64 protein-coding genes (2 of these 64 cut by a window edge) are annotated in these 53,779 nt (G+C 68.3%); 43 read left to right on the forward strand and 21 right to left on the reverse strand.

Translation table 11 applies throughout. The features are described from left to right. The 3 genes from OK349_RS06820 to OK349_RS06830 all read left to right on the forward strand — a co-directional run. Positions 1-441, forward strand: partial view of a sensor domain-containing diguanylate cyclase gene (locus tag OK349_RS06820; RefSeq protein ID WP_265117063.1) — the final stretch only. 1,239 nt of this gene lie to the left of the window's left edge; 441 of the gene's 1,680 nt are visible here — the last part of the coding sequence; the start codon falls outside the window, past its left edge; the stop codon is at positions 439-441. Between the two features lie 64 nt (positions 442-505). Beyond that, a complete protein-coding gene (locus OK349_RS06825) occupies positions 506-718 on the forward strand; it encodes a hypothetical protein (RefSeq protein WP_265117064.1) in 213 nt (70 codons plus the stop codon). A gap of 47 nt (positions 719-765) precedes the next feature. Next, entirely contained in the window at positions 766-2,466 is a 1,701-nt protein-coding gene (locus OK349_RS06830; RefSeq protein ID WP_265117065.1) for a long-chain-fatty-acid--CoA ligase, read from the forward strand. Between the two features lie 117 nt (positions 2,467-2,583). Here the strand turns inward: OK349_RS06830 and OK349_RS06835 are convergent, their stop codons facing one another. Then, a complete protein-coding gene (locus OK349_RS06835) occupies positions 2,584-3,945 on the reverse strand; it encodes an NAD-dependent succinate-semialdehyde dehydrogenase (protein ID WP_265117066.1) in 1,362 nt (453 codons plus the stop codon). A gap of 86 nt (positions 3,946-4,031) precedes the next feature. Between OK349_RS06835 and OK349_RS06840 the strand changes: the two genes are divergently transcribed. The 6 genes from OK349_RS06840 to OK349_RS06865 all read left to right on the forward strand — a co-directional run bounded on the left by OK349_RS06840 (position 4,032) and on the right by OK349_RS06865 (position 8,051). After that, entirely contained in the window at positions 4,032-4,292 is a 261-nt protein-coding gene (locus tag OK349_RS06840; RefSeq protein WP_265118552.1) for an exodeoxyribonuclease VII small subunit, read from the forward strand. Further along, the gene (locus OK349_RS06845) at positions 4,289-5,200 is read left to right on the forward strand and encodes a polyprenyl synthetase family protein (RefSeq protein ID WP_265117067.1); all 912 of its coding nucleotides are present in this window, start codon (positions 4,289-4,291) and stop codon (positions 5,198-5,200) included. The genes OK349_RS06840 and OK349_RS06845 overlap by 4 nt, the downstream gene beginning before the upstream one ends. Before the next feature lie 19 nt (positions 5,201-5,219). Beyond that, positions 5,220-5,726 (forward strand): pantetheine-phosphate adenylyltransferase, encoded by a 507-nt coding sequence (coaD, locus tag OK349_RS06850; RefSeq protein ID WP_265117068.1) that lies wholly within the window; start codon positions 5,220-5,222, stop codon positions 5,724-5,726. A gap of 100 nt (positions 5,727-5,826) precedes the next feature. Further along, positions 5,827-6,477: a peptidylprolyl isomerase gene (locus tag OK349_RS06855; protein ID WP_265117069.1), complete on the forward strand. Its 651-nt coding sequence runs from the start codon at positions 5,827-5,829 to the stop codon at positions 6,475-6,477. A 39-nt stretch (positions 6,478-6,516) separates the two neighbouring features. Continuing rightward, positions 6,517-7,554: a tRNA preQ1(34) S-adenosylmethionine ribosyltransferase-isomerase QueA gene (gene queA / locus OK349_RS06860; protein ID WP_265117070.1), complete on the forward strand. Its 1,038-nt coding sequence runs from the start codon at positions 6,517-6,519 to the stop codon at positions 7,552-7,554. Then, positions 7,551-8,051, forward strand: a complete 501-nt coding sequence (locus tag OK349_RS06865; protein WP_265117071.1) for an EF-hand domain-containing protein — start codon at positions 7,551-7,553, stop codon at positions 8,049-8,051. The genes queA and OK349_RS06865 overlap by 4 nt, the downstream gene beginning before the upstream one ends. Here the strand turns inward: OK349_RS06865 and OK349_RS06870 are convergent. Both OK349_RS06870 and OK349_RS06875 read right to left on the reverse strand, forming a co-directional pair. Continuing rightward, the gene (locus OK349_RS06870) at positions 8,048-8,374 is read right to left on the reverse strand and encodes a TipAS antibiotic-recognition domain-containing protein (protein WP_265117072.1); all 327 of its coding nucleotides are present in this window, start codon (positions 8,372-8,374) and stop codon (positions 8,048-8,050) included. The two genes, OK349_RS06865 and OK349_RS06870, sit on opposite strands and share 4 nt — an antisense overlap. A 12-nt stretch (positions 8,375-8,386) precedes the next feature. Further along, positions 8,387-8,812, reverse strand: coding sequence for a MerR family transcriptional regulator (locus tag OK349_RS06875; RefSeq protein WP_265118553.1), 426 nt, complete (start codon positions 8,810-8,812; stop codon positions 8,387-8,389). A 109-nt stretch (positions 8,813-8,921) separates the two neighbouring features. Between OK349_RS06875 and OK349_RS06880 the strand changes: the two genes are divergently transcribed. After that, positions 8,922-9,881, forward strand: a complete 960-nt coding sequence (locus OK349_RS06880; protein WP_265117073.1) for a cation diffusion facilitator family transporter — start codon at positions 8,922-8,924, stop codon at positions 9,879-9,881. Beyond that, on the forward strand, positions 9,874-10,533 hold the full coding sequence (locus tag OK349_RS06885) for an HAD hydrolase-like protein (RefSeq protein ID WP_265117074.1): 660 nt from the start codon (positions 9,874-9,876) through the stop codon (positions 10,531-10,533). Before OK349_RS06880 ends, OK349_RS06885 begins: the two co-directional genes overlap by 8 nt. Here the strand turns inward: OK349_RS06885 and OK349_RS06890 are convergent. Beyond that, complete coding sequence (locus tag OK349_RS06890) at positions 10,513-11,124, reverse strand: cupin domain-containing protein (protein WP_265117075.1); 612 nt, start codon at positions 11,122-11,124, stop codon at positions 10,513-10,515. The two genes, OK349_RS06885 and OK349_RS06890, sit on opposite strands and share 21 nt — an antisense overlap. A gap of 176 nt (positions 11,125-11,300) precedes the next feature. Between OK349_RS06890 and tgt the strand changes: the two genes are divergently transcribed. Genes tgt through OK349_RS06905 form a run of 3 tightly spaced genes read left to right on the forward strand, consistent with a single transcriptional unit; the run spans position 11,301 to position 15,552 of the window. Beyond that, complete coding sequence (gene tgt, locus OK349_RS06895; RefSeq protein WP_265117076.1) at positions 11,301-12,431, forward strand: tRNA guanosine(34) transglycosylase Tgt; 1,131 nt, start codon at positions 11,301-11,303, stop codon at positions 12,429-12,431. 50 nt (positions 12,432-12,481) lie between these two features. Beyond that, a complete protein-coding gene (locus tag OK349_RS06900) occupies positions 12,482-12,691 on the forward strand; it encodes a hypothetical protein (RefSeq protein ID WP_265117077.1) in 210 nt (69 codons plus the stop codon). A 26-nt stretch (positions 12,692-12,717) separates the two neighbouring features. Further along, entirely contained in the window at positions 12,718-15,552 is a 2,835-nt protein-coding gene (locus OK349_RS06905) for a M16 family metallopeptidase (protein WP_265117078.1), read from the forward strand. A gap of 22 nt (positions 15,553-15,574) precedes the next feature. Here the strand turns inward: OK349_RS06905 and OK349_RS06910 are convergent, their stop codons facing one another. Next, positions 15,575-16,627, reverse strand: a complete 1,053-nt coding sequence (locus tag OK349_RS06910) for a serine hydrolase domain-containing protein (RefSeq protein WP_265117079.1) — start codon at positions 16,625-16,627, stop codon at positions 15,575-15,577. 364 nt (positions 16,628-16,991) lie between these two features. Between OK349_RS06910 and OK349_RS06915 the strand changes: the two genes are divergently transcribed. Further along, positions 16,992-18,002, forward strand: a complete 1,011-nt coding sequence (locus OK349_RS06915) for a cell wall hydrolase (protein ID WP_265117080.1) — start codon at positions 16,992-16,994, stop codon at positions 18,000-18,002. 61 nt (positions 18,003-18,063) lie between these two features. Here OK349_RS06915 and OK349_RS06920 read toward each other — a convergent pair whose 3' ends face one another. Continuing rightward, positions 18,064-18,390, reverse strand: a complete 327-nt coding sequence (locus OK349_RS06920; RefSeq protein WP_265117081.1) for a hypothetical protein — start codon at positions 18,388-18,390, stop codon at positions 18,064-18,066. Positions 18,391-18,596: 206 nt separating this feature from the next. Between OK349_RS06920 and OK349_RS06925 the strand changes: the two genes are divergently transcribed. Continuing rightward, a complete protein-coding gene (locus OK349_RS06925; protein WP_265117082.1) occupies positions 18,597-18,818 on the forward strand; it encodes a hypothetical protein in 222 nt (73 codons plus the stop codon). A 55-nt stretch (positions 18,819-18,873) separates the two neighbouring features. On the opposite strand, the gene OK349_RS06930 is transcribed toward OK349_RS06925, so the two are convergent. Then, entirely contained in the window at positions 18,874-19,716 is an 843-nt protein-coding gene (locus OK349_RS06930) for a class I mannose-6-phosphate isomerase (RefSeq protein ID WP_265117083.1), read from the reverse strand. Positions 19,717-19,840: 124 nt separating this feature from the next. On the opposite strand from OK349_RS06930, the gene OK349_RS06935 reads away from it, so the two are divergent. The 3 genes from OK349_RS06935 (at position 19,841) to OK349_RS06945 (ending at position 23,650) form a co-directional block, all read left to right on the forward strand. Then, on the forward strand, positions 19,841-20,707 hold the full coding sequence (locus OK349_RS06935) for an outer membrane protein assembly factor BamD (RefSeq protein WP_265117084.1): 867 nt from the start codon (positions 19,841-19,843) through the stop codon (positions 20,705-20,707). A 199-nt stretch (positions 20,708-20,906) separates the two neighbouring features. Further along, positions 20,907-22,568: a DNA repair protein RecN gene (gene recN / locus OK349_RS06940; RefSeq protein WP_265117085.1), complete on the forward strand. Its 1,662-nt coding sequence runs from the start codon at positions 20,907-20,909 to the stop codon at positions 22,566-22,568. After that, complete coding sequence (locus OK349_RS06945; protein WP_265117086.1) at positions 22,565-23,650, forward strand: M23 family metallopeptidase; 1,086 nt, start codon at positions 22,565-22,567, stop codon at positions 23,648-23,650. The genes recN and OK349_RS06945 overlap by 4 nt, the downstream gene beginning before the upstream one ends. A gap of 147 nt (positions 23,651-23,797) precedes the next feature. Here OK349_RS06945 and OK349_RS06950 read toward each other — a convergent pair whose 3' ends face one another. Next, positions 23,798-24,373 (reverse strand): SAM-dependent methyltransferase, encoded by a 576-nt coding sequence (locus OK349_RS06950; RefSeq protein WP_265117087.1) that lies wholly within the window; start codon positions 24,371-24,373, stop codon positions 23,798-23,800. Then, positions 24,370-25,686, reverse strand: a complete 1,317-nt coding sequence (locus OK349_RS06955) for an APC family permease (RefSeq protein ID WP_265117088.1) — start codon at positions 25,684-25,686, stop codon at positions 24,370-24,372. The genes OK349_RS06950 and OK349_RS06955 overlap by 4 nt, the downstream gene beginning before the upstream one ends. 373 nt (positions 25,687-26,059) lie before the next feature. Between OK349_RS06955 and OK349_RS06960 the strand changes: the two genes are divergently transcribed. The 7 genes from OK349_RS06960 to OK349_RS06990 all read left to right on the forward strand — a co-directional run bounded on the left by OK349_RS06960 (position 26,060) and on the right by OK349_RS06990 (position 32,118). Then, entirely contained in the window at positions 26,060-27,841 is a 1,782-nt protein-coding gene (locus OK349_RS06960; RefSeq protein WP_265117089.1) for a DUF885 domain-containing protein, read from the forward strand. 211 nt (positions 27,842-28,052) lie between these two features. Continuing rightward, positions 28,053-28,787, forward strand: coding sequence for a hypothetical protein (locus tag OK349_RS06965; RefSeq protein WP_265117090.1), 735 nt, complete (start codon positions 28,053-28,055; stop codon positions 28,785-28,787). An 89-nt stretch (positions 28,788-28,876) separates the two neighbouring features. After that, positions 28,877-29,254, forward strand: a complete 378-nt coding sequence (gene crcB / locus OK349_RS06970; RefSeq protein ID WP_265117091.1) for a fluoride efflux transporter CrcB — start codon at positions 28,877-28,879, stop codon at positions 29,252-29,254. Further along, entirely contained in the window at positions 29,251-30,381 is a 1,131-nt protein-coding gene (locus OK349_RS06975) for an RluA family pseudouridine synthase (protein WP_265117092.1), read from the forward strand. The genes crcB and OK349_RS06975 overlap by 4 nt, the downstream gene beginning before the upstream one ends. A gap of 166 nt (positions 30,382-30,547) precedes the next feature. Further along, entirely contained in the window at positions 30,548-31,207 is a 660-nt protein-coding gene (locus OK349_RS06980) for an HAD-IA family hydrolase (protein WP_265117093.1), read from the forward strand. Next, positions 31,204-31,425, forward strand: coding sequence for a hypothetical protein (locus OK349_RS06985; protein WP_265117094.1), 222 nt, complete (start codon positions 31,204-31,206; stop codon positions 31,423-31,425). The genes OK349_RS06980 and OK349_RS06985 overlap by 4 nt, the downstream gene beginning before the upstream one ends. Before the next feature lie 3 nt (positions 31,426-31,428). Next, positions 31,429-32,118, forward strand: a complete 690-nt coding sequence (locus OK349_RS06990) for an ATP12 family chaperone protein (protein WP_265117095.1) — start codon at positions 31,429-31,431, stop codon at positions 32,116-32,118. On the opposite strand, the gene OK349_RS06995 is transcribed toward OK349_RS06990, so the two are convergent. From OK349_RS06995 to OK349_RS07015, 5 genes are all read right to left on the reverse strand, one after another. After that, positions 32,110-32,694 carry a hypothetical protein gene (locus OK349_RS06995; RefSeq protein WP_265117096.1) on the reverse strand — a complete coding sequence of 195 codons (585 nt, stop codon included), beginning with the start codon at positions 32,692-32,694 and terminating at the stop codon, positions 32,110-32,112. The two genes, OK349_RS06990 and OK349_RS06995, sit on opposite strands and share 9 nt — an antisense overlap. A 31-nt stretch (positions 32,695-32,725) precedes the next feature. After that, on the reverse strand, positions 32,726-33,400 hold the full coding sequence (gmk, locus tag OK349_RS07000) for a guanylate kinase (RefSeq protein ID WP_265117097.1): 675 nt from the start codon (positions 33,398-33,400) through the stop codon (positions 32,726-32,728). 181 nt (positions 33,401-33,581) lie between these two features. Continuing rightward, the gene (locus OK349_RS07005) at positions 33,582-33,779 is read right to left on the reverse strand and encodes a hypothetical protein (RefSeq protein WP_265117098.1); all 198 of its coding nucleotides are present in this window, start codon (positions 33,777-33,779) and stop codon (positions 33,582-33,584) included. 29 nt (positions 33,780-33,808) lie between these two features. After that, entirely contained in the window at positions 33,809-35,224 is a 1,416-nt protein-coding gene (gene fumC, locus OK349_RS07010; RefSeq protein WP_265117099.1) for a class II fumarate hydratase, read from the reverse strand. 39 nt (positions 35,225-35,263) lie between these two features. Next, the gene (locus tag OK349_RS07015) at positions 35,264-35,746 is read right to left on the reverse strand and encodes an SspB family protein (protein ID WP_265117100.1); all 483 of its coding nucleotides are present in this window, start codon (positions 35,744-35,746) and stop codon (positions 35,264-35,266) included. Between the two features lie 103 nt (positions 35,747-35,849). Here OK349_RS07015 and hisB point away from each other — a divergent pair, with 103 nt between their 5' ends. From hisB to OK349_RS07055, 8 genes are all read left to right on the forward strand, one after another. After that, positions 35,850-36,437 carry an imidazoleglycerol-phosphate dehydratase HisB gene (hisB, locus tag OK349_RS07020; protein ID WP_265117101.1) on the forward strand — a complete coding sequence of 196 codons (588 nt, stop codon included), beginning with the start codon at positions 35,850-35,852 and terminating at the stop codon, positions 36,435-36,437. Then, positions 36,434-37,036 (forward strand): imidazole glycerol phosphate synthase subunit HisH, encoded by a 603-nt coding sequence (hisH, locus tag OK349_RS07025; protein ID WP_265117102.1) that lies wholly within the window; start codon positions 36,434-36,436, stop codon positions 37,034-37,036. Before hisB ends, hisH begins: the two co-directional genes overlap by 4 nt. Next, positions 37,033-37,749: a 1-(5-phosphoribosyl)-5-[(5-phosphoribosylamino)methylideneamino]imidazole-4-carboxamide isomerase gene (hisA, locus tag OK349_RS07030; RefSeq protein WP_265117103.1), complete on the forward strand. Its 717-nt coding sequence runs from the start codon at positions 37,033-37,035 to the stop codon at positions 37,747-37,749. The genes hisH and hisA overlap by 4 nt, the downstream gene beginning before the upstream one ends. A gap of 150 nt (positions 37,750-37,899) precedes the next feature. Continuing rightward, complete coding sequence (hisF, locus tag OK349_RS07035; RefSeq protein WP_265117104.1) at positions 37,900-38,667, forward strand: imidazole glycerol phosphate synthase subunit HisF; 768 nt, start codon at positions 37,900-37,902, stop codon at positions 38,665-38,667. Between the two features lie 33 nt (positions 38,668-38,700). Further along, entirely contained in the window at positions 38,701-38,883 is a 183-nt protein-coding gene (locus tag OK349_RS07040; protein ID WP_265117105.1) for a hypothetical protein, read from the forward strand. A 31-nt stretch (positions 38,884-38,914) separates the two neighbouring features. After that, positions 38,915-39,238 (forward strand): phosphoribosyl-ATP diphosphatase, encoded by a 324-nt coding sequence (locus tag OK349_RS07045; RefSeq protein WP_265117106.1) that lies wholly within the window; start codon positions 38,915-38,917, stop codon positions 39,236-39,238. Next, on the forward strand, positions 39,228-39,605 hold the full coding sequence (locus OK349_RS07050; protein WP_265117107.1) for a histidine triad nucleotide-binding protein: 378 nt from the start codon (positions 39,228-39,230) through the stop codon (positions 39,603-39,605). The genes OK349_RS07045 and OK349_RS07050 overlap by 11 nt, the downstream gene beginning before the upstream one ends. Positions 39,606-39,711: 106 nt before the next feature. After that, positions 39,712-41,307, forward strand: coding sequence for an amino acid permease (locus OK349_RS07055; RefSeq protein ID WP_265117108.1), 1,596 nt, complete (start codon positions 39,712-39,714; stop codon positions 41,305-41,307). Positions 41,308-41,382: 75 nt separating this feature from the next. Here OK349_RS07055 and OK349_RS07060 read toward each other — a convergent pair whose 3' ends face one another. Continuing rightward, positions 41,383-42,381: an adenosine kinase gene (locus tag OK349_RS07060; protein ID WP_265117109.1), complete on the reverse strand. Its 999-nt coding sequence runs from the start codon at positions 42,379-42,381 to the stop codon at positions 41,383-41,385. 99 nt (positions 42,382-42,480) lie between these two features. Here OK349_RS07060 and OK349_RS07065 point away from each other — a divergent pair, with 99 nt between their 5' ends. Both OK349_RS07065 and OK349_RS07070 read left to right on the forward strand, forming a co-directional pair. After that, positions 42,481-43,164, forward strand: coding sequence for an EI24 domain-containing protein (locus tag OK349_RS07065; RefSeq protein ID WP_265117110.1), 684 nt, complete (start codon positions 42,481-42,483; stop codon positions 43,162-43,164). Next, positions 43,161-43,538: a hypothetical protein gene (locus OK349_RS07070; RefSeq protein ID WP_265117111.1), complete on the forward strand. Its 378-nt coding sequence runs from the start codon at positions 43,161-43,163 to the stop codon at positions 43,536-43,538. Before OK349_RS07065 ends, OK349_RS07070 begins: the two co-directional genes overlap by 4 nt. A gap of 89 nt (positions 43,539-43,627) precedes the next feature. On the opposite strand, the gene queG is transcribed toward OK349_RS07070, so the two are convergent. Beyond that, entirely contained in the window at positions 43,628-44,740 is a 1,113-nt protein-coding gene (gene queG, locus OK349_RS07075) for a tRNA epoxyqueuosine(34) reductase QueG (protein ID WP_265117112.1), read from the reverse strand. A gap of 36 nt (positions 44,741-44,776) precedes the next feature. Here queG and OK349_RS07080 point away from each other — a divergent pair, with 36 nt between their 5' ends. The 5 genes from OK349_RS07080 (at position 44,777) to msrB (ending at position 49,239) form a co-directional block, all read left to right on the forward strand. Beyond that, a complete protein-coding gene (locus OK349_RS07080) occupies positions 44,777-45,718 on the forward strand; it encodes an ABC transporter ATP-binding protein (protein ID WP_265118554.1) in 942 nt (313 codons plus the stop codon). Beyond that, positions 45,715-46,971: an ABC transporter permease gene (locus OK349_RS07085; RefSeq protein ID WP_265117113.1), complete on the forward strand. Its 1,257-nt coding sequence runs from the start codon at positions 45,715-45,717 to the stop codon at positions 46,969-46,971. The genes OK349_RS07080 and OK349_RS07085 overlap by 4 nt, the downstream gene beginning before the upstream one ends. Before the next feature lie 41 nt (positions 46,972-47,012). Next, positions 47,013-48,242: a cytochrome P450 gene (locus OK349_RS07090; RefSeq protein ID WP_265117114.1), complete on the forward strand. Its 1,230-nt coding sequence runs from the start codon at positions 47,013-47,015 to the stop codon at positions 48,240-48,242. A 238-nt stretch (positions 48,243-48,480) separates the two neighbouring features. Next, positions 48,481-48,687: a hypothetical protein gene (locus OK349_RS07095; RefSeq protein WP_265117115.1), complete on the forward strand. Its 207-nt coding sequence runs from the start codon at positions 48,481-48,483 to the stop codon at positions 48,685-48,687. Positions 48,688-48,753: 66 nt separating this feature from the next. Further along, complete coding sequence (msrB, locus tag OK349_RS07100; protein ID WP_265117116.1) at positions 48,754-49,239, forward strand: peptide-methionine (R)-S-oxide reductase MsrB; 486 nt, start codon at positions 48,754-48,756, stop codon at positions 49,237-49,239. Between the two features lie 15 nt (positions 49,240-49,254). Here the strand turns inward: msrB and OK349_RS07105 are convergent, their stop codons facing one another. Together OK349_RS07105 and OK349_RS07110 are read right to left on the reverse strand one after the other, a co-directional pair. Continuing rightward, positions 49,255-49,455, reverse strand: a complete 201-nt coding sequence (locus tag OK349_RS07105; protein ID WP_265117117.1) for a dodecin family protein — start codon at positions 49,453-49,455, stop codon at positions 49,255-49,257. 237 nt (positions 49,456-49,692) lie between these two features. After that, a complete protein-coding gene (locus OK349_RS07110) occupies positions 49,693-50,244 on the reverse strand; it encodes a CHAP domain-containing protein (RefSeq protein ID WP_265117118.1) in 552 nt (183 codons plus the stop codon). Positions 50,245-50,291: 47 nt separating this feature from the next. On the opposite strand from OK349_RS07110, the gene OK349_RS07115 reads away from it, so the two are divergent. Both OK349_RS07115 and OK349_RS07120 read left to right on the forward strand, forming a co-directional pair. Then, entirely contained in the window at positions 50,292-50,759 is a 468-nt protein-coding gene (locus tag OK349_RS07115; protein ID WP_265117119.1) for a hypothetical protein, read from the forward strand. Positions 50,760-50,827: 68 nt separating this feature from the next. Then, positions 50,828-51,379 carry a hypothetical protein gene (locus OK349_RS07120; RefSeq protein WP_265117120.1) on the forward strand — a complete coding sequence of 184 codons (552 nt, stop codon included), beginning with the start codon at positions 50,828-50,830 and terminating at the stop codon, positions 51,377-51,379. A gap of 22 nt (positions 51,380-51,401) precedes the next feature. Here the strand turns inward: OK349_RS07120 and OK349_RS07125 are convergent, their stop codons facing one another. The 3 genes in view from OK349_RS07125 to OK349_RS07135 are tightly spaced (at most 45 nt apart) and all read right to left on the reverse strand, a layout consistent with a single transcriptional unit that may run on beyond the window. After that, positions 51,402-52,136 (reverse strand): extensin-like domain-containing protein, encoded by a 735-nt coding sequence (locus OK349_RS07125; RefSeq protein WP_265117121.1) that lies wholly within the window; start codon positions 52,134-52,136, stop codon positions 51,402-51,404. Then, the gene (locus OK349_RS07130) at positions 52,133-52,882 is read right to left on the reverse strand and encodes an NUDIX hydrolase (protein WP_265117122.1); all 750 of its coding nucleotides are present in this window, start codon (positions 52,880-52,882) and stop codon (positions 52,133-52,135) included. Before OK349_RS07130 ends, OK349_RS07125 begins: the two co-directional genes overlap by 4 nt. 45 nt (positions 52,883-52,927) lie before the next feature. Further along, a protein-coding gene (locus OK349_RS07135) for a DNA methyltransferase (RefSeq protein ID WP_265117123.1) crosses the window boundary here: on the reverse strand, positions 52,928-53,779 show its 3' portion. 744 nt of this gene lie beyond the right edge of the window; 852 of the gene's 1,596 nt are visible here — the last part of the coding sequence; its start codon lies off the right edge, out of view; its stop codon occupies positions 52,928-52,930.

Consider the following 53,779-nt stretch of genomic DNA (forward strand, 5'->3'; position numbering starts at 1 on the left):
GGCCTGCTCAACCGCCGCGCCTTCCTCGCCAGCGCGATCGGCCGTGAGGGCCCGCAGACGCTGCTGATCCTCGACCTCGACCATTTCAAGCAGGTCAACGACACGCTCGGCCATGACGGCGGCGACGAGGTGCTCCGCGTCGTCGCGCGCACGCTCCGTGCCCTCGCGCCGCCCGGCACGCTCGTCGCCCGGATCGGCGGCGAGGAGTTCGCGGTGGTCACGGGCATGAACCAGCCGGTCGATCCCAACACCGTGCTCACCCGGGTCCGCGCGACGCGCATGCCGTTCGACCTGCGCGTCACCGCCAGCATCGGCACCGCCACCGGCACGCTCGCCACCGAAGCCGACTGGAAGGCGCTCTACCGCGCCGCGGACACAGCTTTGTTCGCGGCCAAGTCGGCCGGCCGCGATCGCGCCCGGGCCGCGACGCTCGCCGCCTGAGATCCCAATTCAGTTGCCGTTCAGGCGCCGCGCGCGTAATGATGCGCGCCATAGGGAGGCGGCAATGGATCGGTTGGACAAGCGCAGGATCGCACTCGTCGGCGGCGGCGCGGCCTTGCTCGCCATCACCGCCCTGCCTCACCCGACCGCGAACATCCAGATCCTCACGCACGAGGTGACGGACACCGCGCCGCGCAAGATCCAGGCGGCGGTCGACCTCGGCATTCTCGCCGTCTCGGTGCTCTACACCTGGACCGCGAAGCGCGCGATCGGCTGAGGCGCCCTCGAATTGACTCGCCCCCCGAGTTGCTTACACCTGTGTAAATGAGCGATCCCGAGCATGCTTGGCGCACCGCCTATCGTCACCCCGGCCCTTGGGACCAGCACCTTCCGCCGCTCTCGATGGCCGACGCCTTCGACGAATCCGCGCGGCGTATGGGCAACACTCCGCTGCTCGACTTCCTGGGCCGGCACTACAGCTATGCCGAGACGCTCGACGGCGCCAATCGTGTCGCCTGCGGCCTTAAGGCGCTGGGCTACGGCCCCGGCGACCGCATCGGCCTGTTCCTGCCCAATGTGCCGCATTACGTCGCGGCCTATTACGGCATCCTCAAATTGGGTGCGACCGTCGTCAACTTCTCGCCGCTCTATTCGGTCGAGGAGCTGGAGGCGCAGGTCGAGGATTCAGGCACGCGGCTGCTCTTCACGATCAGCGCCACCGCTCTCCTCCCCACCGCGCTCAAGGTGCTCGACGCGAGCAGCCTCGAACGCCTCGTGGTCGGCTCGGTCGCCGGCGCCCTGCCCGCCGCCAAGTCGCTCCTCTACCGATGGCTGCGCGCCAAGGAAGTCGCCGAAAAGCCCGACGATCCGCGCATCCTCGCCTTCTCGCAGCTCATCGCCAATGACGGCGCGTGCGCGACCGCGGCGATCGATCCCGAAACCCATCTCGCGCTGATCCAGTATACCGGCGGTACCACTGGTCTGCCCAAGGGCGCGATGCTCACCCACGCCAACCTCTCCGCCAATGCCCGCCAGGTCGCCAAGCTCGATCCCGATCTCGGCACGACCAAGGACAAGGTGCTGGGCGTGCTGCCCTTCTTCCACGTCTTCGCCAACACCTGCGTGCTCAACCGCACCGTGCTGACTGGCGGCGAGATCGTGATGCTCCCGCGCTTCGATGCGGCGCAGGCGCTCGCCGCGATCGGCCGCACCCGCCCGATCGCGCTGCCCGGCGTGCCGACCATGTTCCAGGCGCTGCTCGATCATCCCAAGGCCGCGTCGACCGACTGGTCGAGCCTCAAATACTGCATCTCCGGCGGCGCCCCCCTCCCCGCCGAGCTCAAGACGCGGTTCGAGGCCGCGACCGGCGCCAAGCTGCTCGAGGGCTATGGCCTGTCCGAAAGCTCGGGCGTGGTCTCCGCCAACCCGTACAAGGCCGAGGGCAAGTCGGGCACGATCGGCCAGCCGATCATCGGCACCCGCGTGCAGCTGGTCGACAAGGAGGACGCCACCCGCCCCGCGCCCGAGGGCGAGCCGGGCGAGATCGTCGTCGCCGGCCCGCAGATCATGGCCGGCTACTGGAACCGCCCCGACACCGACGGCACCACCTTCTGCTATGACGACGCCGGCCAGAAATGGCTGCGCACCGGCGATGTCGGGCAGATCGACGAAGACGGCTTCATCCGCATCGTCGACCGCATCAAGGACATGATCGCGGTCGGCGGCTTCAAGGTCTTTCCCAAGCATATCGAGGACGTGCTCTACCGCCACCCCGCGGTGAAGGAGGCGCTGGTGGTCGGCATGCCCGACGCCTATCGTGGCGAGACCCCGCGTGCCTATGTCTCGCTCAACGACGATGCCGGGCTGGTCACCGGCGAGGCTTTACGCGACTGGCTCAATCCCCAGGTCGGCAAGCACGAGCGCGTCGACGCGGTGGTGATCCGCGCGAAGCTTCCCAAGACGATGATCGGCAAGTTGAGCCGCAAGGACCTGCTGATCGAGATCGCTTTGGAAGGCAGCGCCTAACCCAAGCCCGTCACCCCGGCTTCGCGCCGGGGTCCACCGGGCGGCAGGCGTTGCGCTACGATCTTTGCCGCCATCGCTCGCGGATGAGTAGGCCCCGGCACAAGGCCGGGGTGACGGCTAGTTCGGCAACATCACCGCCTTCAAATTCATGAACTCGTGCAACCCCCACGGCCCCAGCTCGCGGCCATGGCCCGATCGCTTCACGCCGCCGAACGGCGCCTCGGGCGTCGAGGCGAGCATCTGGTTCACCGCGGTCATCCCGCTCTCGATATCGCGCACGAAGCGGTCGATCTCTTGGCTGTCCTTGGTCCACACGCTCGATCCGAGCCCGAACGGCACATCGTTCGCCAGCGCGATCGCCGCATCGATGTCCTCGGCCCGGAACACCATCGCGACCGGTCCAAAAATCTCTTCCTGCGCGAAATCCGCCTCGGGATGGACGTCGGTGAGCACACCCGCGCGCATCCAGGCCCCGTCGCGCTCGAGCTTCTCGCCGCCGACCAGCTTCGCCCCGTCCGCGGTCGCGCGCTCGATCTGCTCCAGCACGGTATCGCGCTGCTCGACGCTCGACAGCGGCCCCATCTCGATCCCGGCCGCCATCGGATCACCGATCTTCACCGCCAGCATCGCCGCGGTGAACTTCTCCAGGAACGCGTCATACACGTCGGCATGCACGATCATCCGCTTGGCGCAGATGCAGCTCTGCCCGGCATTCTGCACCCGCGCCCTGACCGCCGCCTTCACCGCCGCGTCGAGATCGGCGGAGGGCATCACGACGAACGGGTCCGATCCGCCGAGCTCAAGCACAACCTTCTTGAGCGCCTTGCCCGCTGCTTCGGCCACCTTCGCGCCCGCGCCCTCGCTCCCGGTCAGCGTCACCGCCGCGACGCGCTTGTCGGCGATGATCCGCGAGACCTTGTCCGACTTGATCGCGAGATTCTGGAACACCCCGTCCGGCGCGCCGGCCGCGCTCACCATCTGCTGGATCAGCGCCGCGCAGCCCTGAGTCAGCGAGGCGTGCTTGAGCAGCCCGACATTGCCCGCGAGGATCGTCGGCGCGAGCCAGCGCACCGCCTGCCAATAGGGGAAGTTCCACGGCATCACCGCCAGCACCGGCCCGAGCGGCAGCCAGTGCGCCACCGCGCGCCCGCTCGCGGTCCTGGTCTCGACCGGCGCCAGATGGGCCGCCCCCTGCTCCGCATAGTAGCGGAAGCCCGCGATGCACTTCTCCACCTCGGCCACTGCTGAGACGAGCGTCTTGCCCATCTCCTTCGTCGCGGTCTCGGCGAGATGTTGCTTGTTCGCCTCGAACTGGTCGGCGATCGCGCTCAGCAGCGCGGTGCGCTGTTCCAGTTCGCTCACCCGCCACGACCGGAACGCCGCATCGGCCCGCGCCAGCGCCGCCTCGATCCCGTCATCGTCCAGCGCCGCGATCGTCGCGCCCTCTTCGCCGGTCGCCGGATTGATACTGGTGAACATGGCTGATCTCCTTCGCGGGCAATGTAGGAACCCCGCTCGAATTGCGGGAGGTTGAATTGGTTCCGCCCACGGAGCATAGCGGCGGCATGACCGAGGGGACCGACATCGCCGCGCTTTCGTTCGAGGATGCGCTCAAGGAGCTGGAGCGGATCGTCACGCGTCTCGAAAGCGGCGACGCGCTGCTCGACGAGGCAATCGCGCTCTACGAACGCGGCGATGCGCTGCGCCGCCAATGCGCCGCGCGGCTCGATGCGGCGCAAGCAAGGATAGAGGCGATCCGCGCCGATGCCGACGGCCGCGTCACCGGCACCACGCCCTTCGCCGCAGCCCCCCCTTCGAACGGATGAGCGAGGCGGTGGCGCACGCCAGCCTCGCGCTCGAATCGGCGATGCGCGACGTGGCGGAGGAGATCGACCGCCAGTTCGAGCTGCTGCTCCCCATCCCCGCCGATCCGCGCGCGCGGCTCTATGCCGCGATGCGCCATGCCGCGATCGGCGGCGGCAAGCGGCTACGCCCGCTGCTTACCTTCGCCACCGCGCGGCTGTTCGCGGTCGCCCCCGCCTGCACCGTGCGCGCCGCCACCGCGGTCGAGTGCATCCATGTCTATTCGCTGATCCACGACGATCTGCCCGCGATGGACGATGACGACATGCGCCGCGGCAAGCCCACCGTCCACCGCGCCTATGACGAGGCCACCGCGATCCTCGCCGGCGATTGCCTCCACGCGCTCGCGTTCGAGATCCTCGCCGATCCCGCGACCCATGCCGACCCCTTCGTGCGTGCCGAGCTGGTCGCCGATCTCGCGCGCGCCGCAGGCCCCGCGGGCATGGCCGGCGGGCAGATGATGGACCTGATGGCGGAGCAGAGCGGCTTCGACCTCGCCACCGTCACCCGCTGCCAGGCGCTCAAGACCGGCGCGCTGATCTCCTGCGCGGTCGAGGCCGGGGCGATCCTCGGCCGCATCCCGCCCGACGCGCGCACCGGCCTGCGCGGCTATGCCCGCGACATCGGCCTCGCCTTCCAGATCGCCGACGACATCCTCGACGTCGAGGGCGACGAGGACGCCGCCGGCAAGAGGCTACGAAAGGATGCGGCGGCGGGCAAGGAGACCTTCCTCACCCTGCTCGGCCTCGACCGCGCGCGCGAGCAGGCGCGCCTGCTCGTCGAGCAGGCGATCGCCCATCTCCACGCCTATGGCGAGGAAGCCGACCTGCTGCGCGACATCGCCCGCTACACGCTCGAGCGCGACCGCTGACCTCTAACGGAGCCCGCCCATGACCCTTCGCACCGGCGTCTATCCCGGCACCTTCGATCCGATCACGCTCGGCCATATGGACATCATCCGCCGTGGGGCGAAGCTGGTCGACCGGCTCGTCATCGGGGTCACCACCAACCCCTCCAAGGACCCGATGTTCAGCGTCGAGGAGCGGATGGCGATGGTCCGCCGCGAGGTCGAGGGGATCGAGGGCGAGATCCATGTCGTCAGCTTCGATTCGCTGCTGATGGACTTCGCCGAGCGCGAGGGCGCCAGCGTCATCATCCGCGGCCTGCGCGCGGTCGCCGACTTCGAATACGAATATCAGATGGCTGGCATGAACCAGCAATTGAACAGCCGGATCGAGACGGTCTTCCTGATGGCCGACGTCTCGCTCCAGCCGATCGCCTCGCGCCTGGTCAAGGAGATCGCGTTGTTCGGCGGCGAGATCCGCAAGTTCGTCACCCCCGCGGTGCGCGAGGAGGTCATGGCGCGGGTGGACCAGATCGGCCGGAAAGGCTCATAGGCGCCGGCGCCGCCGCAATTCTGCCGCCCGCCGCATTCACTTTGCCGCAAGCGGCGAATTGTTCTAAGTCGCTGCCATTCCAGATCCGGTGGGGATATCGATGCGTTTTGTAGCCCTGATTCTTGCCTTCGCGGCCTCGCTTTTCGCCATGCCGGCGAGCGCGCAATATGTGCCTGGTCCCGCGGGGCGCGCCGCCCCGCCCGCCACGACCGACAAGGAAAATCTCTGGCTGCTCGACCTGTCGACCGGCGGCCGCGTCACCATCTGGCTGCGCCCCGACGTTGCGCCCAAGATGGTCGAGCGGGTCAAGGACCTCACGCGCAAGAAATTCTACGACGGCCTCGTTTTCCATCGCGTGATCGAGGGCTTCATGGCGCAGGGCGGCGACCCCAAGGGCGACGGCAGCGGCGGTTCGGAGCAGCCCGACCTGCCCAAGGAGTTCAACTATCTCCCGCACGTCCGCGGTGCGGTCTCCGCCGCCCGCGCGCAGAGCGAGGACAGCGCCAACAGCCAGTTCTTCATCATGTTCGTGCCGCGGCTCGGCCTCGACCAGAAATATACGGTGTTCGGCCGCGTGCTCGACGGCATGCAATATGTCGACTCGATCCCGCGCGGCGAGCCGCCCGCGAATCCCGCCAAGATCGTCCACGCCTATATCGCCGCGGACAACCCGCCGGCCTACACCCCGCCGCCCCCGCCCGCGCCGGTCGAGGTGCCTGCAGCACTGCCGCCGGGGCCAGGCAAGAAGTGATCTTAATCCTCCCCGGAACGGGGAGGATTTGAGTTCCGGATGAACGTCGACCTGTTCGATTTCGAGCTGCCGCCCGAGCGCATCGCGCTGCGCCCGGCTTCCCCGCGCGATTCGGCGCGGCTGCTGCTGCTCGACGGAGAGCGCACCGAGGACCGGCTCGTCCGCGACCTCCCCACGCTGCTGCGTCCCGGCGACCTGCTCGTCTTCAACGATACCCGCGTCATCCCCGCCCAGCTCGAAGGCCGGCGGGGCGAGGCGAAGATCGGCGCCACGCTCCACAAGCGCGAAGGTCCGCGCCACTGGATCGCCTTCATCCGCAACGCCAAAAGGCTGCACTCCGGCGACACGATCGATTTCGGCGAGGGCGTCACCGCGATCGCCGAGGCGCGCCATGACGACGGCAGCTTCACGCTGTTCTTCCCCGGCGACGAACCGGTCGAGCTGCTGCTCGAGCGCGCCGGACGCATGCCGCTTCCGCCCTATATCGCCGCCAAGCGCCCGACCGACGCCCGCGACGCCGACGACTATCAGACGATGTTCGCGAACGAACCCGGCGCCGTCGCCGCCCCCACCGCCGCGCTGCACTTCACACCCGATCTCATATCCGCGCTCGAAGCCGCGGGAATCGAGCACACCACGCTCACCCTTCATGTCGGCGCGGGCACCTTCCTGCCGGTCAAGGCCGGCGACACCGACGATCACCGCATGCATGCCGAATGGGGACGCATCGACCAGGCGACGGCGGACAAGCTCAACGCCGTCCGCGCCAAGAGCGGCCGCGTCATCGCCGTCGGCACCACCAGCCTGCGCCTGATCGAGAGCGCGACTGGCGAGGACGGCATCGTCCGCCCGTTCGAGGGCGATACCGCGATCTTCATCACCCCCGGCTATCGCTTCCGCGGCGTGGACGGCCTCGTCACCAATTTCCACCTGCCGCGCTCGACCTTGTTCATGCTGGTTTCGGCGCTGATGGGCCTCGACCGCATGCAGGCCGCCTACGCCCACGCCATCGCTGCCAATTACAGTTTCTACAGCTATGGTGACGCCAGCCTGCTCCTGCCCGGAAAGCCCGTATGATCCTTTTCGCCCTCGCCGCCCTCGCCGCCCAGCAGCAGCCGGCGACCCCGCCGCCCGTGCTGGTGCGTCCGCTTCCCGGCGCCGAGCCGATCCCGCTGATGATCGCCGAGCCGGTGGCGATGGCGATCGCGGCGTTCGATGCGGACGGCGACGGCACCGTCACCCGTGCCGAGTTCGATGCCGGGGTGCGCAAGAGCTTCGAGGCGGTGGCGAAGGGCCAGCCATCGATGGGCTATATCCAGTTCGGCGACTGGTCCGAACGCTGGCTCGGCAACCGCAACGCGCTGCCCAGCCCGTTCGAGGTCGACCAGGACGGCGACAACCGCATCAGCCTCGCCGAGCTGCAGGACCGCTTCGAGCTGTTCTTCACCCGCTTCGACCGCGACAAGAACGGCGCGATCCTGCGCAGCGAGCTGCTCACTACGCGCCCGCAGCCCCAGCCCGGCGCACGCCCGGGCGACGGCGAGAACCGCCGCCCGCAGCGCCGCCGCGGCTAGAGCGATCGCTCGGCATAGATCGTCATCGCCTCGGCGATGAACGCTGCCGTCCCCGGCAGCGCGCCGTCCTCATAGGTGCCGCGAAACTCGGGATTCTCGACATAGATGCGCCCCAGCCCGGCGAACGCCGCCGCATCGGGGGTCCAGCTGTGGCATACCCAGGCATAGTGGCGCGCGGTCACTGCCTGCACCGCTTCGGACCCCGGCGCCGCGCCCTCGCGGAACAGCCGCTGGAAGTCGCCGCGAATCGCCTCCATCTCGGCCTGGATCTGCGCGACCTTCTCCTTCGAGAAGCCCCGCGCCTTTTCCTGCGCGGCGCGCACCGCCTCCTCGCCTCAGAAGCTCGCCGCCTCGCGCTCCCAGCGCTCGCGCGTCTCGGGCGCGATCCCGGCGTAATATTCATTGTCTTCCATCGTCTCATCCTTTTCGAGCGACGCGATCGTGCGGTCGATCGTGCGGATGAGGTCGCGATACTGGCCGATCCGCGCCGCCAGCGCTTCCCGATGCCCCTTCAGCGCCGTCAGCGGATCGAACCCCGGATCGTCGAGGATCGCGCTGATCTCGCCAAGCGGCAGTCCCAGCTCGCGATAGAACAGGATCTGCTGCAACCGCAGCAGCTCCGGGCGGCCATAATAGCGATAGCCATTGCCGCCGACATGCCCCGGCTTGAGCAAGCCAATCGCGTCATAATGATGCAGCGTGCGCACGCTGATTCGCGCCGCCTTCGCCACCTGCCGCACCGTTCGCATGTCGTTCCTCATCTTCACGCGAATCGCCCTTTCGGGGATGACGCAGCGTCAGGGTCAAGCCCGATCCAAAATCGCACTGTGTCCTAGCATCACATGCTGCGCTGCGGCTAAGGTCGCCGCGATGCACGGGTCGCACAACCATAGCCATGCCGGACACGCCCACAGCCATGGGGGCCACAGCCATGCCCCGGCCGATTTCGGCCGCGCCTTTGCGGTCGGCACCGCGCTCAACCTCGCCTTCGTCGCGGTCGAGGGCGCGGCGGGCCTCCTCACCGGCTCCATGGCACTGCTGGCGGACGCCGGGCACAATCTCTCCGACGTTCTCGGCCTGCTGATCGCCTGGGGCGGTGCGTCGCTCGCCAAGCTCCCGGCCTCGCGCCGCTTCACCTATGGCCTGTCGAGCTCGACCATCCTCGCCGCACTCGCCAACGCCGTGCTGCTGCTGGTCGCGGTCGGCGCGATCGCGCTCGAGGCGGTGCAGCGCTTCCGCGATCCGCCGCCGGTCGAGGGCGTAACGGTGATGATCGTCGCCGGCGTCGGCATCCTCATCAACGGCGCCACCGCGCTCATGTTCATGCGCGGCCGTGCGAGCGACATCAACGTCCGCGGCGCCTATCTCCACATGGCCGCCGACGCGGGCGTCTCGGCCGGCGTGGTGGTCGGCGGCGGGCTGATCCTGCTCACCAACGCACTATGGATCGATCCCGCGATCAGCCTCGTCATCGTCGCGGCGATCCTGTGGAGCACCTGGGGCCTGCTGCGCGATTCGGTGACGATGGCGCTCCACGCCGTCCCGCCCGGCATCGATCCGGAGAAGGTCGAGGCGATGCTCGCTTCGCTCCCCGGCGTCACCCGCGTCCACGATCTCCACATCTGGCCGATGAGCACCACCGAGGTCGCGCTGACCGCGCATCTGCTGATCCCGGAAGGCCATCCCGGCGACGCTTTCCTCGAAGACGCGCAGCACCGCCTCCAGCATGACTTCCGCATCGGCCACGCGACGCTGCAGATCGAGGTCGGCGACGGCGATCCCTGCCGCCTGCACAACGGCCATGGCAATCATGGCCACGCGCATGACTGAGCCGGGCGCGCCGCTCCGGCTGGTGATCTTCGATTTCGACGGCACGCTCTCAGACAGCGGCAACTGGTTCCTGTCGATCGTCGATCATCTGTCCGACCGCTACGGCTTCCGCCGCGTCCACCCCGACGAGATCGAGCCGCTGCGGCGCAAGAGCACGCGCGACGTGATCAGCCATCTCGCGATCCCGCGCTGGAAGCTGCCCTTCATCTCGCGCTACGTGCGTCGCCTGTTCGGCCGCAACACGCATCAGGTGAGCCTGTTCGACGGCGTGCCGGACATGCTCGCCGCGATCGAGGCGGCCGGCATCCCCATCGCGGTGGTCACCTCGAACAGCGAGGCGAACGCCCGCGCCGTTCTCGGCCCCGAAAACGCCGCACGCATCCGCTGGTGGGCGTGTGGCGCGTCGCTGTTCGGCAAGGCGCCCAAGTTCCGCAAGGTGCTCAAGGTCAGCGGCATCCCGCCGCACGCGGCGCTGTCGATCGGCGACGAGACCCGCGACATCGACGCCGCGCGCGCGACCGGGGTGCGCGCGGGTGCGGTGCTGTGGGGCTATGCCAATCCCGAGGCGTTCGCGCATCTCGACCCCGACATCGCCTTCGCCACGCCGCAGGCGGTGATCGACCATGTCACCTCAGCCCAGGTGCACCGCTAGCCACACCGTCGGCCCGTCCGGATCGGTGCGCGTCACCCAATGCTTCACCCCGCCCGGGATCAGCAGATGATCGCCGGGCTTCAGCGCCGTCTCTTCATGCCCCTCCAGCCGGATCGCCGCGCTGCCCTGGAGCACCACCACCCATTCGTCGGCCTCCTGCACGAACGGCTTGTCCTCGGGCGTCGCCTGCCCGTCCGACACGATCCGCTCGATCCGCATCCCGCCTTGCGCGATCAATTCGGTGAACACCTCCTTGCGCTTCGCAGCGGGCAGCTTCGCGAAGAGATTGGCAATCTTCAGCCTCTTGAGCTTCGGTTTCGGCGCCGGCTTGGGTTTGGGCGCAGGCCTGCGCTTGGGCAACCCCTTCGCCGCTTCCTTCCAGTCGCTGCGCATCGCCCCGCGCAGATAGTCTTCGATCTCCGTAGCACGCGCGGTCAGCCCGGTCTTGCCGAAGCCGAACAACTCCTTCCCGTTGGCGTCGGTCAGCCCGTATTTCCCGAAGTCGCCGCCCTTCTTGCGCCGTCGCGACTTGACCAGCTTCAGCCCCCGGTTGCGCGCGCTTTCGCGCAGCTCGTCATCCTGTGCGGCCATTCGGCTCCTCCAATCCTCCCCCGCCAGGGGGAGGTGGCGCGCGAAGCGTGACGGAGGGGGAGGACACGAAACACCCGTCACCGTGCCCTCCCCCTCCACCAGCTTCGCTGGTTCCCCTCCCCCTGGCGGGGGAGGATTGTATTGGCTTCCTCCACATAACGCGCCATTGGCGCGAAATGCTTCCGCGTTTCGACTTCCACATCCACGCCACCGACGGCAAGGCCCGCGCAGGCACGATTGCGATGCAGCGCGGCGAGATCCGCACCCCCGCCTTCATGCCGGTCGGCACCGCCGCCACGGTCAAGGCGATGAAGCCACAGGACGTGCGCGCGTCAGGCGCCGACATCCTCCTCGGCAACACCTACCACCTCATGCTGCGCCCCAGCGCCGAGCGAGTCCACCGCCTCGGCGGGCTGCACGGCTTCATGGGCTGGGACCGCCCGATCCTCACCGATTCGGGCGGCTATCAGGTGATGAGCCTGTCCGAACTGACCAAGCGCAGCGAGGAAGGCATCGTCTTCAAGTCGCATCTCGACGGCACCCGCCACATGCTCAGCCCCGAGCGCTCGATGGAGATCCAACGCCTGCTCGGCTCGAACATCGTCATGGCGTTCGACGAGCTCGTCCCCACCACCTCGACCCGCGAAGTCCAGGCCGCCGCGATGGAGCGCTCGATGCGCTGGGCGAAACGCAGCCGCGACGGCTTCGACGCTGGAGGCGAACATGCCGAAAGCAATGCGCTGTTCGGCATTCAGCAGGGCGCGCTCGACGAGGGGCTGCGCAAGGCCAGCGCGGACGCGCTGCTCGACATCGGCTTCGACGGCTATGCCGTGGGCGGCCTCGCGGTCGGCGAGGGGCAAGAGGCGATGTTCGGCGTGCTCGACTATGCCCCCGGCCAGCTCGACGCCGCCAAGCCCCGCTATCTGATGGGCGTCGGCAAGCCCGACGATATCGTCGGCGCGGTCGAGCGCGGCATCGACATGTTCGACTGCGTCCTTCCCACCCGCAGCGGCCGCACCGGCCAGGCCTTCACGCGCCAAGGCCCGATCAACATCCGCAATGCGAAATTCGCAGAAGACCAGGGCCCGCTCGATCCCGCCTGCGCCTGCCCGACCTGCGCCACCTTCACTCGCGCCTATGTCCATCACCTGGTCCGCGCGGGCGAGATCCTCGGCGCGATGCTGATGACCGAGCACAATCTCTGGTTCTACCAGGCGCTGATGGCGGACCTGCGCGCCGCGATCGCGGAGGGTCGCCTCGCCGCCTTCGCGAATGATTTCCGCGCTACCTATTATGGCAAAGCCTGATTGCGCCGCTGGCCTGGGAGTCTTACTCCTGTGGCACAGAGGAGTATCCAGTGACCGACAAGCCTGAAGACACCGACCAGATCGCCAACGAGATTACCGAGGCCGCCCGCGTTGCACGCGAGACCGCCGAGCGCGCGGAAGGCACGCCCCAGCCCGGCGAAGGCAAGAAGTGGCCGCTGACCAAGATCGGCATCGGAATCGGTTCCGCCGCGCTCGCCGCCGCGGTCATCTACGCCGCCCGTTCGCGCAACAAGCGCTGACCCCTCCCTCCCGACCGGAGACCTCAATGCGTCTGACCCGCACCGCGCTCTATCTCGGCGCCGCCCTGCTTCCCTTCACGGCTCAGGCGCAGGACGCCGCCCCAGCGCCGGCAAAGGAGATCGCCGTCGCACCGCTCGCCTATACCGAGCGCACCTTGCCCAACGGGCTCAAGGTCTACGCGATCCGCGACACCTCGACCGCCACGGTCTCGGTGCAGGTCTGGTACGATGTCGGCAGCAAGGACGATCCCGCGGGCAAGTCGGGCTTCGCGCACATGTTCGAGCATCTGATGTTCAAGGGCACGCGCAACCTGGTCGACGAGCAGATGGACCGGCTGACCGAGGATGTCGGCGGCTACAACAACGCCTCCACCAACTCCGACTACACCAATTACTATGAGGTGGTCCCGGCCAACCATCTCGAGCGCCTGCTGTTCGCCGAGGCGGACCGCATGGCCAGCCTCGTGGTCGACGCCAAGGTCTTCGCCTCCGAGCGCGACGTGGTGAAGGAGGAATTGCGCAGCCGCGTGCTCGCCCAGCCCTATGGCAAGCTGTTCTACGTCTATTTCCCCAACATCTCCTACGGCGTGCACCCCTATGCCCGCCCGGGCATCGGCAGCATCGAGGATCTCGACGCCGCGACGATCGACGACATCCGCGCCTTCCACGCGACCTATTACCGCCCCGACAATGCGGTGCTGGTGGTCGCCGGCAATTTCAACCCAGCCCAGTTGGACAAATGGGTAGACAAATATTTCGCCGGGATCGCCAGGCCCAACCGCCCGATCCCGCGCGTCACCACCGCCGAGCCGCCGCGCACCACCGCGACCCGCCAGACGGTCTATGAGGCCAACACCCCGCTCCCCGCGGTGCTACTGAGCTACCAGCTTCCGCCCGACAATGATCCCGACACACCCGCGCTCGCGGTGCTCGACGGCATCCTCTCGGGCGGCGAGAATTCGCGGCTCTACCGCAACCTCGTCTATCGCGACCAGCTCGCCGCGCAGGCCGATACCTTCCTCGACACGCGCCAGCAGACCGGTTCCTATGCGATGTACGCGATCCTCGCCGGCGGCAAGTCGGCCGAGGAAGGCGAGAAGGCGATGCGCCGCGAGATCGCCGACCTGCGCGACAAGCCCGTCAGCGAGGCCGAGCTGGCCGAAGCCAAGAACGAGATCCTCACCGCCTCGCTCAAGAGCCGCGAGACCGCCGAGGGCAAGGCCTCGACCCTAGCCGCCTCGATCATCGTCAGCCGCGATCCCAAGGCGGCCGACGAGCAGCTCGCCGCGATCGGCCGCGTCACCGCCGCCGACGTCCAGCGCGTCGCGCGCAAATATCTCGGCGACAACCAGTCCGCCGCGTTGATCTACCTCCCCGACGCCATGGCCAAGGGCGCGAAAGGCGACACGATCGCCGTCGCCTCGACGGTCAAGGTCGCCCCGCTCGTCGCACCCAGCGACATCGTGATCCACACCCAGGCGGCCGAAGGCAAGCGCGTCGCCGTCCCCGCCCCGGGCCCGGCGGTCTCACCGGTCATACCCCGGGCGACCGAAGCTAAGCTCGCCAATGGCCTGCGCGTGATCGTGGTCGAGAAGCGCGACCTGCCGATCGTCACCGCCACGCTCGTCGCGCCCGCGGGCGGCACACGCGACCCCGTCGGCAAGGCCGGCACCGCCGCGCTCGCCGCCGATCTTCTGACCAAGGGCACGGCCACCCGCTCGGCCGAGCAGATCGCACAGCAGGTGGAGTCGCTCGGCGGCTCGATCGGCGCGGGCGCCGACTGGGACGCGGCCTTCGCCACCGTCACGGTCAAGGCGGACGAGATCGATCCCGCGCTCACGATCCTCGCCGATGTCGCCCGCAACCCCGCCTTCGCGCAGGCCGAGATCGACCGCGCGCGCAAACAGTCGATCGACGGCGTCACGGTACAGCTCAAGGATCCCGGTGCGCTGTCAGGCATCGTCGCCAACCGCGCGGTGTTCGGCGACCGCGCTTACGGCAACCTGCTCACCGGCACGCCCTCCTCGCTGCCGCGCATCACGCGCGATGACATTTCGTCCGCCTATCGCAGAGCGTGGAATCCGTCCCAGTCGGCGCTCGTCGTCGTCGGCGACATCACGAGCAAGGACGCCGCCGCGCTCGCGCAGAAACTGTTCGGCGACTGGAAGACCGACGGTCTCACCGTCTCCAGCAGCGAGCGCATTATCCCGACCAAACCCCGCGTGGTCGTCGTCGACATGCCGGGCGCGGGCCAGGCCGGCGTAGTCATCGCCCGCCCCGGCATCGCCCGCGCCGACAAGGATTTCTACGCGGCGCAGGTCGCCAACGCCACGCTCGGCGTCGGCTTCACCTCGCGCCTCAATCGTGAGATCCGCATCAAACGCGGCCTTGCCTATGGCGCGGGCAGCAGCGTCGATACCCGCAAGCTCACGGGCATCGTCAGCGCCTCGACCCAGACCAAGAACCCCTCGGCGCCCGAGGTGGTCTCGCTGATCGCCGCAGAGATGAAGAAGCTCGGCGAGGCCCCTGTCCCCGCCGCCGAGCTCGATTCGCGCAAGGCGGTGCTGGTCGGCAGCTTCGGCCGCCGCATCGAGCGCACCGACGGCATCGCCGGCGCGCTCGTCGACTATGTCGCCGACGGCGTCCCGCTCGACACGCTCTCGACCTACATCCCCTCGATCCAGGGCGTCGATCCCGCCGAGGTTCAGGCCGCGGCGAAGAAGCTGCTCGACCCGTCGAACGCCAGCATCGTCGTGGTCGGCGACGCCAAGCTGTTCGCCGACGAACTGCGCAAGACGCATCCGAACCTCGAGGTGATCCCGGCCGCCTCGCTCAACCTCGACAGCGCGGCGCTCAAATAGCGCCCGCGATCCCGGGCTGCCGTCAATAGGCCGGCAGTCCGGGATATTCCCATCGATACGGCACGCCCGTCTCGCCCAGCGCGGCGCGGACCAGCGCAGGAAAAGCCCGCTCCGCGCGCACGTCGTTCGACAGGATCAGCACGCACCGCCGCCCGCGCTCCAGGCACACCAGCGTGTTCGCGGTGGTGTCATTGTGCCCCCCCTTGAGCCAGCCCGCGCCCTGCGGCCCGTTGAACGCGATCACGCCAAGGGCAGCGGAAGCGCGCGGGCGCTCCGCGGGAGGCGCATCGGGCAACAGGGTCGGAAACTGCTGCGCCGTCGTGATCGGCAATGTGCCTCTGGCGAACCCCGCCCGCGAACCACGCGACATGCCGTAGCCGCGCACCATCGCCGCCGCCATCGTGGCGAAGTCACGCAACGTCGTATCCATCGAACCCGCCGCGCGCACCCGGCTCCGCTCGTCATGCGGTTCCATTTGCCCCTTTTCATCCCAACCGTCGGCCAGGTTCGATGCGAATGCCGGATTCCACACCAGGCTGGTCCGCGCCATCCCCAGCGGCTTGAAGAATCGTCGCTGCAGCTCGGCCTCGAGGCTGAGGCCCGCGCCGCGTTCGATGCCGAACTGCAGCAGCGTCATTCCCTCGCCCGAATAGCCATATCGTGTGCCTGGATCGAAATGGATACGCAGCCGCCCGTCCGGCTCCAGGAATGCGAAATTGGCGAACCCGGTCGAATGGTTGAGCACCATGCGCGGCGTAATCACCCGCCAGCGCGGATCACCCGCCAGGTCTCCCCAATTGCTATAGCCTTCAACGTTGCCGTAATCAGGCAGCGGGCGCGGTAGCATCGCGGCAATCGGCCGATCCAGATCGAGCCGCTTCTCCGATGCCATCGCAGCTGCGAAATAGCCGACGACCGCCTTGGTCAAGGAGGCGCCGTACATCACCGTGTCCGGCGTCAGCGGATCGCCCTTGGCATTGCGCACGCCGAACGCCTTGAACCACGTGACGCGGCCCCGATCGATCGTGGCGATCGCCAGCCCCTTGGCGCCGGTTTCGCGCATGGCCCGCTGCACCGCAGCCTCCACACGGGCGGGCTGGGCTTGTGCGCTTGCGGCACCGAACGATGAAGCCAGCATTGTTGCGATTACCCATGCCTTGCCCATGTATTGCATCCGTTGCTTCCACACATCCGACGCACGCTCGACCATTCCGTGCCAAGCAGCAAGGAAGATGCTGGACGATCTTGCGGTTCGCGGGCCCGGTACCGAATGCGAGGGCGTCGGCCATCAGCCGGCTCCAAAGCAAATGTCCCTCAAAAATTACATTAACCATCAATCGTTTCACCATGGGACGCCCGCAAATCCGGGGCAGAAAATTCACGCCTTCCACGCTATGCGCGAGTCCTCACGAGGCCATTGCCTCCCACGGGATACGGGCGTGCTGCGGCGATTCACGCAACTACAGCTTCGGGGCATCGCGGCGGCGCTTCTGGTGTCGCTGGTTGGCGCGGGCTTTTCCGCGCATGCCGGCCTGTCCGCGCTAGGCTCGGGCGAAGCGCGCGCCGTCGCCGGCCCCGCACCCACCGGCTACGAGGCCGACGACCATTTCCCCGGCGCCGCTTACTATCACCTCGCCGCCGACGAGACCGCTGCGCCTGCCGCCGGAGTCACCGGCACCGTCGCGCTGCCCGAAGGCCCGGTCCCCGAGAATGCGGTGCTCGACCCCACGCTGCGCCCCGCCGCGCCGTTCCAGCTCCGCGGCACACCGCAGGACAAGGCGCGCGCGCTCGAATGCCTCACCACCGCCATCTATTACGAAGCCGCGAACGAGCCCGATGACGGCCAGCGCGCGGTGGCGCAGGTGATCCTCAATCGCGTTCGCCACCCCACCTTCCCAGCCACCGTGTGCGGGGTGATCTACCAGGGGTCGGAAAAGGCCGGCTGCCAGTTCAGCTATGCCTGCGACGGATCGATGGCGCGCCGTCCCGCGCACGCCGCCTGGCTGCGCGCCGCGCGCGTCGCCGCCTCGGCGCTGGCGGGCGAGGTGTTCGCGCCGGTCGGCATGGCGACGCATTATCACACCTATGCCGTCACCCCGTCGTGGAACAAGTCGCTGGTGATGACCGGCGTGTTCGGCGCCCATTTCTTCCACCGCTGGAAGGGTTATTGGGGCACCGGCGCCGCGTTCAGCCAGGCCTATCACGGCGGCGAGCCCTATCCCGGACCGCATCCGCGCGCCGTGGCGGTTGCAGAGATCGCGTCCGCGGCGAGCGCCGCCACCACGGCGCCGATGCCGCTCGTGCCTGTCCCGGCCGCGAAGCCGCGCACCGAAACCGCCGCCATCCAGCGCGAATATGTCCGGAGCGGCGACGTGCTCCCGCAATATGCGGCGGCGCCCGACTCGCAGGTCCTCGACAAGTGGAAGGACAGCGGCCAGCCGCTTCGCTGAACGCGAAACGGCCCCCGCCCGTCGGGGCGGAGGCCGTCAGTCGTCTTAGTCGCTGGTCAGCTTAGCGGCGATGCTGCCAGTCGCGGCGCTCCCAGCGGATCTTGCGCGCCAGCGCGTCGAAGCGGCGGTCGAGGTCGCGGCGCTCGGCCATATCCAGCCGGCCCCCGCTGCGGCGATAGCGATATTCGAGCTGTGCGATGCCACGGAACTCGGCACGCAGCCGCGCAGCCTCACGGCGGTTGAGCTGGCCCGAGCGCACACCGCGGTCGATCCGCTGGTCGAGTTGCGCTTGGCGCTGGTCGATCCCCCACCAGCCCTGCTGGGCCGAAGCGGCGGGAATGGTGGCCGCGGCGACGACGCCGGCAATCAGAATGGCAATCTTCTTCATGACTTCTCTCCTCACTAAAACCGGACCGCCTCTGCGGTCGAATGCCGTTATCGGTGTGCTGTGTCGCACCAGTTTCACGCAAATCGGGCTTTTGTGTCGCTGAGTGTCGCAGCCGCGAAGGCTTTGTTCAGCTTCGTTGACGCGGCACGTGCATTATATCGATAATACACCTTGCCAGATCGTTCCGGAGGCCCCATCTTCCCGCCATGCTCAACCTGATCTCGATCATCGTCGGCGTCGTCGCCTTTCCGGTGATGCTGCTCGGACTCGTCCCGCTGCTGGGCTGGCTCAACTATCTGGTGATCCCGCTCGCGGTCCTCGGCGCGGCGCTCGGCGCGCTGTCCGATTCGAACACGGGCCGGAACCTAAACCTGGTGGTGCTGCTGGTCGGCTTCGTCCGCCTCTGGCTGGGCGGGTTCATCCTCTGACGTCAGCGCGGCGCGGTCGACCAATGGTCGCGACGCCGCGCACCCCGTTTTCCGCTCACCCCTGAGCGAGCTTTTCCAGGCGCTTGCTGCCGGGATAGGCGAACAGCAGGTCGCTCCCGGCAGCCGCATGGATCCGCGCTTCGCCGGTCACCGTCACGCACTGACCCGCCTGCCATTCCACGCCGTCGACCACGCCCTCGCCGCGAACCGGCACCAGCCAGCCGGTGACGCCCTCGGGCAAGGTCGCCGTCCACGCGCCCCCCGGCCAGCGCTCGAGCACGAATTTCGGCCCCTCGACCAGGATCGTCCGCCCCGGTTCGACCTCGCCCGGCATCGGAGCTGCGACGAACGGCCGCGCGTCGGCGACGGCCACACCGTCCTCCAGATGCAGCTCGCGCGGGCGGCCATAATCATAGAGACGATAGGTCGTCTCGCTATTCTGCTGCACCTCGATCAGCGTGATTCCCGCTCCGATCGCATGGATGGTGCGCGACGGCGCGTAGATGAAGTCGCCCGCTTTGACCGGCTTCCAGTCGAGCAATTGCTCGATCGACCCGTCGCGCGCCGCCTGGCGCAGCGTATCGTCGTCGACCGGTTCGTGCGTGCCGAGCGCGATCGTCGAATCGGGCTCGGCGTCGAGAATCACCCAGCATTCGTCCTTGCCGCGCGGCAATCCCCGCGCGCGCGCCTGGTCGTCGTCGGGATGCACCTGCACCGACAGTTTCTCGCTGGTGAAGAGATATTTGATCAGCAGGTCGGGCGCGCTGTCGCCCGGCGTCTGGAACCAGATCTCGCCCACCGCTTCGCCGTCCGGCGCGGGATCGGCAAAGCCCGGCCACAGCCGGTGCCGGCCCCAGGGTTTCTCCACCCGGTGCGTGGCAAGAAGCGTCGCTGGCATCGGTCCTCCATCCAGGGTTCAGGTTCGCTGCGGCAACGCGCTACAGATGAGCTTCGATCCGAGCCGCGGCAAGCGCCGCCAAAAAACATTTCGCCCGTTCGCATCGCTCGGCTAAGAACCCGCCATGCGTATGCTTTCGATCCGTCCGCTCGCCCTTATTCTCGTCGCAGCCGTAGCGCTTACCGGCTGCAACCGTGGCGGCGGCTCCCGCGCCGACCTGCCCTATGTCGCGCGCGACGTCGGCACGCTCTACACCGCGGCCAAGGACCGGCTCGATCGCGGTGAGTACAAGCTCGCCGCCGCGCTGTTCGACGAGGTGGAGCGCCAGCATCCCTATTCGATCTGGGCGCGCCGGGCGCAGCTGATGGGCGCCTTCGCCTATTATCTCGACCGCAACTACACCCAGTCGATCCAGTCGGCGCAGCGCTTCCTCGCGGTCCACCCCGGCAACCGCGACGCGCCCTATGCCTATTATCTGATCGCGCTCAGCTATTACGAGCAGATCAGCGACGTGACGCGCGACCAGAAGATCACGCAGCAGGCGCTCGACGCGCTGGGCGAGCTCAACCGTCGCTACCCCAACACCCGCTACGCCGCCGACGCGCGGCTCAAGATCGACCTCGTCCGCGACCATCTCGCAGGCAAGGAGATGGAGATCGGCCGCTATTACCAGGTGCGCGGCCAGTGGCTCGCCTCGATCATCCGCTTCCGCGCCGTCGTCGACGACTATCAGACGACCACGCACGCGCCCGAGGCGCTGATGCGCCTGACCGAGAGCTATCTCGCGCTCGGCGTGAAGGACGAGGCGAAGAAGGCCGCGGCCGTGCTCGGCGCCAACTATCCGGGCACGCAATGGTATGAGCGCGCCTATGAGCTGATCGGCAAGCATGGCGAGCCGGTGCCCGTCCCCGCCGCCACCGAGCCCGCGGCCAAGCCCGAGCGCGACGAGACGCCGACTCCGGCGCCCGTGACCGACGACAAGACCAACTGAATTCCCCTCTCCCTTTGGGAGAGGGAGGGGCCCGCTCGGCGGAGCCGAGTGGGAGGGTGAGGGTGATCAAAACGCCTGAAGTTACCTCTCTCCGCCCTCACCCTTCCGCCGCCTTTGGCGGCTCCCTCCCTCTCCCGATGGGAGAGGGATATTCGATACCCCTCTCCCACGGCGGAACAAAAAGGGGTAACAGCGGCCGATGCTGACCGCGCTCAACATCCGCGACGTGGTGCTGATCGAGGCGCTGGACCTCGATTTTCACGCGGGCCTCGGCGTGCTCACCGGCGAAACCGGCGCGGGCAAGTCGATCCTGCTCGATTCGCTCGGATTGGCCTTGGGCATGCGCGCCGACAGCGGGCTGGTGCGCCAGGGCGCGGCGCAGGCGGCGGTCGCCGCCACCTTCGAACCCGCCGACCCTGCGCTGGTCGGTGCGCTGCTCGCCGACAGCGGCCTCGACTATGACCCGAGCGAACCGCTCACCATCCGCCGCATCGTCAAGGCCGATGGCGGCAGCCGCGCCTTCGTCAACGACCAGCCTGCCTCTGCCGGCCTGCTGCGCGAGCTTGGGGCACAGCTCGTCGAGATCCACGGCCAGCACGACGATCGCGGCTTGCTCAACCCCCGCGGCCACCGCGCGCTGCTCGACAGCTTCGGCCGGCTCGACACCGGCGCCGTCGCCGCCGCACACCGCGCCTTCCGCGCCGCCGAGGAGGAGCTCGCCACCGCCCGCGCCGAGCAGGAAACCACCGCACGCGACCGCGAATGGCTTGAGCATGCCGTCGCCGAACTCACCGCGCTCGCCCCCGAGCCGGGCGAGGAGGAGCAACTCGCCGAGCGCCGCGCGTCGATGCAGCGTGGCGAGAAGATCGCCGGCGAGCTCCAGGCAATCGCCGACCTGCTCGACGGCAACGACGGCGCGCTCACCCGCCTGCGCCAGGCCGCGCGCATCCTCGAGCGAATCGCGCAGGACCACCCCGCCCTCACCGAAGCTCTCGCCGCGCTCGACCGCGCGCTGATCGAGGGCGGCGCGACCCAGGACAAGGTCGACGAGGCCGCCGAGGCGCTCGCCTTCGACCCGCAGGCGCTCGAAGCCGACGAAGCGCGCCTGTTCGAGCTGCGCGGCCTCGCGCGCAAGCATCGCGTCCAGCCCGACGACCTCGCCGAGCTGACCGAAACCCTCGCCGCCCGTCTAACCCGGATCGAGGGGGGCGAGGACACGATCCACCGCCTCGAAGCGGCGCTGGCCGAGGCCGAATCCGCCTATACCGCCGCCGCCGAAGCCCTTTCCTCTGCCCGCGCCACCGCCGCCGCCCGCCTCGACGCCGCGGTCGCCGCCGAGCTCGCCCCGCTCAAGCTCGATGCCGCGCGCTTCCGTACCGTGGTCGATCCCCTCCCCCGCGACTCCTGGTCGGCCTCGGGCCGCGACCGCGTCGAGTTCGAGGTCTCGACCAACCCCGGCGCCCCCTTCGCCCCGCTGATCAAGATAGCTTCGGGCGGCGAGCTCTCCCGCTTCATCCTCGCGCTCAAGGTCGCGCTCGCCGAGGAAGGCGGCGCGCGCACGCTGATCTTCGACGAGATCGACCGCGGCGTCGGCGGCGCGGTCGCCAGCGCGATCGGCGAACGCCTCGCCCGCCTCGCGACCGGCGCGCAATTGCTCGTCGTCACCCACAGCCCGCAGGTCGCGGCGCGTGGCGGCCACCACCTGCTCATCGCCAAGAGCCATGACGGCATCGTCACCCGCACCGGCGTGCGCGCGCTCGACGATGGCGCGCGGCGCGAGGAGATCGCGCGCATGCTGTCCGGCGCGACGATCACCGACGAAGCCCGCGCCCAGGCCGAACGGCTGCTCGAGGCGGCGTGATCCGGCCCCTCCTCCCGCTCGCCGCGCTCGCGCTCGTCGCCCCGGCCAGCGCGCAGATGCCCGTCGCGGTCGAGCTCACCCTGGCCAGTCCGCCGGCCCAGGTCATGCGCTCCGATGGCGCCCAGATCGCCTATGAGATCCGCGTCGGCAGCTTCCACCGCCAGCCGCTGCGTCTCACCACGCTCGAGATCCTCGACGGCGACGGCCGCACCCTCGCCCGCTTCGAGGGCCCGAAGCTCGCCGCGCTGATCGGTGGCCAATGGGTCGCCGAGGATGCCGACCGCACCCTCCTCGCGCCCGGCGCGCAGGCGCTGGCCTTCGTCAACCTCCCCGTCGAACGCCCCGTCACCACCGTGCGCCACCGCCTCACCTACACGATCGGCGACCGCCCGCCGGTGACGATCGAGAGCACCCCGCACCCGGTCACCGCCGCGCCGCAGCCATTCGGCCCACCCTTGCGCGGCGGCCCGTGGAGCGCGATCTACGCCCCCCATATGGAGTTTGGCCACCGCCGCTACGTCTATGCCGTCGGCGGCATCCCGCGCATCCCCGGCCGCTTCGCGATCGACTTCTTCCACGCCGACCGCGACCCTAAACAGCCCCTCTACGCCAGCGACCCCGGCTACGGCGCCGAGGTGATCGCTGTCGCCGACGGCACTGTCGTCGCCGCGCGCGACGATTTCGCCGACCCCGTCCAGCGCAACCCCGAGGAACGCGTCGCGCCGGAGAATGCCACCGGCAACTATGTCGCGCTCGACATCGGTGGCGGCCGCATCGTCTTTTACGAACATCTGAAGCAGGGACTGCGGGTCAAGCGCGGCGACCGCGTGCGTCGCGGCCAGCTGCTCGGCCAGGTCGGCGCCACCGGCCAGGTCGGCGGCACGCATCTCCACTTCCACGTCGCCGACACCAATTCGCCGCTCGGCGCGGAGGGGCAGCCCTTCATGCTCGATGCCTGGGAACAGGTCGGCGCCTGGGCCTCGATCGATCAGGCCTTCGCCGGCGCCAAATGGCAGCCCGCCCCGCCGCGCCGCGTCACCGCCGCGATGCCGGCGCCCAACATCGTCGTGCGCTTTCCCTGACTTCCATTCCTCCCCCGGAGGGGAGGGGGACCAGCGAAGCTGGTGGAGGGGTAATTTCCACACGCGAACCGGCTCGTTGGTGGAGAATACCCCTCCGTCAGCGCTTTGCGCTGCCACCTCCCCCTCCGGGGGAGGAGTAATGAAGCGCTACAACCCCTTCGGCTTCTCGCCCTTGGCTGGCACCCGCCAGAAATAGACCATCCGCCCGTTGACGTCGCGCTCCGCCTCGGGCTCCCACTCGCCCATGCGGAAGGCGTGGCTGACGATCCGCGTGCCGGGCTTCAGCTCAGCCAGCAGCTTGGGCCGCAATTTCTCGTTGAGCGTGTCGAGCAGGTACAGCGTGATCACGCTCGCATCGCTGAAATCGCTGGTGAACAGGTCGGCTTGGCGGAAGGTGACCTTGCCCTCCACGCCCTGCGCCTTGGCGTTGGCATTGGCCTCCTTGATTCGCTGCGGGTCGATGTCGATCCCGGTCGCCTTCACCTTGGCGCGCTTGACCGCCGCGATCGGGATGCGCCCGTCGCCCGATCCCAGGTCATAGAGCACGTCGCCGTCCTTGACCTGCGCCATGTCGAGCATCGCATCGACCACCTCGGGCGGGGTGGGCACGAAGATCACGTCGGGCGTTCGGCTTTCCTGGACGGCAACCGGCGTCGAGGCGGGCGGCGCGACCAGCACGCTCCCTCCCAGCACCAGCGCGGCAGTGGTGATGATCAGCTTCATTGCGACATCTCCTCTTCAGGCTTCAGGAACAGCAGCAGGACGGCGCCCGCTCCCAGCACGGCAACCCCGGCGAGCGCGCCCCAGCCGGTATAGGCGAGGCTCGACCACAGCAGATACGCCGTCGTCGCGCAGAACAACGCCGGCAGCACCGGATACAATGGCACCCGGAACGGCCGCTCGACCTGCGGATAACGCCGCCGCAGCACAAATAGTGCCACGCCGACGAGCAACAGGAACAGCCAGAAGACCGGCGCGGTATATTCGACCGCCACGCGGAACCCGTCGCGCGCGAAGCCCCCTGCCACCACCAGCAGCAGCGCGATCGCGCCTTGCGCGACCAGCGCGTTGCCCGGCGTGTCGCGGCTCATGTCCCATCGCCCCAGCCAGCGCAGCGCGCGGAAACGCTGCCCGAGCGCCGCCGCGGTGCGCCCGCCGGTGATCGCGGTCGCGTTGGCGCTGGTCAGCGCCGCCACCGCCACCGCCGCGCTGATCGCCGCCGCGCCGCCTTCGCCCAGCGCACGGCGCATCACTTCCGCCGCGACCGCGTCCGACGCCGCCATCCCCGCCATGCCCAGCGAATTGAGCGTCGCGAGGTTGACCAGCACATAGAGCAGGGTGACCAGCGCCAGTGCCGCGCTCATGATCGCGCCGATCCGCCGCGGTGCGTCCTTCATCTCGGCCGAGACATAGACCGCCTCGCTCCACCCGCCATAGGCGAGCAGTACGAACACCATCATCAGCCCGATCGCGCCGCCCCCGCTCGCCGGCGCCGGCGCCGCGCCCGCTGGCGCCACCATGAAGCCGGCGACGATGATCGCCACCAGCCCCGCCACCTCGACCAGGGTCAGCCAGCGCTGCACCGCCGCGCCCCAGCGGATGCCGAGCCAGTTGACCGCGCTCACCGCCACCACGGAGATCCCCGCCCAGATCGCCGGTCCCGCCGGTCCCAGTGGCGCGATCACCTGGAGATAGTCTCCGACGATGAAGGCGAGCAGCGCCAGCGATCCGGTCTGGATCACCGCCAGCCGCGCCCAGGCGTAGAAAAAGGCCAGCCGCTCGCCATAGGCACGGCCGAGGAAATGATAGTCGCCGCCCATGTGCGGCCACGCCGCGGCGAGCTCGGCATAGCAGAGCGCCCCCACGATCGAGAGCAGCCCGCCCGCGACCCACGCCGCGATCATCGTCGCGCTGTCGGGCGCCACGCCCGCGACCAGCGCCGGGGTGCGGAAGATGCCGGCGCCGACCACGATACCGACGGTCAGCGCGAAGACGTCGAGATTGCCGAGCGTGCGGCGCGGGATGGTGATGTCCATCATCCTCCCCCGCCAGGGGGAGGTGGCAGCCGTAGGCTGACGGAGGGGGCGGATGCCAGAACGATGAGGGTTCGCATCCTCCCCCTCCGTCGCGCTACGCGCGCCACCTCCCCCTGGCGGGGGAGGATTGAATGCGGAACCTCGATACGCCCTTGCACGCGGCTACACTCCCTCGACCTGCGGATGCGGGGACGGCCGTCAGTCAACCGGCCGTGCCCGTTTCGGTTCCGTAACCTGCCCGCATTCGCGGCGGAAGGTTGCAATGTTGGAGTTGGTCTGCTTGCCTCGCCGCCATGCCGAGCCATTCGCTTTTCCGTATGCCCGCCGCGACGCGCGGGCAGCGCGGAGAAGGGGAAATCAGGGGGGACGTAGTGTGAACTTTGACAACTTCCGCGGCCATGGCGCCGCGCGACTCGCTCTGGCGGCCGCCCTGCTGGCAATCGCCGCGCCCGCCGCCGCGAGCCCCTCGGACGATCTGCGCGCGTTGCTCGACGAACATTTCGCCTGGGTGCAGAAGGAGAATCCCGGCTTCGCGCTGTCGATCGGCAATGCCGAGTACGCGACCGAGGTCGGCGACGTCTCCCTCGCCGCCGAGGACCGCCGCGCCGCGACCGAGGCCGCGTTTTTGAGGCGCCTCGACGCCATTCCCGACGCCGGCCTCTCCCCCGCCGAGCGCACCGACAAGGCGATTCTCCACCGTTTGCTCGCCGAGAGCGTCGAATCGAATACGTACGGCCAGCGCACGATGCTGTTCACCAGCTATTCCAACCCATGGCAGGGCGCCGCCGGCCAGGCCGACCGCACCGCCTTCCGCCGCAAGGCCGACTATGCCAACTACCTCACCCGGCTCGAGAAATTCCCGCACACCAATGACGAGTTGATCGCCATCACCGCGCAGGCGGTGAAGGGTGGATACGTCCAGCCCTGCGTCAGCCTCGTCGGGTTCGAGAAGACGATCACCGGTGTGATCCAGGAGGATCCGGCCAAGTCGCGCTTCTACGCGCCCTTCACCCGCCCCAAGCCTGCCGACGCGACCGACGCCGAATGGGCCGCGCTGCAGGACCGCGCCAAGAAGGTCGTCACCGGCTCGATCAACCCGTCCTACGCCAAGGCGGCTTTATTCTACCGCACGGCCTACGAGCCCAAATGCGCCAAGGCAGTCGGCGTCTCGGCCCAGCCCGGCGGCGCCAAATATTACGCCTTCCGCATCCGCCAGTTGACCACCACCGACTATACCGCCGACCAGATCCACAAGATCGGCCTCGCCGAGGTCGCACGCATCCGTGCCGAGATGGAGAAGGTCGCAAAGGACGCCGGCTATGCCACTCGCGAGGCGTTCGTGCAGGAGCTGCGCACCAACCCCAAATACTACGCCAAGACGCCCGAGGAGCTGATGAAGGCCGCCGCCTTCCAGGCCAAGACGATCGACGGCCTGATGCCCGGCTTCTTCTACAAGATGCCGCGTCTGCCTTACGGCCTGAAGCGCATTCCGGCCGAAACCGCCGAGGGCACCACCACCGCCTATTACGGCCCCGGCAACCCGCAACTCGGCCTCGCCGGCAATTATTTCGTCAACACCTCCAAGCTCGACCAGCGCCCGCTCTACGAGCTGCCCGCGCTGACGGCGCACGAGGCGGTGCCCGGCCATCACCACCAGATCGCGCTCCAGCAGGAGATGGAGACGAGCAAGTTCCGCCGCCATCTCGCCAGCTTCACCGCCTTCACCGAGGGCTGGGGCCTCTATTCCGAGCGGATCGGGATCGAGATGGGACTCTACGACACGCCCGAGAAGCAGATGGGCCGCCTGTCTTACGAGATGTGGCGCGCCTGCCGCCTGGTGGTCGATACCGGCATCCATTCGAAGGGCTGGACCAAGGAACAGGCGGTCAAGTTCATGCTCGACAACACCGCGCTGTCCGCCGCCAACATCGATGCCGAGGTAAACCGCTACATCAGCTGGCCGGCCCAGGCGCTCGGCTACAAGCTCGGCGAGATCAAGATCCGCGAGCTGCGCGCCCGCGCGGAGAAGGCGCTGGGCGCAAAATTCGACCTCAAGGGCTTCCACGATGCGGTGCTCGGCCAGGGCGCGGTCCCGCTCGACGTTCTCGACGCGCAGATCAACGACTGGATCGCGGCGGAGAAGGCCAAGAGTTAGGATGGGCAAGCTTGCCCCTTCTTCATCCGTCACCCCGGCCTTGTGCCGGGGTCCACGGTGCCGCACGGCGAAGCCAGAGCCTCTTGTCCGTCGCTCGCCTCCCGGTGGACCCCGGCACGAGGCCGGGGTGACGACCTTTGGTGAGCGGGCATGTCCCCAACGCTTCCTTAACCCTGAACTGGCATCAGCATCTCGAATGGGGAGCTCCACGATGATCCGCCGGGCCAGTGCCACCGTCCTGCTGCCGCTCGCGCTCGCCGCGTGCGGCGGCGGCGCGGGCAACCAGAATGTCGACGCACTCGACAATGAGATCACCGCCAACACCGCCGATCCGGCGCTGATGGGCGCGCTGCAGGACCAGATCATGGTCGACCCGCAGCTCGCCGGCCAGGCCAACAAGGATGCGATCCGCCCCGCCAGCCAGCCCTATTCGGCACCCGTCCCCTCCGAGACCGTCGCCGCCGCCAAGGCCGCGATGCCCAAGGACGGCGAGCTGCTCAAGGCGCCTGCGCCGAGCGGCAAGTGCGAGGCGTGCGACGTGCAGGACCAGGCGATCACGCTCGGCACGCTCGCCGCGAAGCAGAAGGACAAGCGCACCGCCGGCTGCGCGGCGAAACTCAATTATTCGGCGTCCTGGGCCGCGCGCCTGCCAGCCGGCATGCCGCTCCATCCCCAGGCCCGCGTCACCGAAGCGGCGGGTGCGCAGGACGCGCAATGCGCACTTCGGGTAGTAAGCTTCTCGACACCGCAACCGCTGCAGACCATGATCGACTGGTATTACACCCGAGCGGTCAAGGCCGGTTTCTCGGCCGAACATCAGGCGAAGGAGGGGCAGCACGTCCTCGGCGGCACGCGTGGCCGCGATGGCTCTGCCTATGTCGTGATGCTCTCGGCCCGCGCCGACGGCGGCACGGATTTGGATCTCGTCGCCAACGGCGGCAACTGAGTTTCTCCCGGGGACGGCGCGAAAGCGTCGTCCCCACCCGCTTCGGGCCGGGCCTAGTCCCCGCCCCCGATCCGCGCTAACGCGGCGCGATGAATCACCTCCTCCTCGTCATGCTCGGCGGCGCGTTCGGCGCCGGGGCGCGACACCTCACCGGGCGCGCCGCGCTAGCGCTGTGGGGACCGGACTTCCCCTGGGGCACGCTGATCGTGAACCTCGCCGGCGGTCTCGCCATGGGCCTGCTCGCCGGCTGGCTCGCCGCGCGGTCGAGCGGGGACGAGGCGCTGCGCTATCTGCTCGGCGTCGGCGTGCTCGGCGGCTACACTACCTTCTCCGCCTTCTCGCTTGAGACCGCCAACATGCTCCAGCGCGGCGAGTACGGCATCGCGCTCCTCTATATCCTCGCCTCGGTGATCGGCTCGATCGCCGCGCTGTTCGCCGGCCTCCAGCTCGCCCGGGTGGCGGCATGAGCGAGACCAACGTCCGCCAGTTCACCGTCGGTATCGACGATGACGGCATCCGGCTCGATCGCTGGTTCAAGCGGCATCTGCCCGATACCAGCTTCAACGTCGTCTCGCGCTGGGCGCGCACCGGCCAGCTCCGCGTCGACGGCGCGCGCGCCACGCCGGGCGATCGCATCCAGGCGGGGCAGGTGATCCGCGTCCCCCCGGCCGAACCCGTGCAGGCAACGGCCGCAAAGCCCAAAAAGGCCCGCCCCCAGCTCACCCCCGAACAGATCGAGTTCGCCGAATCGATGGTCATCCACCGCGACGCACAGGCGATCGTGCTCAACAAGCCGCCCGGCCTCGCGACGCAGGGCGGCACCAAGACCCACGACCATGTCGACCAGCTGCTCGACGGCCTCTATTTCGACCTCGATACGCGGCCCAAGCTGGTCCACCGCCTCGACAAGGATACGTCGGGCGCGCTCGTCCTCGCCCGCACCGCCCGCGCCGCCGCCTATTTCTCGAAGAGCTTCTCCGGCCGCACCGCGCGGAAGACCTATTGGGCGATCATCGTCGGCGTGCCGAGCATCGAGGACGGCTTCATCGACCTCCCGCTCGGCAAGCAGCCCGGCACCGGCGGCGAGAAGATGCAGGTCGATGAGAGAGAGGGCCAGCCCGCGCGCACCCGCTATCGCGTGATCGACCGCGCCGGCAACCGCGCCGCCTGGGTCGAGCTCCAGCCGCACACCGGTCGCACGCACCAGCTGCGCGTGCATATGGCGGCGATCGGCCACCCGATCGTCGGCGACGGCAAATATGGCCTGGCCGACGCGTTCCTCTCGGGCAGCATCTCCCGGAAAATGCACCTCCATGCCCGCCGCATCCGCATCGATCACCCGGACGGCGGCAAGCTCGACGTCACCGCCGACCTGCCCACCCATTTCGCCGAAACGCTCGCCAGCCTCGGCTTCGACATCGAGCGCGGCGACAACATGCCGCCCGACGAGAAGGCGCCGCTGACCCGCGAGCAGGAGAAGTCGCGCGCCAGGGCCCATGCCAAGACCGTGCGCAAGGAACGCCGCGGCGAGCGGCGCGGGCGGGGGGACAAGGCCGACAAGCCCGCAAAACCCGGGAAGCCAAAGAAGAAATGAGCTGGCCCTTCCTAATTCCTCCCCCTCCGGGGGAGGTGGCATCGCGCAGCGATGACGGAGGGGTCGCCGCGGAACGCGGCGGTGAACCGCCGCACCCCTCCACCACCGCCTACGGCGGCGGCCCCCCTCCCCTGAGCAAGCTCAGGGGAGGAATTGGCTTCGTACCTTGAACCGCCTCGCCGTATTCGACTGCGACGGCACGCTCGTCGATTCGCAGGCCAATATCTGCCGCGCGATGGAGGCGTGCTTCGCCACCCACCGGCTCGACCCGCCCGGCCGCGATTCGATCCGCCGCATCGTCGGCCTCAGCCTCGTCCCGGCGATCGCCGCCCTGCTGCCCGATGCCGAGGCGCGCCAGCACGAGCTGATGGCCGAGGATTACAAGCGCGCCTTCCACGCGATGCGCACCGACCGCGCGCTCGATCCCGAGCCGCTGTTCGACGGCGTGGCGGAGGCGATCGCGGCGCTCGATGATGCCGGCTGGGTGCTCGGCGTCGCGACCGGCAAGTCCGACCGCGGCCTCGCGCTGATCCTCGAGCATCACGGTCTCGCCCATCGCTTCGTCACGCTCCAGACCGCCGACCGCCACCCCTCCAAGCCGCACCCGTCGATGCTCGAAGCCGCGATCGCCGAAGCCGGCGCCGCGCCGGAAACCACTGCGATGATCGGCGACACCAGCTTCGACATCGCGATGGCGATCAATGCCGGCACGCATGCGGTCGGGGTTGCGTGGGGCTATCACGAGGCGCATGAATTGACGGCAGCCGGCGCGCATCGCGTCTCCACCGACGCTCGCGAGCTTCCGGTCCTGCTGGAGGCGTTATGACCGAGGATCCCGCCCGCAACCGCTATTTCACGATGGTGTTCGTCGAGATGCTGGCGGTCGCCGGCGCGGTGTTCGGCCTGGTGATCATGGCCAAGACGGACACGATGTGGCTGCGCATCCTCGGCGCCGCGATCCTGCTCTCGGGCCTCTACTGCATCGCCGTGGTTCCCCGCGCGATGGCGCGCCGTTGGCGCACCCCGCCCACGCCGGACCAGTAATTCATGAAGCGTTTCTGGAAGGACGCCGCCGCCATCCCCGCGGCGAGGGGGCACGACATCCATCTCGACGGCAAGCCCGTCCGAACACCCGGCCGCGTGCCGCTCACTTTGCCCACCCCGGCCCTCGCGGAAGCGGTGGCCGAGGAATGGCGCGCGGTCGGCGAGACGATCGATCCGCGCGCGATGCCGCTCACCGGCCTCGCCAATGCCGCGATCGATCGCATCGCGCCCGATCCCGCCGCCTTCGCCGCCGGCCTCGCCAAGTACGGCGAGAGCGACCTGCTCTGCTATCGCGCCGATCATCCGCTCGAGCTGCTGCTGCGCCAGCAGGCCGCCTGGGACCCGCTGCTCGACTGGGCGCGCGCCCGCTACGGCGTCGACCCGGTGACCACCACCGGCGTGATGCACCGCCCGCAATCGCCAGAGACGATCGGCAGGCTCGCCGACGTGGTCGCCACCCGCTCGCCCTTCGAGCTCGCCGCGCTCTCGCCGCTGATCACCATCACCGGCTCGCTGATCGCCGCGCTGGCACTGCTCGAAGGCTTTGCCGCACCCGACGACATCTGGTCCGCCGCCAATCTCGACGAGGACTGGCAGGCCGAGCATTGGGGCGAGGACGATCTCGCCCACAAGGCACGCGCCGCACGCCGCGCCGATTTCGACGCGGGCGCGCGGTTTCTGTCGTTACTCTGATGGCGCTTCCGGCGGCACCGTCGCCGCGACCACCGGCTTGGGCAACAGCCACGCGATCACCGCGCCTGCCGCCAGCCACCCGGCGATCCCGCTGATCCACAGATAGACGAAATAGCCCCAGGGCGCGTGGTTGAAGATCGGCTGGCCGAGTTGGCTGTAGGTGGTGATCGCGACCGCGAACAGCCCGACGATCGTCAGCCGCCCGCCGAAGCTCATCCCCGCCGTCACCCGCGCCAGCGCGAACGCCAGCAGCAGCGCGCAGACGATACCCAGGATCAGACCGCCGATCAGCGCGCTCGTGTCCAGCACGGCGAACCCGCTATTGTTGAACAGCACCATCGCCACCGGACCGTGCCCATAGAGCTGCGTCCCTGTCGGCGTGTCGGGCCACGGGATCGGATAGGCGCCACTTCCGGTTGCTGCCAGCTGCTGCGCGAGCGTGGCCTGGATCGTCGCGCTCGCCGCGTCGCTGGCCTGACTGAGCGCGAGATATTTGAGCGGCGTGCCCCAGAAGATGAATCCGACGATCCACATGGCGATCCCGCCCAGCAGGCCGCCCAGAACAGCTCTCGGCATTTCAGGTCTCCCCTAGTTCAGGGGAGGGAAGCTAGCGCGTCGCGAGCCCCATGGCGATGGCTTCTTCCTGCCGCTCGCGGATGAAGCCGATCAGCCCCGGCTTGCGCGAACGCTTCTCGCGCTCGGCCTGCAGGATGGTGTGCACCTTCTCGAAGCATGTATGGAGGTCGTCGTTGACCACGACATAGTCATAACCGTCCCAGTGGCTGAGCTCGCGCTCCGCCCGCTTCATGCGGTACTGGATGACCTCTTCGCTGTCGGTATTGCGGTCGCGCAGCCGCTTCTCGAGCTCGGTGAGCGAGGGCGGCACGATGAACACGCGCACCACGTCCCCGCCCTCGAGCTGGAACAGCTGCTGCGCGCCCTGCCAGTCGACGTCGAACAGCACGTCCTGCCCCTCGCCCAGCATCTTCTTCACCGGCGCACGCGGCGTGCCGTAGCGATAGTTGAAGACGTGCGCCCATTCGAGGAATTCGTGGCGCGCGGCCATTTCCTTGAAGGTCTCGGTGCTCACGAAATGATATTCGCGCCCGTCCTGCTCGCCCTCGCGGATCGGGCGGGTAGTCGCGGAGATGGACACGCCCATGCCGGGCTCCGCCTCGAGCAGCTTGCGCGCGATGGTCGACTTGCCCGCGCCGGAGGGCGAGGAGAGCACGAACAGCACCCCCCTGCGGTCGAATTCGAACTTGGATTCGCGATGCGCCATGCCCGCCATTGGCGCGGGCACGCCTTGTCCGTCAAGCGGCGGCGTTGCGGGGTCAGCAAAGCTGACCCGGCTGCGGTGCCGGCCCGCTCCCCCACCCAGCCACCCAACGCCAGTGTATTCTATGGGTGGCCGGGTGGGGGAGCGGGCCGGCACCGCGATTCAGCGCAGCTGAATCCGAACTCTAGCCCCGGCGCGACGCCTTGCGCCGGTCATAGACCTTCTTGGCGACATAGGCGCCGCCCAGCGCCAGCCCGATCGGCCCCAGCCGCCGCAGCGCGCTCGCCGCAACCCAGCCGATCGCCGCGCCCTTCACGCCACCACTGCCGTCGCGCCGATCGATATCGCGCCCGACGAGCGCACCGATAACCTTGCCGATCATCCTGATTCCTTTAGCCTTTGTTCGGCCTATCAACCCCGCGGCGCTGGCGGGGTTCCCACCATCGTCTCGGGCCGCACCACGCGGTCGAACGTCGCCTCGTCGACCAGCCCGAGCTTGAGCCCGGCCTCGCGCAACGTGAGCCCCTCGGCATGGGCGACCTTCGCGATCTTCGCGGCATTGTCGTAGCCGATCTCGGGCGCGAGCGCGGTGACCAGCATCAGCGAGCGTTCGACCAGCTCGGCGATGCGCGCCTCGTTCGCCTCGATTCCCTCGACGCAGCGTTCGGCGAAGCTGTCCATCCCCACCGCGAGCAGATGGATCGAGCGCAGCACCGCCGCGCCGATCAGCGGCTTGAACACGTTGAGCTCGAGATGCCCCTGCATGCCCCCCACGGTGACCGCGGCATGGTTGCCGATCACCTGCCCGGCGACCATCGTCAGCATCTCGCACTGGGTTGGATTGACCTTGCCCGGCATGATCGAGCTGCCCGGCTCGTTGGCCGGCAGCTCCAGCTCGCCGAGGCCCGAGCGCGGCCCCGACCCTAGCAGGCGAATATCATTGGCGATCTTGGTCAGCGCCACCGCCAAGGTGTTGAGCGCGCCCGAATAATGCACCAGCGGGTCGTTCGAGCCGAGCGCTTCGAAGCCGTTCTCGGCCGGCGTGAAGCCCATGCTCGTGATCTCGTTCAGCGCCGCGCAGAAGGCGCCGGCGAACCCTTCGGGCGCATTGAGCCCGGTTCCCACGGCCGTGCTGCCCTGCGCCAGCCGCATCAGGCCCTTGGCCGCCTCCTCGATCCGCCGGTGACAGGCATAAAGCTGATAGGCGTAGCCCGAGAATTCCTGCCCAAGCGTGAGCGGCGTCGCATCCTGCAAATGCGTGCGGCCGATCTTGACGATCCCCATCCACGCATCCGACTTGGCGCCGAGCGCGGCGTGGAGCCGGCGCAGCGCCGGAAACAGCCGCCAGGCGCCGGCGATGACCACGGCGATGTGCAGCGCGGTCGGGAAACTGTCGTTGGACGACTGGCTCATATTGACGTGGTCGTTGGGATGCACCGGCGACTTGCCGCCGCGCGTGCCGGTCAGCATCTCGTTGGCGCGGCCCGCGATCACCTCGTTGACGTTCATGTTGCTCTGGGTGCCGCTGCCGGTCTGCCAGATCACCAGCGGGAACTGGTCGTCATGCTTGCCCTCGGCGACCTCCTCCGCCGCCGCCTCGATCGCGTCGGCGAGTTTCCCGTCGAGCCCGTGCGCGCGGTTCACCCGCGCCGCGGCCTGCTTCACCAGCGCGAGCGCGTAGATGATCTCGATCGGCATGCGCTCGCGCGCGCCGAACGGGAAATTCTCGATGCTGCGTTGCGTCTGCGCGCCCCAATAGGCATCCGCCGGCACCTCGATCGCGCCGATCGAGTCGGTTTCGGTGCGGGTCATGCTTTTCTCCGTCATCCCAGCGGAAGCTGGGATCTCTGGCGGCAAGCGCAACCCTTATTTTTTGCGCTTGAAGTCCACCGCCACGACGTTCGACCCGTCCTCGACCGGCGTCACCGCGGGGCCGTCATTCTCGGCCTCCTCGTGCGGCTCGGGGCCGTCGGGGTCCTCGGCCGCCTGGAAGCGCAGCTCGAAATTCACCGCGGGATCATGGAATCCGGTGATCGCCGCGAACGGGATCACCAGCGTCGAGGGGATCTGGTTGAAGCTCAACCCGACCGAGAAGCGCTCCTCGTCCACCTTCAGGTCCCAGAAACGGTGCTGCAGGACGATCGTCATCTCGTCCGGGAAGCGCTCGATCAGCCGGTCGGGGATGTCCACGCCGGGCGCACGCGTCTTGAAGGTGATGTAGAAATGATGCGCCCCGGGCAGCGCACCGGTGGCCGCGACCTGGTCGAGCACGCGGCCGACCACGGCGCGCAGAGCCTCCTGCACGATCTCGTCATAGGGAATCAGGCTGTCGGGCACGCTACCACTCATGTGCCCATTGCCTACAGGCCTTGGCGCACTGGTCAAGATGAAGTGGGGCCCGGCATAGCTGCGCCATCATTGCATGCCTCTGTGACAGCGCTATGGAGCAGCCATGCGTACCGCGACGATCAGCCGCAAGACCAGCGAGACCTCGGTCGACGTGACGGTCAATCTCGACGGCACCGGCAGCTATGCGATCTCGACCGGGATCGGCTTCTTCGATCACATGCTCGAGCAGCTCTCGCGCCACTCGCTGATCGATCTCGACGTCAAGACCGTCGGCGATCTCCATATCGACCAGCACCATACGGTCGAGGACACCGGCCTCGCGATCGGCGCTGCGATCGCCGAAGCACTGGGCGACAAGTGCGGTATCCGCCGCTACGCCGACGCGCTCTCGCCGATGGACGAGACGCTGACCCGCGTCGCGATCGATATCTCGGGCCGCCCCTTCCTCGTGTGGAAGACCGAATTCAGCCAGAAGCGGCTCGGCGAGATGGACACCGAGATGTTCGAGCATTGGTTCCACAGCTTCGCGCAGACCGCGGGCGTGACGCTGCACATCGAGACGCTCTACGGCCAGAACAACCACCATATCGCCGAGGCCGCATTCAAGGGCCTTGCCCGTGCGCTGCGTCAGGCGGTGGAGATCGACCCGCGCAAGGCCGACGCGATCCCCTCGACCAAGGGGACGCTGTGACCTCGGTCGCGCTGATCGATTACGGCGCGGGCAACCTCCATTCGGTCCACAATGCGCTCAAGGCCGCCGGCGCGGCCAACGTCGCGATCACGGCTGATCCGGACGTGGTGGCGAAGGCGGATCGCATCGTCCTGCCCGGCGTCGGCGCGTTCGGCGCCTGCGCGGCGGGGTTGCGCGCGATTCCCGGCATGGTCGAGGCGCTCGACCAGCGCGTGCTGCGCGATGCGATCCCGTTCCTCGGCGTCTGCGTCGGGATGCAGCTGCTCGCGAAGACGGGCGAGGAACTCGGCACGCATCAGGGTCTGGGCTGGCTCGACGGCACTGTCCGCGAGCTGCCGGCCAACAACGTGCGCGTCCCCCATATGGGCTGGAACGACGTCATTCCCGTCGCGCCGCACCCGCTGATCGAGCCGGGCGAGGCCTATTTCCTCCACAGCTTCGCCTATGATGGCGAGGCGGTGCTCGCGACCACCGAGCATGGCGGTCCGGTCACCGCCGCGATCGGCCGCGACAATTTCGCCGGGGTGCAGTTCCACCCCGAAAAGAGCCAGCTTTACGGCCTTGCGCTCCTCGAACGCTTCCTGAGGTGGCGCCCATGATCGTCTTTCCCGCCATCGACTTGAAAGCCGGTCAGGTCGTCCGTCTCGCCGAGGGCGATATGACCCGCGCCACCGTCTATGGCGAGAACCCCGCCGCCCAGGCGGCCGCCTTCGCGAAGGCGGGCGCGACGCACCTCCACGTCGTCGACCTCGACGGCGCCTTCGCGGGCGAATCGATCAATGGTGTCGCCGTCGCGGCGATTATCGATCGCTTCCCGGGCAAGGTGCAGCTCGGCGGCGGCATTCGAAACCGTGCCTCGGTCGAGCGCTGGCTCGAGATCGGGGTGAGCCGCGTCGTGATCGGCACCGCCGCGCTCGACGACCCGGATTTCGTGCGCGAAGCAGCCGCCGCGCACCCGGGCCGGATCGTCGTCGCGGTCGACGCGCGCGACGGCTTCGTCGCGACCAAGGGCTGGGCCGACGTCTCCACCGTCCCGGTCGCCGAGCTCGGCCACCGCTTCGAGGATGCCGGAGTCGCCGCCCTGCTGTTCACCGATGTCGGCCGCGACGGGCTGCTCAAGGGCTGCAATGTCGAGGCGACCGTCGCCCTCGCCGCCGAGGTCTCGATCCCCGTGATCGCCAGCGGCGGCGTTGCGGACATTTCCGATATCCACGCGCTCGTGGGCAAGCCCGGCATCGAAGGCGTCATCACCGGCCGCGCGCTCTACGACGGGCGGCTGGACTTGGCGGAAGCGCTGAGGGCGGCAGCGTGAGCGGCAATTTCCAAATCCTCCCCGGCACGGGGAGGGGGACCGCGCCCGCAGGGCGTGGTGGAGGGGGCCCGAGGCAAGCGAGTCGGGTGGGGAAGGCCCCCTCCGTCAGCGCTGCGCGCTGCCACCTCCCCGTGCCGGGGAGGATTTAGTTTGACCGTCCGCGCGCGCGTCATCCCCTGCCTCGACGTCGCCAATGGCCGCGTCGTCAAGGGTGTGAACTTCGTCAACCTGCGCGACGCCGGCGATCCGGTCGAGCAGGCGCGCGCCTATGACGCCGCCGGCGCGGACGAGCTCTGCTTCCTCGACATCACCGCCAGCCACGAGGCGCGCGGCACGATCATCGACGTGGTCCGCCGCACCGCCGAAGTTTGCTTCATGCCGGTCACCGTCGGCGGCGGGGTGCGCACCGCCGAAGACGCGCGCGCGCTGCTCCTCGCCGGGGCGGACAAGGTCGCGGTCAACTCCGCCGCCGTCACCCGGCCCGAGGTCGTCAGCGAAATCGCCGAGCGCTTCGGCAGCCAGTGCGTCGTCGCCTCGGTCGACGCCCGCCAGGTCGCGCCGGGCCGCTGGGAAGTCTTCACCCATGGCGGCCGCAAGCCCACCGGGATCGACGCCGTCGAGCACGCGCTCAACCTCGCCAAACTGGGCGCAGGCGAACTCCTCCTCACCTCGATGGACCGCGACGGCACGCGCGACGGCTATGACCTCGAGCTGATCCGCACGATCGCCGATCAGGTGACCGTCCCCGTCGTCGCCTCGGGCGGGGTCGGCAATCTCGATCACCTCGTCGCCGGCATCCGCGACGGCCATGCCAGCGCCGTGCTCGCCGCCTCGATCTTCCATTTCGGCGAAGCGAGCATCGCCGACGCCCATGCCGCCCTCGCCGCCGCTGGAATCCCGGTCCGCAGCCACGGTTAACGCTTTCGCAGCCGGACCGGCATAAACCGGCCCATGATGCTCCGCGCTCTCCTCCCCCTGCTCGCCGCCGCGCCCGCGCTCGCCGCGCACAGTGGCGAGGTGACGCACCGCTCGATGCCCGAACTGTCCGATCTCGCGCTCGCCGCCATGGCCGCGGGCGGCATCTGGCTCGCTCAGCGCGCGATGCGCCGCCGGAAGCGCAAACCCAAGGATTGACACCAAAGCGGTGTGGCGCGACTGCGCGGATATGGCCGCCGACATCCTCGACACGCTCGAAGCCGTGATCCGCGAGCGCCGCGCCGCCGATCCATCCACCTCCTATGTCGCGAAGCTGACCGCCAAGGGCCGCGCCAAGATCGCGCAGAAGCTCGGCGAGGAAGCGGTCGAGGCTGCGATCGCCGCGGTGCAGGACGATCGCGAAGGCCTGACCGGCGAGGCGGCGGACCTGCTTTTCCACCTGCTCGTCCTGCTCGCCGACATGGGGCTCAGCCTCGACGACGTCCGCGCCGAGCTCGCCCGCCGCGAAGGCGTTTCCGGAATCGACGAAAAGGGCAGCAGACATGCCGATTGACGCCACCAAGCCCTATGACGACCAGAACATCTTCGCGAAGATTCTGCGCGACGAAATCCCCTCGAAGCGAGTCTACGAGGACGACTATGCCGTCGCCTTCCACGACATCAATCCGCTGGCGCCGACCCATCTGCTGGTGATCCCGCGCGGCCCCTATGTCTCGTGGGACGATTTCTCCGCCAACGCGTCGGATGCCGAGATCGCGGGCTTCGTCCGCGCTGTCGGAATCGTCGCGCGCGCGGCCGGCGCGGTCGAGAGCGGCTACCGTCTGCTCGCCAATGTCGGCGTCAATTCGGGACAGGAGGTGCCGCATCTCCATGTCCATATCTTCGCCGGCAAGCCGCTGGGTCCAATGCTGGCGCGATAGACCGTGCACTTGGGGGATTGCGCGCCTCTGATTTGCGTTTAGGCTCCCGGGCTTTCGTATCCGCGGTGATGGCAACGGCCACACCGCCTTGGGGGATAAGAGCCACATGATTTTTGGGCGCGTTAAGCCACTCGACGCCATTCTGGCGACCGCAGAGAAGAAATCGCTCCACCGGTCGCTCGGCGCCTTCCAGCTCACCATGCTGGGCGTCGGCGCCATCATCGGTACCGGCATCTTCGTGCTGACCGCGGAAGCGGCGCAAAAGGCCGGTCCGGGGATGCTGCTCAGCTTCGTCATTGCCGGGTTCGTCTGCGCAGTGGCGGCGCTTTGCTATTCCGAAATGGCGTCGATGGTGCCGGTCTCGGGCTCTGCCTACACCTATAGCTATGCGGTGACGGGCGAGCTGATGGCCTGGCTGGTCGGCTGGGCGCTGGTGCTCGAATATGCCGTCGCGGCAGGCGCCGTATCGGTCGGCTGGTCCGGCTATTTCGTCGGACTACTTCGAGAATATCTCGGGATCGCGCTGCCGTCCGAGATCGTCAACGCCAATGCGCTGATCGCGCATATCCAGCTCGCCTTCGGCGCGGCGCCCAGCGCCGAGCTTTCGACCGCGATCGCGGTGGGCGGCTATATCAACCTCCCCGCCTGCCTGATCGCGCTGCTGGTCACCTGGCTGCTGGTGATCGGCACCAAGGAGAGCGCCTTCGTCAATTCGATCCTGGTGGTGATCAAGATCACCGCGCTCACCGTGTTCGTGGTGCTGGCGCTGCCGGTTCTCCAGACCGACAAGTTCATCCCCTTCGCGCCGCTCGGCTTCGCCGGCATCTCCGCCGCCGCGGCTTCGATCTTCTTCGCCTATGTCGGCTTCGACGCGGTCTCGACCGCCGCCGAGGAGACCAAGAACCCGCAGCGCAACATGCCCATCGGCCTGATCGGCAGCCTTGCCATCTGCACCGTCTTCTACATCCTGGTCGCCTCGGGCGTCATCGGGACGGTGGGCGCGCAGCCGCTGATGGACGCAACCGGCAAGGGCATCGAGCCGGGCAACGCGACCGCGATGGCCGCTGCCTGCGCCGATGTCGGCAACCAGGCGGTGGTCTGCTCGAAGGAAGCTTTGGCCTGGACGATGCGCCAGATCGGCTGGGTCCAGATCGGCAATCTGATCGGCCTTGCCGCGGGCCTCGCTCTGCCCTCGGTCATCCTGATGATGATGTTCGGCCAGACCCGCATCTTCTTCGTGATGAGCCGCGACGGCCTGCTGCCCGAGGTGCTGAGCAAGGTCCATCCCAAGTACAACACCCCGCACGTCGTCACGATCATCACCGGCATCTTCGTCGCGCTGTTCGCGGCGCTGTTCCCGGTGGGCGCGCTGGCCGACATCTCGAACTCCGGCACGCTATTCGCGTTTGCGATGGTGGCGATCGCGGTGATGGTGCTGCGCAAGACCGATCCGAACCGCGTGCGTCCGTTCCGCACCCCGGCCGTGATGATCGTCGCACCCGTTGCGATCCTCGGCTGCCTCTACCTGTTCTTCAGCCTGTCGGCCTACACGCTGACGCTGTTCGCAGGCTGGGCGGCGGTCGGCCTGCTCGTCTACTTCCTCTACAGCCGTCACCACAGCCATGTCGGCCGCGGTATCGTCGAGGTGCATGAGCCGGAGGCATATGAGGATCTCGACCCGCCGGTTCCGGGCACCCGCTGACCGCCGCGCCGTCCAAAAATAAAAGGGGCCGGGAGATCGCTCTCCCGGCCCCTTTGTTCTTGTCCGCTTCGGCGATCAGCCCAGCTTTTCCGCCGCCAGCGCCTTCAGGTCCACCTCGGCGCGCGCGCCATAATGGCTGATGATCTCCGCCGCGCACACCGCGCCGAGCTTGAGCGACTTCTCCAGGCTCCAGCCCTGGGCCTGGCCGTGCAGGAAGCCCGCGGCGAACAGGTCGCCCGCGCCGGTGGTGTCGACCACCTTGTCGATCGGCTCGGCCGGCACCGCTGCGCGTTCGCCATTGGCGATCGCGATCGCGCCTTTTTCGCTGCGCGTCACGACGAGCACCGGCACTTGGCGGCTGATCTTGGCGATCGCGTCCTCGCAATCCTCGAGCTCGGCCAGCGCCAGCAATTCGTTCTCGTTGGCGAACAGGATGTCGATCAGGCCATCCGCGAGCAGCGCGCGGAAGTCGCCGCCATGGCGTGAAATGCAGAACACGTCGGACAGCGTGAACGCGACCTTGCGCCCGGCGTCGCGCGCGATCCCGATCGCAGCCCGCATCGCCTGACGCGGTTCCTCGGGGTCCCACAGATAGCCTTCGAGATAGAGGATCGCCCCGCCCGCGATCAGATCGCGGTCGAGCGCCTTCTCGGGCAGGAACTGCGAGGCACCGAGAAAGGTGTTCATCGTGCGCTGCCCGTCGGGCGTCACGAAGATCAAGCAGCGCGCGGTCGAGGGCGGCCCCGCGCGCACCACCGTATCGAAATCGACGCCGCTGGCGCGCAGGTCGTGCGCGAACACTTCGCCCAGCTGATCGTCGGCGACCTGACCGATGAAGGCGCAGCGGCCGCCCAGCGCGGCCATGGCGGCCACGGTGTTCCCGGCCGACCCGCCCGAAACCTCACGCCCCGGCCCCATCTTGGCGTAGAGCGCGTCAGCTTCCTCGGGCGAGAAGATCAGCTGCATCGATCCCTTGGCGACGCCGATCTCGTCGATGAAGCTGTCCTCGGCCGAGGCGAGGACGTCGACGATTGCGTTGCCGATGGCGACGACGTCATGGGCGGGTGCGGTCACATGGATCTCCGGAGTAATGGCTGCCGCGCGCCTAGTAGAGCGAGCGCGCGCGCGCAACCGCGTTGACTTATGTCGGGGCCCCGGCCCATCCATACCGCGATGTTCGATGCGCTGCTCCTCTCGATCCGCCAGCTTGGCGACAAGCGGATCCTCGCCGTCTTCGTCAAATCGATGCTACTGACACTCGCGATCTTCGTGGCGCTCGGCGCCGCGTTGTGGTTCGGGGTCGAGGCGCTCATCGCCCATTATTTCGACGCGAGCGACAGCATCGCCAGCCTCATCGCGGCCGCCGCGCTGCTGCTCGGCGCGCTCGGCGCGTGGCTGCTGTTCCGCGCGATCGCAGTCGCGGTGATCAGCGTTTTCGCCGACGAGGTGGTCCACGCGGTCGAGGCGAAACACTATCCCGCGAAGTTCGCTGCCGCGCGCGACCTCAGCTTCGCGCGCTCGCTCGGCATGGGGCTGCGTTCCGCCGTCCGCGCATTGCTGGTCAACCTCGTGCTCGCCCCGCTCTACATCCTGCTGCTCGTCACCGGAGTCGGCACCGCGCTCGCCTTCTTCCTCGTCAATAGCTGGCTGCTCGGCCGCGATCTCGGCGACATGGTCGCGGTGCGCCATTTGCCCGCCGCCGACCTCGCGCGCTGGCGCAGCGCGACGCGCCTCTCGCGCTTCATCTTGGGGGCAGCGGGCACCGCCTTGTTCTTCGTGCCGTTCGTCAATCTCGCCGCGCCTGTCCTTGGCGCCGCGATGGCGACGCACTTGTTCCACCGGAGAACCGTCAAGTGAGAGTTCCGATCGCCGCCGCGCTGCTCGTGCTGCTCGCGGGTTGCGGCGGTGCGACCGCCCCGCCCCCGGTCGTTCGCGCCGCGCCGGTTCCGGTGCCCCAGCCCGGCATGGCCGCGCTCACCACGGTGATGGGGGCGAGCGCCAGCGCTCTGATCGCCCAGTTCGGCCGCCCGCAGCTCGACGTCAGCGAGGGCAGCGCGCGAAAGCTCCAGTTCGGCGGGCCGATCTGCGTGCTCGACGCCTATCTCTATCCGCCCAAATCGGGCCGTGGCGACGCCACCGTCACCTTCGCCGAGACGCGCCAGCGCGACGGCAAGCCGATAGACCAGTCGAGCTGTGCCGCCGCGCTCAGGGCGAGCCGCGCGGGGAAGTAACTCAAAACTCCTCCCCCGGAGGGGGAGGGGGACCAGCGAAGCTGGTGGAGGGGTAATCTCCATTCGCGGGCCGGTCGGCTTGTGGCGACCTACCCCTCCACCGCCTTCGGCGGTCCCCCTCTCCCTCCGGGGGAGGAACGAGTCACCGCCAGTCTATCCGCTTGTACTATCTTATTCCGCGCCCATTCCGCAGCCTCCGCTACGACCGGGTCGGGATCGCCGAGCAGCGCCTCGACCGCCGGCAGCAGCGCCGCCTCGCCGCTGTTCCCCGCCGCGATCAGGCAGTTGCGCATCATCCGGTCGCGCCCGATCCGCTTGATCGGCGATCCCGAGAAGACCTGGCGGAACCCGGCATCGTCGAGCGCGAGCAGCTCGGCGAGCTGGGGCGCGGCCAGCTCGGCGCGCGGCGCGAAGGCGAGGTTCGCCGCCGCGGCCGCCGCGAATTTGTTCCACGGGCACACCGCCAGGCAATCGTCGCAGCCATAGATGCGGTTGCCGATCGCTTCGCGGAACTCCTCGGGGATCGGCCCCTTGAGCTCGATCGTGAGGTACGAGATGCAGCGCCGCGCATCGAGCTGATAGGGCGCGGGAAAGGCAGCGGTCGGGCACGCCGTCCGGCACGCATCGCACGATCCGCATCCGCCGCCGCTAGAGCTATCCGGTTCCAGCTCCAGCGTGGTGTAGATCGCTCCCAGGAACAACCAGCTGCCATGGTCGCGGCTGACGAGGTTGGTGTGCTTGCCCTGCCAGCCCAGTCCCGCCGCCTCGGCCAGCGGCTTTTCCATCACCGGCGCGGTGTCGACGAACACCTTGAGATCGCACCCCGCCTCAGCCGCCAGCCAACGGCCCAGCGCTTTCAGTGCCTTCTTCATCACGTCGTGATAGTCCGCGCCCTGCGCATAGACCGAGATCCGCCCGCGTTCCCCCGCCTCCGCCAGCGCCAGCGGATCGGCGGCGGGCGCATAGCTCATGCCGAGCGAAATCACGCTGCGCACCTCGGGCCACAGCCCCGCCGGGCTCTCGCGGTGATGCGCGCGCTCGGCCATCCAGATCATGTCGCCGTGCCGCCCCTCGGCCAGCCACTCGCGCAGCCGTTCGCCCGCCAGCGGCGCCGCGTCGGCACGCGCGATCCCGCACGCAGCGAAGCCCAGCTCCACCGCCTTTTCGCGGATTGCCGCCTCCAGTGACTTGCCTACATGCATCACCCCCAGCTACCACGGCTCCGGTGAGCGAGGGGAATTTTGTTGAGTAGCGAACTGGCGGTCAGCGCCACCGGCCTGATCAAGCGCTTCGGCGACCGCTGCGTAGTGGATGGCGTCGACATCGCCGTGCCGAAGGGCATGATCTACGGCGTGCTCGGCCCCAACGGTGCGGGCAAGACCACCACCTTGCGCATGTTGCTCGGCATCATCGAGCCCGATGGCGGCACGCGCAGCGTGTTCGGCAACGACCGCCCGCGCGAGGTCAGCGACCGCATCGGCTATCTCCCCGAGGAACGCGGCCTCTACCCCTCGATGAAGACCATTCAGGCGATCGCTTTCATGGGCGCGCTGCGCGGGCTCGACTGGCGTACCGGCCGCACCCGCGCGGTCGCGCTGATGGAGGCCACCGGCCTCGGCCACGCCACCGACCAGAAGATCCGCAAGCTCTCCAAGGGCATGGCCCAGCTCGTGCAATTGCTCGGCTCGGTCGTCCACCAGCCCGACCTGCTCGTGCTCGACGAGCCCTTCTCCGGCCTCGACCCGGTCAACCAGGAGCGGCTCGAGAAGCTCATCCTCGCCGAGCGCGACCGCGGCGCGACGATCCTCTTCTCCACCCATGTCATGGCGCATGCCGAACGGCTGTGCGACCGGCTCACCATCATCGCCGGCGGCAAGGTGCGCTTCGAGGGCACCGTCGCCGACGCCCGCGCCACCTTGCCCTTCAAGGCGCATTATGTCCCGCATCATCCGAACCAGGGCATCCGCGCCCTGCTCCCCGCCGATGCCGCGCCCGAGGGCGACGGCTGGCGCTTCACTCTGCCCGACGAGGGGATCGAGGCCACGCTGGTGAAGCTGATCGACGCCGGCTACGGCATCTCGGGCCTGTCGATCGAGCGTCCGTCGCTCCACGACGTGTTCGTCCGCATCGTCGGCCGCAAGGCGCTGGAGGAAGCCGAAGCGCTGGAGGCGCAGGCATGAGCAGTCTCGCCCGCCTCGTCCGCCAGACCATGACGATCGCCCGCCGCGATTTCGTCGCGACGGTGTTTACCCCCACCTTCCTGCTCTTCCTGCTCGCACCGCTGATGATGGTCGGCTTCGGCGCGATCGGCGGAGTCGGTGCGGCATCGATGAGCAAGAGTGGCGACGACAAGGCGCGCATCGTGATCCTCGCCAGCGGCGAGCAGGCACGCACCGCGATCGCGATCGACCGCCAGCTCCGCGACATGTTCCGCGAGCGCGAACGCCCGCCCCAGCTGATCGTCGAGGCGCCCGGCGCCAACCCGCGGGCGCAAGGCCGCGCGATCTTCGAGCGCAAGGCTATCGACACCTATGCCGTGATGTACGGCCCGCTCGAGCGGCCACAGATCCTCCACAGCATCAACGGCACGCGTTCCGCCAGCTATCTCGCCGAGCTCGCCGACCAGGTGCTCCGCGCCCAGCGCGCCGGCACCACCGCGCCGCTCAGCGAAGCGACCAAGACCGTCATCGCCCGCCCCGGCTCGACCTCCAGCGGCCACGGCCAGGCCGCCTTCTTCGCGGTCACCGCACTGTTCATGGTCAGCCTGCTGCTCGCCGGCCAGGTCGTCGGCACCATGGCCGAGGAGCGCTCGAACAAGGTGATCGAGATTCTCGCTGCCGCAGTCCCGCTCGAAAGCGTGTTCTTCGGCAAGCTCCTCGGCATGTTCGGCGTCGCGCTCCTGTTCCTTGGCTTCTGGGGCACGGTCGCGGTCAACGTCACCACCTTGCTCCCCACCCGCGTCGCCACCGCCTTCATCGATGTTGGCCCCGCGGTGGGGCTGCCGATGTTCGGGCTCCTGTTCTTCGCCTATTTCGTGATGGCGTACATGCTGCTCGGCGCGGTGTTCCTCGGCATCGGCGCGCAGGCCTCGACGCAGCGCGAGCTGCAGATGCTGTCGCTGCCCATCACGATCTTCCAGGTCGCGATGTTCGGGCTCGCCACCGCTGCGGCCGCGAGCCCGACGAGTGGGATCGCGACCGCTGCCGAGGTCTTCCCGTTCAGCTCGCCCTTCGCGATGGTCGCCCGCGCCGCCAATGCGCCCGATCTGCTTCCGCATTTCCTGGCGCTGGCATGGCAAGCATCGTGGGTCGCGGTCACCATCACCATCGCCGCGCGCCTCTTCCGCCGCGGCGTGCTCCAGTCGGGCAGTCCCAAGCTCCGCCTGGGCCGGAAACGCCCCGTCGAACCCGCTATTGACAATCCTGTAAGTTAAGCCACTCTCCCGGACAAACAGCGTTCCGGGAGAGTAAAGCCATGGCCACCCTTGCGCCCGAAGCCGCGCCCGCGGTCGATCCGCTCGACGTCACCCGGCCAGAGCTCTACCGCGACGACCTCTGGCACGAGCCGTTCCGCCGCCTGCGCGCCGAAGCCCCGGTCTATCGCTGCGAGAACAGCGCGTTCGGCCCCTATTGGTCGATCTCCACCTACAAGCCGATCGTCGAGGTCGAATCGCTCCCCGAACTCTATTCCAGCCAGGCCGGCGGCATCACCGTCGCCGACCTGATGCCGGAAGACATCAAGATGCCGATGTTCATCGCGATGGACCGCCCCAAGCACACCGGCCAGCGCCGCACCGTCGCCCCCGCCTTCACGCCGTCCGAGATGGTGCGGATGACCGGCGACATCCGCCAGCGCACCGCCGAGATCCTCGATTCGCTCCCTGTCGGCGAGACGTTCGACTGGGTCGATACAGTCTCGATCGAGCTGACCACGCAGATGCTCGCCCTCCTCTTCGATTTCCCGTGGGAGGAGCGCCGCAAGCTCACCTACTGGTCCGACTGGGCCGGCGATATCGAGATCGCCAAGGACCCCGTGCGCAAGGAAGAGCGCCGCCAGATCCTGTTCCAGTGCGCCGCCGAGTTCGGCGCACTGTGGAACAGCAAGGTCGGAAAGGAGGCGACGCCCGACCTCATCTCGATGATGATCCATTCGGACGCGATGGCGGAGATGGATCAGATGGAGTTCCTCGGGAACCTCATTCTGCTCATCGTCGGCGGCAACGACACCACGCGCAATTCGATGAGCGCCTATGCCTGGGCGCTCGAGCAGTTCCCCGACGAGCGCGCCAAGCTCGAAGCCAATCCCGAGCTGATCCCCAATGTCTGCCAGGAGATCATCCGCTGGCAGACCCCGCTCGCGCATATGCGCCGCACCGCGACCCAGGATACCGAGTTGATGGGCCAGAAGATCGCCGAGGGCGACAAGCTCGTCCTCTGGTATCTCTCCGCCAACCGCGACGAGACCGTGTTCGAGCGCCCCGACGAGATCATCGTCGATCGCGCCAACGCCCGCCGCCACCTCGCCTTCGGTCACGGCATCCACCGCTGCGTGGGTGCGCGCCTCGCCGAGCTGCAGATCGGCGTGCTGATGGAGGAGATGGCCAAGCGCCGCCTGCGCCCCAATGTCGTAGCGGAGCCGGAGCGCGTATCCGCGTGCTTCGTCCATGGCTACAAGAAGATGCCGGTGGAGCTCAGCCGCTACTGAGGCCGTGTCGTCATTTCGCGTGGGGTGAGCGAGGGCGTATCGACATTCAGGATCGAGGCCAGTTCATTCCTCCCCCTCCGGGGAGGAATGTCGGAATGTCGATACAGCCCAGGACTGGCGCGCACCTTGAAAAATCACGCTCCCGCTCCATCTATAGGTCATCGCTGAAAGATACTGATCGTAGGCTTCAGCGGCTGAGAGACCGTCGCGCTCCCGCTTACAGTTGCAGGGGCAGATCATGGATCTCAACGAACTTCTTCATCGCCAACAGGTTGCTCTGATGTGCGCGGGTGCGGCGCAATGTGCCGAGGCACGTATCGCGCACCAGGGCATGGCCAGCCTCTATGAAGAGCGGATTCGCGCGATATGGCCGCCTTCGGACGAGAACGCGCCGATTGCCCGGGACAGATCTGTCGATCCCGAGAGGATGCTGATCGCCGAATAGCGTCGCATCCTTGACGCGGCTGCGTCTTCGATCTTTCGTAGCCCATGCGTCGCCGAAAGGATGCCCATGCCGCTCACTCGCCGCCACCTGCTCGCCCTCGCCGGCACCGGCGGCATCGCCGTCACCTTCGGCTGCACCTCGGCCGAATCCGAGGCCGCGCAGCGGTTCGAGTTCACCCTCACCGATGCCGAATGGCGCAAGCGCCTTACCCCCGCGCAATATCGCGTGCTGCGGCAGGCGGCGACCGAGCGCCCCTTCACCAGCCCGCTCGACAAGGAGAAGCGCGCGGGCATCTTCGCCTGCGCCGGCTGCGGCCTGCCGCTCTACAGCTCGCGCACCAAATTCGACAGCCGCACCGGCTGGCCGAGCTTCTACGCCCCGCTCAAGGACGCGATCCGCACCCGCACCGACTATCTGATCGGCGTGCCGCGCACCGAGGTGCTCTGCCGCCGCTGCGGCGGGCATCTCGGCCATGTGTTCGACGACGGCCCGCCGCCGACCGGCAAGCGCTATTGCATGAATGGCTTGGCGATGACGTTCAGGCCGGCCTGACGACCATCGTCCGCGTCACTTGACGACGAAGGTCACGGCGAGGATCACGCGCCATTCGACGACCTTGTTGTCGCGCACCACGCCCTTGGTGTCCTTGACCCAGACGCTCTCGATATTCTGCACGGTCTCGCCGACCTTGGCGACACCGTCGCGGATCGCGTGCTCGATGCTCTCGCTCGAGCTGGAGATGACCTCGATGACCTTCGCAACCGACATGGCTCTGCTCCCGTTATGGACGCCCGCCCGCGGGATCGAGAATAGCGTTGTCCCGGCTTCCCGCAAACGAAATGCCGCGGTGAAGGCAACGGTCTGAAACCAAACCCGTCACTCCGGCCTTGTGCCGGGGTCCACCGGGAGGCAAGCGATGGTGCTCAATCTCGCGCGGCTCGCGAGAGGCGCAGTGGATCCCGGCACAGGGCCGGGATGACGATGAAGTGAAGGGACCGGCTTGCCTTACTTCTGCATCGCGGTCGTGATCCCGAACTTCTCGAGATCGATCGCCGCGATCGTCACGCCGCCAAACGGCGCTTCCTCGGGCTCGATCGCCGGCGCCTTGCCGGTATAGATGAAGCCGTTGACCGGATAGGTCGAGGTGCCGAGCCCGCCGTTCGACGCGAACCACACCTTGACGCGGCTCCAGTCGCCCTTCTCGGACACGTCCACCGCGATCACATTCTTTTCGATCCCGCCGCGGCGCGACCAGTTGGCGTGGGTCAGCAGCACTTCGCGGTCGCTCAGTACCTTGGAGACCATCGCGACATGGCCGAGGCGCATGCGCTGGGTCGCCGCGAACGACATCACCGAACCTTCGACCGGCTCGCGGCCGCGCTCGTAGCGGCCTTCCGCCTGCGCCCACCAGGTGTGCGCGTTGCCATGGATCTGAATGCCGGAGATCATGCGTGCATAGGGGACGCACTGCCAGAACTGCGCGTTGGCGGGGGCGATCGTCGCCAGGCAAAGCGCTGCCATCAGCGCGAATCGCGCCGCAAGAACCTTGGCTTTCATGGTGGCCCCCTTCAGACCCCGAATCTCGATGCAGGGTTCGTGGCAGAATGGTTCCGTCGATCCTAGAGCGCCGCCGCCGATATCCGATGAATCGTTTCGCCGCGGCGACGATTGGCATTTTGCCGGGCTGCGTCAGCGAGATCGGCTGTGCAGGAAGCTTGCAATGTTGGATTTCACTTGCTGTGCTCGCCCCTGCTTCGCTCTTTGACAGTGTCAACCGCCTCGATCCGTATTTCACGCGCGGCAAACCACCAATCATGGCGGAATTCCGCCGTTTTTCGCCGCCGCGCACGAAGTTGACAGCTGCCGCGAAACCCCTCGATTCTGTCAACCGCCACTGTCAACTTCGTAAGCTTTGGACCTCGCCGACCGTTACGGCCCTGATTCATATTTGTTGCCCGAAAGCCTCGATCCACATCTGTTTTCACTCGCCGTCCCTCAATTCGCCGCAACCAATGTTGCAACGCAAAACCATCTGTGATTCCTTGTCTGAACGGCGGACGACGCGGGGTTAAGGGTAGCGTTAACCATCCTGGGGCATCCTCCGCCGTGAAGGAGTCGAGTGGGGTGGGAGTGAAGGAGAATGAGCGCACGAAGTAAGCCGGCCGAAGGCGCGATGACGCTGGCCGAGATGAAGGAATTCGCCGGGTTCGCCGCGGCGACGCAGCGGTATATCCGCCGCTCGCTCGATGTCGGGCTCGAGCGCAACGACGCCATGGAGCGCTGGTCGCGCGACGTGGTCGAGGCCGCCAGCATCCGTGCCCAGGCGCATATGTACGACCGGCTTCCCGAGATTCGCGCACTGATCCCCGACGACAGCGGGCTCGATGCGATGGAGCCGTTCATGGCGCCGCTCGTCACCGTCTCGGCCTTCGATCTGGGGCAGGGCCGGCTCACCGGCTTCTCGGCCTATCGCTTCCTCTACGAGCGGCTGATCGGCGCGGAGGTGCGGCCATGGCTGCCCGCGGCCTTCTGTGCTGCGGCGGCGCTGCCGCATCTCCATCCGGACCTGCGGCGCAAGCTGCTCCAGTCGATCAGCGAGGCCGCGGCGACCGCGTCGGGCTGGTCGAACCGTCAGCCGGCCTTCTTCCCGCAATGGGTGGAAAAGGTCGGCACCGAGCCGCTGCCCAATTGAGGTTTCTCCCGGCGGGTCTGCCCTAGCGGCAGGCTCGCCACCCCATCTCCCCGCGTTCCGCCTGGTCGAGGTGGAAGTGATCGCGATGCGCGGCGTTGTAGTCCGGCGACAACACGGTCGAGAACAGGCTGCACGCCCCGTCCCGCACCTCGCGCAGAAAGCGCGCCTTCTGCCCCCTCCCCGCCCAATCGCCGACCAGCGTGATCCGCGTTCCGTCAGCAAGGCGGAACGCCGCGACGTCCACCGCATCGGCGGTCGAATGCTCGCTCCAGCTCGCCCCCTCGCGATTGTACATCCGCCGGCAATTGTAGCTGCCGAAATGCTCGATCTCGGTGACGCGCTGGTTGAAGGTACGGCGCGCCGCGGGCTGCACCACCTCCCATTCCCACACCGCCAGCGCCGCCGCGACCGGGCAGGAAACACCCAGATCACCCGGCGCAAACCGGATCCGCCGCGCCCCGCCCGGCGCGAACCGCACGACATCGGCATAGCCGCATTCCCCGCCCTGCTCGCTCAGCGGTGCCAGCGCGGTGTAGCGCACTCCCGCCTTGTCGAGCGCCTTGCGGCATGCGGGGAAATCCTCGGTCAGCCCGGCCAGCTTGCGGCCGGTGAACAGTCCCACCGGCTTGCCCAGATCGAGCTCGGTCCAGGGCAGGTCCTGCGGCCGGTTGCGGACCAGTGCATAGAGCAGCAGCACCAGCGTCAGCAGCAGCGCCGCCACTACGATCGCCGCCAGGCTGTTGCGGAGCAGCTTCATGCCCGCAGCGCCGTTCCGATCACCTGCGAGGTCACCGGATAGCCGAGCCCCTCGGGGATGCAGAGCCGCTCCTCGCCGCCGCGCGTCTCGACCCAGGGGGTGATCGGCTCCACCGGATGCGCCCGCGCGTCCGCCACCGCCTCCGCGAAGCTGCCGAGCTGCGCCAGCCGCTCGAGGTTGCGCCGCGTCGGAAAGATGATCCGCGCCTTGCCGGCGTCGGCGGCATCCAGCACCTCTTGCGCGGTCGCCCACAACAATCGGACATTCTCGTTCCCGTCCACCACCGCTTCGGCCGCATCTTCGGGCCATCGCGCCAGATAGAAGCGCGTGTCGAACACCTTGTGCGACACGTCGCCGGGCGGCAGCCAGCGCGCAAAGGGCACCAGCGCATTAAGGTCGAGATCGCCCCCGGCGAGCACTTCGCCCACTGGCGTCCCGCCGTAGAGCGCCGCGCGGACACCCTCGATGTCAGCCATCCCCGCGATGCCCACCGCCAGCCCCGCTTCCTCGATCATCTCGCGAATCGCGGCGATCCGCGCGGCGAGGTCATCGGGATCGCCCGGATGCAACGCCGCCAACGCGCGGTCGCCTGGATCGACTCGCCCGCCCGGAAAGACCAGCGCCCCGCCAGCAAAGCGCATCGCTGCGGATCGCTCGACGACGAGCAGCTCCGGCTGCCCCGCAGCGCGCTCGCGCATCACGATCAGCGTCGCGGCGGGGATCGGCTGGGAGGAGGCGCCCGTCATCGCCGGCGGGTTTAGGGTCGAAGCCGACGGATGGGAAGCGACGTGCTACAGCAGTTGCGCCTGCACCTCCGTCTCGCGCGGCGCGCTGCGGAACGCCGCCGCCGGATCGACCAGCGGTATGTCCGGGCGGCGGCCGTCGAACAGCTCGTCGACCGTCAGGATCTGCATCCGGGCATAGCTCCGCCCGGTCGCTTCGGAGTGGAACCGCCCCACCGCGGCCGCTTCGCGCAGCATCGGCGCGGAGGGCGGCGTGCGACTGACGATCACCCCGATCGGCGCCTTCTCGCGCTCCATCGCCGAATGCAGGTCGCGCACCACCTTCACCCCGACATGCTCGCCGCCCTTGACCGACACCAGCGCCCTCGCCGTCCGCTGGCGCTCGGGCTTGAAATAGATGATCCCGTCGATCCCCCCGTCCGGTCCCTTGCGCCGCCCGGCAAAGGGCATGGCATCGATCATCGACACCGCCCACCACTGGAACTGATAGGGGTCGCGCCGCGCCAGATCCTCGGCCGAGGCCCGGTCGCGCGGCGTCCCCTCGACATTGAGCGCAATGCCAGGAAACGCCGCCTTCATCCGCCGCTCGATCAGGCTGATTGCGAGATGCGTGACGTCGATCCCCGCCCAGCGCCGCCCCAATTTCTGCGCGGCGTGGATCGCGGTGCCGCAGCCGCAAAAGGGATCGAGCACCACATCGCCCTCGTTCGACGAGGCGGCGATGATCCGCTCGAGCAGCGCGATCGGCTTCTGCGTCGGATAGCCGAGCCGCTCCTGCGCTTGCGAGTTGATCGCCGGGATGTCGCTCCACAGCGCCTGCACCGGCAGTCCGCGCGCCTCGTCGAGATAACGTTTCAGCCGGATGCCGCCGTTGCGCGTGAAGTGCAGCCGCCCTTCGCG

The organism is Sphingomonas sp. BT-65 (assembly GCF_026107375.2).
Classification (GTDB): Bacteria; Pseudomonadota; Alphaproteobacteria; order Sphingomonadales; family Sphingomonadaceae; genus Sphingomonas.

What these genes read in the sequence shown, in the direction of transcription:
- OK349_RS06825 (WP_265117064.1), top strand. Translation starts at nt 506, where the DNA reads ATGGATCGGTTGGACAAGCGCAGGATCGCACTCGTCGGCGGCGGCGCG.
- OK349_RS06830 (WP_265117065.1), top strand. Translation starts at nt 766, where the DNA reads ATGAGCGATCCCGAGCATGCTTGGCGCACCGCCTATCGTCACCCCGGC.
- OK349_RS06835 (WP_265117066.1), bottom strand. Translation starts at nt 3,945, where the DNA reads ATGTTCACCAGTATCAATCCGGCGACCGGCGAAGAGGGCGCGACGATC.
- OK349_RS06840 (WP_265118552.1), top strand. Translation starts at nt 4,032, where the DNA reads ATGACCGAGGGGACCGACATCGCCGCGCTTTCGTTCGAGGATGCGCTC.
- OK349_RS06845 (WP_265117067.1), top strand. Translation starts at nt 4,289, where the DNA reads ATGAGCGAGGCGGTGGCGCACGCCAGCCTCGCGCTCGAATCGGCGATG.
- coaD (WP_265117068.1), top strand. Translation starts at nt 5,220, where the DNA reads ATGACCCTTCGCACCGGCGTCTATCCCGGCACCTTCGATCCGATCACG.
- OK349_RS06855 (WP_265117069.1), top strand. Translation starts at nt 5,827, where the DNA reads ATGCGTTTTGTAGCCCTGATTCTTGCCTTCGCGGCCTCGCTTTTCGCC.
- queA (WP_265117070.1), top strand. Translation starts at nt 6,517, where the DNA reads ATGAACGTCGACCTGTTCGATTTCGAGCTGCCGCCCGAGCGCATCGCG.
- OK349_RS06865 (WP_265117071.1), top strand. Translation starts at nt 7,551, where the DNA reads ATGATCCTTTTCGCCCTCGCCGCCCTCGCCGCCCAGCAGCAGCCGGCG.
- OK349_RS06875 (WP_265118553.1), bottom strand. Translation starts at nt 8,812, where the DNA reads ATGAGGAACGACATGCGAACGGTGCGGCAGGTGGCGAAGGCGGCGCGA.
- OK349_RS06880 (WP_265117073.1), top strand. Translation starts at nt 8,922, where the DNA reads ATGCACGGGTCGCACAACCATAGCCATGCCGGACACGCCCACAGCCAT.
- OK349_RS06885 (WP_265117074.1), top strand. Translation starts at nt 9,874, where the DNA reads ATGACTGAGCCGGGCGCGCCGCTCCGGCTGGTGATCTTCGATTTCGAC.
- OK349_RS06890 (WP_265117075.1), bottom strand. Translation starts at nt 11,124, where the DNA reads ATGGCCGCACAGGATGACGAGCTGCGCGAAAGCGCGCGCAACCGGGGG.
- tgt (WP_265117076.1), top strand. Translation starts at nt 11,301, where the DNA reads ATGCTTCCGCGTTTCGACTTCCACATCCACGCCACCGACGGCAAGGCC.
- OK349_RS06905 (WP_265117078.1), top strand. Translation starts at nt 12,718, where the DNA reads ATGCGTCTGACCCGCACCGCGCTCTATCTCGGCGCCGCCCTGCTTCCC.
- OK349_RS06920 (WP_265117081.1), bottom strand. Translation starts at nt 18,390, where the DNA reads ATGAAGAAGATTGCCATTCTGATTGCCGGCGTCGTCGCCGCGGCCACC.
- OK349_RS06925 (WP_265117082.1), top strand. Translation starts at nt 18,597, where the DNA reads ATGCTCAACCTGATCTCGATCATCGTCGGCGTCGTCGCCTTTCCGGTG.
- OK349_RS06930 (WP_265117083.1), bottom strand. Translation starts at nt 19,716, where the DNA reads ATGCCAGCGACGCTTCTTGCCACGCACCGGGTGGAGAAACCCTGGGGC.
- OK349_RS06935 (WP_265117084.1), top strand. Translation starts at nt 19,841, where the DNA reads ATGCGTATGCTTTCGATCCGTCCGCTCGCCCTTATTCTCGTCGCAGCC.
- recN (WP_265117085.1), top strand. Translation starts at nt 20,907, where the DNA reads ATGCTGACCGCGCTCAACATCCGCGACGTGGTGCTGATCGAGGCGCTG.
- OK349_RS06950 (WP_265117087.1), bottom strand. Translation starts at nt 24,373, where the DNA reads ATGAAGCTGATCATCACCACTGCCGCGCTGGTGCTGGGAGGGAGCGTG.
- OK349_RS06955 (WP_265117088.1), bottom strand. Translation starts at nt 25,686, where the DNA reads ATGGACATCACCATCCCGCGCCGCACGCTCGGCAATCTCGACGTCTTC.
- OK349_RS06965 (WP_265117090.1), top strand. Translation starts at nt 28,053, where the DNA reads ATGATCCGCCGGGCCAGTGCCACCGTCCTGCTGCCGCTCGCGCTCGCC.
- crcB (WP_265117091.1), top strand. Translation starts at nt 28,877, where the DNA reads ATGAATCACCTCCTCCTCGTCATGCTCGGCGGCGCGTTCGGCGCCGGG.
- OK349_RS06975 (WP_265117092.1), top strand. Translation starts at nt 29,251, where the DNA reads ATGAGCGAGACCAACGTCCGCCAGTTCACCGTCGGTATCGACGATGAC.
- OK349_RS06985 (WP_265117094.1), top strand. Translation starts at nt 31,204, where the DNA reads ATGACCGAGGATCCCGCCCGCAACCGCTATTTCACGATGGTGTTCGTC.
- OK349_RS06990 (WP_265117095.1), top strand. Translation starts at nt 31,429, where the DNA reads ATGAAGCGTTTCTGGAAGGACGCCGCCGCCATCCCCGCGGCGAGGGGG.
- OK349_RS06995 (WP_265117096.1), bottom strand. Translation starts at nt 32,694, where the DNA reads ATGCCGAGAGCTGTTCTGGGCGGCCTGCTGGGCGGGATCGCCATGTGG.
- gmk (WP_265117097.1), bottom strand. Translation starts at nt 33,400, where the DNA reads ATGGCGCATCGCGAATCCAAGTTCGAATTCGACCGCAGGGGGGTGCTG.
- OK349_RS07005 (WP_265117098.1), bottom strand. Translation starts at nt 33,779, where the DNA reads ATGATCGGCAAGGTTATCGGTGCGCTCGTCGGGCGCGATATCGATCGG.
- fumC (WP_265117099.1), bottom strand. Translation starts at nt 35,224, where the DNA reads ATGACGGAGAAAAGCATGACCCGCACCGAAACCGACTCGATCGGCGCG.
- OK349_RS07015 (WP_265117100.1), bottom strand. Translation starts at nt 35,746, where the DNA reads ATGAGTGGTAGCGTGCCCGACAGCCTGATTCCCTATGACGAGATCGTG.
- hisB (WP_265117101.1), top strand. Translation starts at nt 35,850, where the DNA reads ATGCGTACCGCGACGATCAGCCGCAAGACCAGCGAGACCTCGGTCGAC.
- hisA (WP_265117103.1), top strand. Translation starts at nt 37,033, where the DNA reads ATGATCGTCTTTCCCGCCATCGACTTGAAAGCCGGTCAGGTCGTCCGT.
- OK349_RS07040 (WP_265117105.1), top strand. Translation starts at nt 38,701, where the DNA reads ATGATGCTCCGCGCTCTCCTCCCCCTGCTCGCCGCCGCGCCCGCGCTC.
- OK349_RS07045 (WP_265117106.1), top strand. Translation starts at nt 38,915, where the DNA reads ATGGCCGCCGACATCCTCGACACGCTCGAAGCCGTGATCCGCGAGCGC.
- OK349_RS07050 (WP_265117107.1), top strand. Translation starts at nt 39,228, where the DNA reads ATGCCGATTGACGCCACCAAGCCCTATGACGACCAGAACATCTTCGCG.
- OK349_RS07055 (WP_265117108.1), top strand. Translation starts at nt 39,712, where the DNA reads ATGATTTTTGGGCGCGTTAAGCCACTCGACGCCATTCTGGCGACCGCA.
- OK349_RS07065 (WP_265117110.1), top strand. Translation starts at nt 42,481, where the DNA reads ATGTTCGATGCGCTGCTCCTCTCGATCCGCCAGCTTGGCGACAAGCGG.
- queG (WP_265117112.1), bottom strand. Translation starts at nt 44,740, where the DNA reads ATGCATGTAGGCAAGTCACTGGAGGCGGCAATCCGCGAAAAGGCGGTG.
- OK349_RS07085 (WP_265117113.1), top strand. Translation starts at nt 45,715, where the DNA reads ATGAGCAGTCTCGCCCGCCTCGTCCGCCAGACCATGACGATCGCCCGC.
- OK349_RS07090 (WP_265117114.1), top strand. Translation starts at nt 47,013, where the DNA reads ATGGCCACCCTTGCGCCCGAAGCCGCGCCCGCGGTCGATCCGCTCGAC.
- OK349_RS07095 (WP_265117115.1), top strand. Translation starts at nt 48,481, where the DNA reads ATGGATCTCAACGAACTTCTTCATCGCCAACAGGTTGCTCTGATGTGC.
- msrB (WP_265117116.1), top strand. Translation starts at nt 48,754, where the DNA reads ATGCCGCTCACTCGCCGCCACCTGCTCGCCCTCGCCGGCACCGGCGGC.
- OK349_RS07105 (WP_265117117.1), bottom strand. Translation starts at nt 49,455, where the DNA reads ATGTCGGTTGCGAAGGTCATCGAGGTCATCTCCAGCTCGAGCGAGAGC.
- OK349_RS07110 (WP_265117118.1), bottom strand. Translation starts at nt 50,244, where the DNA reads ATGAAAGCCAAGGTTCTTGCGGCGCGATTCGCGCTGATGGCAGCGCTT.
- OK349_RS07115 (WP_265117119.1), top strand. Translation starts at nt 50,292, where the DNA reads ATGGTTCCGTCGATCCTAGAGCGCCGCCGCCGATATCCGATGAATCGT.
- OK349_RS07120 (WP_265117120.1), top strand. Translation starts at nt 50,828, where the DNA reads ATGAGCGCACGAAGTAAGCCGGCCGAAGGCGCGATGACGCTGGCCGAG.
- OK349_RS07125 (WP_265117121.1), bottom strand. Translation starts at nt 52,136, where the DNA reads ATGAAGCTGCTCCGCAACAGCCTGGCGGCGATCGTAGTGGCGGCGCTG.
- OK349_RS07130 (WP_265117122.1), bottom strand. Translation starts at nt 52,882, where the DNA reads ATGACGGGCGCCTCCTCCCAGCCGATCCCCGCCGCGACGCTGATCGTG.